This is a genomic window from Aminobacter sp. MET-1 (genome assembly GCF_026521175.1).
Taxonomy (GTDB): Bacteria; Pseudomonadota; Alphaproteobacteria; order Rhizobiales; family Rhizobiaceae; genus Aminobacter.
The window spans coordinates 1-55,390 of record NZ_JAMSHL010000190.1 but is presented as its reverse complement, the minus strand read 5'-3'; the positions used below and the strand labels follow the sequence as shown (position 1 = coordinate 55,390).

Here is a 55,390-nt window from a genome sequence, read left to right as displayed (position 1 = left end):
AGCGCAAAGACGATGTGTCGAGAGACGATGATGGCCTGTTGCACGAGAGATTGAGCAAGGCGTTGATCCGCATCCGTGACGAAAACGGCCTGCTGAACAAGGAAATGGCAGAACGATTGAGAGTGACCGAAGGCTATATGTCTCAGGTCCTGCATGGCCGACGTGACGTGCGTCTGTCGATGCTGAATCGGATGTCGAAAGAGTTTGGAGTCGACGCCTCGGAACTGATTACGGATGCCGAGAAGGCCAAGGCTGCCAGGGGAGGCGGCGCGGAGCCGACGCCACGTCGTCGTTATAAGGCAGCCGAAGCCGAAGGGGCTGCTCTGACGGCCTGAGTCGCTGTTTCCTTCGCGTTGATGGGCAGTCTAATCCGCACGATCGTGCCTTTCTGTAAGACCGAGTCCAGGCGCAACGACCCTCTTAGTGTTTCCACGATCTCAGCGCAGCTTGTCAGTCCGAGCCCCATGTGGCGGCCGGATTTCGTCGAGAAAAATGGTGTATCGGCTTTCGAAAGAACCTCTGGCGACATGCCTTCGCCATTGTCCATAACTTCGAGATTCAGCTCCTTTGATCGCCATAATGTCGATGGCTTGACCTGTGCCCGGATTGCCACCTGGCCGTTTGGACGGCCGTTAATGGCTGTGCGGGCATTCTCGACAAGTTCGCCGAGAAGCAACATGAACAGCGTCGAGGGAATGGGGAGATCTCGCGCGGCCTCGTCGACGTCGATCGATACCTTGTCGCCACCATTTTGGGTGAGTAGTTCCAGAACATCGCCAAGGGGTTGAGGCTGGTAGTCGCGCTTGGCGCACGCAATGGCAGTGAGCGAGCCGTTGATCGTTTCGAGTTCGGTTGCTGCGCGGCGTGCGGCATCTATCAGAACGGTGGAAGGCCGCCGTCGGCCGGTGAGGGATTCGATGAACAGGCGCAAGGCGCTGATGCGCGTATGGGTCATATGCTGATAGAGCACCGCCATGGATCGCAACTGCTTGTTATCGCGCTCCTTGAGCGCATAGCGCTGATGCAGGGCGAGCGAGCAGATGGCGACAAGGCCGAGCGCAACGCCGAAATAGTACCAGTTTCGAGAAGCGCCGATATCGATCTGGGTTTTCTGGTGGAGCGTCGCGCTATGATTGACCGTCGCGCTCGAGATCTCGAACATTTCCTGCTCGAGGGATTTCATCGTCGCCAGTGCAGCCGCGTAGTTCTGCCGGTTTTCAATCGTCGAGGTGACTTCGGTGTCGATCCGGGTGTTCAAAGCCTCCAGCAGCCGGACTTCGCGCGGCGGCAAAAACCTGACGACATAGGGCAGCTTCAAAAGCTGCTTCACATTGACATCTATCAATCCAAGCTGGCGTCGAATGTCGGGCTCGAGGTCACCGGTTTTGTCGGCGATCTGCAGATAGCCGGCGACGCGAATTATGCGCTCGCGGACCTGGGCGACGCGCCATTGGATCTCGTAGGTTTGGGTTAGAATCTCTTCCGTATCGAGCCGGTATTGCTCGGATTGAAAATAAGACCATGCGCCAAGGCCGGCGGCGAGCACCAGGCCGACATAGGGGATGACCAGCCACGAGGCGAGCTTGGGCAGCTTCATTGTGGTGTTGGTCTGGCGGCGATCGGGAAGAAGACCCAGATGGAATTCCGTGCCGGGACATAGGAAGAGGGCAGTTCATCGAGGGGCCAGACGATGAAATGAGGACCTCTTTCACTGAGGTCGATCGGGCGGAAGTCCTGCCCTTCCTTGCAAAGCCCATTGGTGATGTCGGTCGCCGTGCAGGTACGTTCGATGGCGATGATCGGGTTGTATGAACGAATTTCGTCGAGCTTTATCTCCGACAGGAAGTCGTCATAGGCCATGATCTGGACCGATGAGTTCTTGTCCAGGCCACCGCTCTGCAGCACATCGAGGAGGAGGGGACCGCGCCACTGGATCTTCTCGTCGTCTGTCGTGCTCCACGGGGTTTTGGTGTCGATGGTCACGTTTTCGAAGACTGTCCGGAGCTGATCGGTCGTGAACACCTTGATCGGCTTACCGGCGGCCTCTTCAACCGCGAAGGTGCCTGGATCGTCGTAGGCGCTGTGTGCTGGCGCAGTTGCGGTGAGCAATAGGCCGAAAAGAGCAATAGCGAGTATCTTCATCAGATCTCGTCTCCTACCTGATATGTGCGCGGGCTGAAGTCTTTCGAGAACAGCACGCAAGGCCCGCTCGACGCGCGCGGATCATAGGCAAAGCCCTTATCGGACAGGCTTCGTGTGATGTCGCGAATGCCCTCAAGGCCATAAAGGTGATCGTGGAATTCCATCAGGATTCGGTCGACGCCGTGCAAATCGGCATCGCGCGCCAGCTCTCGTTCGGCGCCCTCGATGTCCATGACCAAGACATTGATATTGTGGGCAGCGATCACCTGATCGATGTCGTGGGATTCTATTGCAATGACTGCTTCATAGGGGCCTTGCTCTTCGTTCAACGACGACATCCAGAGATCTCGGCGCACATAGAACTCGTATGACCGTGACGGGCCGGCGGTGAGGAGACCGGACTTCAATTCGATGTTGTCGATCGTATTGGCCGCGATGATCCGCTCGGCGAGGCTGACGGTGTCTGGATTTGCTTCATAGGCGTGTACTGTCGTTCCGGTGATGCCGGCGATGACACTGGTGATGATGCCGAGACCAGCGCCGAGCTCGAGGACGCGATCATGCCGGCGAACTGCCCGTTGGACGGCCTTCACTTCCTTGGCTTCGTAACGGCCGGTTGCAAGCTCATCCCAAATGACCGGCGACACATCGCTTGGGGTGAGGGGCAGGTGAACATTGTGAACGATCAAATCAGATATCTCCGACCGAATGGCCTTGCTTGCGCATCTTGCGAATTGCGTTTTTGAAATAGCGCTCGGCTGAAGAGACTTCGATCTCATAGACTTCAGCCATTTTCAGGTAGACCTCTTTGCGCTTCTGACCTGTCGGCCGGCTGATCATCATCTCCACGACCTGTTTTTCGCGCCGGGATAATTCGCCGAGACCGCCAACATGGCGGCGCTGGCTGGAGAGGTCCGCCAGTTGCAGCGCGAACGTGTCGGGAACGATCTCCTCAAGCAACTCTTAGAGGCGCAAGCGCGACAGGCCGATTTTGGCGACATAGCCGTTGATGCCGATCTCGCGCATGACATCGGCTTCAGTTTCGCTGTCCGTGCCGGTCAGTACCAAGTGCTTAGCATGTGGAGAGGCCTTGACGATCTGTGTCACGACAGAAACCCGATCTTCGTCCAGGCCGGGATTGAAACCGGGCAAGCCCGGATCGATTACGACGAGATCGAAGGCGTTGGGCTTCAACAGCGCCAGGGCGGCTTCTAGCGTTTGCGCCCCTTCGACATTGCAACCTGAAAAATGCTCTTCAATGATCTCCATGACGGTCAAACGCATAAGATCCTGGTCTTCAATAATTAGAGCGCGCTTCATCGTCTCCCGGAATAGCATCTCGTAACGGTTGTGATCGGCGCCGACGGGTTACCTTAGGCGCCTGATATAGCACGCTAATCCCTTCAGGCTACGCCTGCAAGGCAGGGATGTGTGAAGGAGTTACTCCGCGATCGAAAAATAGGGATGAATTCATCACTATCATTGGTTGTAACATCCCGTAGTAGTGAGGCCATGCGGCTTGAATTGATATGGTCAAATGAGGCGGAAGTGGCTGACGTGAATGTTCACGCGGCCATAGCGGCGCATAGGCGCATTGTGCGCGATCTGGTCAATTTCGCGCGAAAATGCGATGAAAACGTCAGCAAAGCCAAGGACGATCTGGCGGTGTGGCGAAATGAACACCTTTCGGCCGAAGAGCAGTCCGCTTTGATGGTTGTCGCCACAGCGCCAATTAGCAACCATGGCGATCTGCAGGCTAAAGCGCTGTATTTGGCTGAGCTCATAGAAGCTGATCCGGAATGTGTCAGTCCTGATGACCTCGTGGCGGCGTTCCGGACGATGGCGACGCCGGTATAGTTCTTTCGATCTATTTTAGCTGTCCGCCAGAGCGTTGGTGTGGTCCTTGGCGTGCGAGAGCACCCATTGCTGCAGGCGCCGGCCGAGCGAGGCAGCAGTCTCCGGCAGCATATCTTTCGGGGTGATCTCGAAAAGCGGGCCAATCTCTTCCATGCGCGGTAATGTCTTCGCCTTCGCGGCGAGATAGATATCGGTGTCCATGCCCATCGCCTCGACCACGAGGCGGACAGGTGGATGGTTGCCGTAGGCCGTTTCTATGATGAAGTCAGGCCGGCAGAGGCCCTTTGATGTCGAGATCGCGAAGAGTGGCTTGATGATGGTCACGCGCAACCGCGGCGCAGCGTCGAATAAGGTTAGCTGCAGCCAGATCAGCAGGTGAGCGACATCGCGCTCAAAGCCGGATTCGACGGGAAACAGGGTGTCGCCGTTGAGCACTGGCTGCGCGTAAGCCTGCACGGCGCGCAGATCTCCGTCATCCTCGTCGCCGAAGTCGGCATTGGCGATTGTCAGAAATGGGCCTCGATGGCGCGGATCGCCGCGCAGCGGCTGGCGCAGACGCGAGTGGAGCGCGATCGGTTCTGATATAGCGGCCGGACGGATGAGTTTTTCGGTCACGCTGGGCGTAAACAGGATCATGAAGCCGGTGCGACGCTGATTGGGAGCCCAATCGGAGCGCGATTTCCGCAACATGCGCTGGAAGCGCGACGTCTTGTCCTTGAAGTCTCCTGCCCAGGTGGTCGACAGCGCACTGAAGCGCCAGGTGCGTGTGATGCGCCATTTGACGCCGGCATTGTGGATCGCCGCCAGTTGGTCTTTGAGCCGATAGGTCTCGGGGTGTTCTTGCAGCGGCTTCAGAACATTGATGGCGGCCGCGTCGAGCAGCCGCCAGAGGACGACGGCAAGTTTCGAGGGTCGGTCATTACGCTCACGGTCGCGGTCCGGAGCGCTGCGGTTTGCATCGGCAAGCCGCGATGGAATCGGGGGCAGGGCGTCGATATAGGCCGTATCTCGATGGCGGACAGGGCGAAGATTGAAGGCCCGATCGTGCGAAGACGGCTCGAAATCGCGATCGACATGAAACGGGCAATTCTCGTCATGGTTTGGTCGATCTACACGGGCATGTGGATCGCCATCGGCAGGGGTGAGGCGGCGCAGGGTGAAGGTCCGCTCTTGCTGCAGCGGCGCCAGCAGCGGCTTGAATTCACCATTGACGCAATCGCACTCGATCCAGCCATCCTTGGTTTTGGCGCGGCGGATGACGGCCAGCGCTGTTGCTTCCTGGTCGGCCGATGACGAATGACCGTACCACGAGCGCAGCGCGGTCGCTTCGTCGGCCGATATCTGGTCGACGTGGTATGCTGGTGTGCCGCGCAAGACGATCCGCATCAATTGAGCTGCCGGGCGTAGTTCTTGCGGGCCTGTGTCTGGAGCTGCCGGCGCAGGTTAAGCCCGCCGGCGGCGTAACGATCGCAGAGATTTCGGTAGAGCCCGCCGGCGGAACGTGTAATCTCCCCGTCGGCCTGGCGCTGGAGGACGTGGGCGAGCAGGATCGCGGCCGGCGCGCGGCCGATATTCGCACAGGTGTCGGCCCAGAATTCCTGTTTGATGCCGGCATTCGGGCGCAATTTCGCGGCGGCGTCTATCAAGTCGTACATGGTTCGCACCTGTCCAAAATGATACTCGCGTAAAATCGGGCAAGCGTCCAGCACTAGCTCGACCTCAACGGCCGGCGCACTTTTCCCTCCTAGCTTGCGGCCGGAGGCCGCTCCACTTCTCTGACAAGTTTGTGGATGGAATTCTCGGTTGTTTATGTAGCTGCCGTCGAAATTGTCAGGCGCGGCCGTCACATTTTCAGAGCATGAAGCATCGTCATAAGCGTCTCTGGCGGCGTCAACGCGGTCATCGAGCAGCTGCAGTTCGGCGAGCAGCTGGCCAAGAACCTTTAGGTCGGCCCTGATGTGCCGGCGCGGGCGTTTGGCGAGATCTCCGTAGCGATCGACGATTTGATCGAGATGGCCGGCTAGATCGGGCCAGTCGTCAACGTCCGGATGATCGTCAGCGGCGGCCATGAGCTTCTGCTTGATCGCTGTGCGCGTGGCGACGATCAGGGAGACTAGTTCATGGCGCTGTTGGCGCTCGGCCGACATGCTTGCGGCTATCGCCTGCAGCTCGGAGTAGCGTACGGCGATCGGGGCCAGATTAAAACCGTAGGCGGTCCCGTCGCTGGCGCAGTAGCGCTTTCTCGTTGCGCTGTCGTTCATGGTGATCAGGCCGGCCTCGATGAGGGTGTTCGCGGCCCGGGCCAGTGTTCGTTCGCTGATGCAGAGCCTGGTGCAGATCATCCGGTTGGATGGATAGGCGACAGGCGGGCGCTTCGGGTCGCTCCAGTCCTTGTCCTGGGTGACGCGCATCAGGAAGTCGAGCAGCTGGCGCGCAGAGGCGTTAAGCTCGAAAGCCGGGATCGCATCATCCCAGATGGCCCAGATTTCGGCCTTGGTTCGGATATGCTCGCTGCTGTACTGTCGCGCGCAATCGGTCGCCCTGGTGTGGGCGGCTGTGGCAGGTCTTAGGCCATGAAACATCGTTGTCCCCTTCCATGCGGAGCGGGAACGCAGGCAAAAAAAAGCCGTGGCGCCTAAAGCGCAGCTATTGATTCTTCGGGGGATTTGGGTAGACTGACCCTAAGTTGTTTCAGAGCTCGCAATTCTGAACATTAGGTGGTCAGGGTCAGTCCACTCGATCCCCCAAAAAGAAGGTCCGGCACTTGCCGGGCTTTTTTTTTGCGTTCTCGTTTTCTCCAGTTTCGATCGTTGGCAAATCAGTTGCGACGCAACGGTATGTGATTCACCCTGATTGTGGCAAGGCAGGATTATACGATCGTGAAATATTTCCATGCCATAGAGTCAGGGTTCCCATCCCATCGCAGGGCGGAATTCGGGCAAATAAAAGCCGTGGCGCATGAAGCGCGGGCTCTTGCATTTTGTCGGGGAATTGGTAGGCTTGGACCCAAGTGATTTCAGAGCGGCAATTCTGAAAGTTTGCAGGTGGGAGTGCCTAGTCATTCCTCCGAAGAAGGTCCGGCTCCGGCCGGGCTTTTTTTTTGCGTTATCGAGATCTCCAAGATGGTGAAATTCGGCACGGGGCGCACTTGCGCTTGAGTCGCGACCGTATGTGATTCCGCCCGGCAGTGCTAGATCGGGTTATACTATAGTGATATTTCCTGGCATATTTGTTACGATTTGATGGGAATCAGGGTTACGTGGTGTGAAGGGGAGACGGGTTGAGCGTGATTGTTTCATCCAATCGGATACTGAAACAGGCCCGAAAAATAACCGAAACAGGGCGCATGCGGCTCTTACAATCAAGTGGCATCGGAGTCATAGATTCGCGGCGGTGGCGAAGGGGAGGCCATTCTCTGGCTGAAAGTGAAGGTTTGGGATGCCGCGACATCAAGGTGCCGGTGGCGGTCGGAAGGACGGTGTGAGTAAAGCAGTGGACGACGAAAAATTGCATCAGCGGCTTAGCAAGGCGCTTATCCGCATCCGTGACGAGCACGGTTTGCTCAACAAGGAGATGGCAGAGAGGTTGCAGGTCACGGAAGGCTACATGTCTCAAGTTTTGCGTGGTCGTCGTGACGTTCGTCTGTCGATGCTGAATCGCATATCCAAGGAATTCGGGGTGGACGCGTCGGAACTGATCGGGGATGACGATCTGGACGACGATGGAGACGGTGGAAAAAGCGGGGGCGATGAGCCAGGGCGCAAGCGTCGCTCTAAAATAGCCGAGCCGCCGCATGAAGGGGCGATACCGGCGTTATGATGACGGCTGCCTGGAGTGATGTTGAGCACGAGCAAGCTTGAAGATCAGCTGGGCGGTGTCGCCCTTGCGATGATTTTTTCGTTCATGGCGTACCGGGAGGCTGTCGAGATTGCAGACAGCTGGGCCGGAGTTTCACTGATTGGAACATTGGCGATCGCCGGGAAGGTGGCGTGCCTGGCTTTCCTCGGCCTGGTGCTGGCGCTGACGATCGTTCGTCATGATGTGAAAAGCGTGGCAGCGGGTCTGGAGCCGCGCCTGACGGCGATCGGCGGCACGTTCTGCCTCTTGCTGCTGATTGGGTTTCCCAAGGGGTCGCCGCCGGCGGCGATCGGCGTCCTGTCGAACATCCTGATCGTGGTTGGCGCCAGCCTGTCATTCTGGTGCGCCATGCGGCTCGGGCGGTCGTTCGCGGTTGCGGCCGCGGCGCGGCAGCTCGTTGTGAGTGGACCTTATGCTCATGTGCGCCATCCGCTTTACGCGGCCGAGGCGCTGACGGCGGTGGGCGTCGTGCTGGCGCATTGGTCGCCGGCGGCGCTGGCTATGCTGATCGTTTGGGGTGTGTTGCAGTACCGACGTGCCGGCAATGAGGAAAAGGTACTCGCAGCGGCCTTTCCCGACTATGCGGTCTATGCGGCAAAGGTGCCGCGCCTGATTCCGTCGTTACGCGCCTACGAGGCTGAAAGAGAAAGCCCGCGAGGATCGCGGGCTTGAGGAGATTGACCGACTAAGCCGCGGTTCAGTGTCTAAGGTTGAAATAGTGGCGGGAGATCTTGCCGGTCTCCTTGTTGCGAATGTCGAAATAGTAGGGATCCTTGCGCTTTGCGCGCGGGAAAGTGGTGGTCGTGGAGCAGAGCTGGTCGGCGACACGACGGGCGCGCGTGTAGTAGCCGGGCTCGTCGCGATCAATGAGCGAAGAGCAAGCGACCTGGACCGGCTTAGCACAGCCCGGAATCGATCTTTCTCGTCCGTTATCACCGCCGCCGGTGCCAGCCGAGATGTTCACCGGCGTGGAGCCGGCCGGGCAGTCTTCATATTCTTCGCGACCGGGCTTGCCGGTGCCAGCTTGTGGGCAGGCCGGCCAGTAGCCGGGATGAACCTTGCGGATCGCAAGCAGCTTCATGACCGGCGGAACGCAGTAGGGCACGCCTTGCCAGGACGGATTTTGAGAGGCGACGCAAAGCAGGATTTTGCATCCGAATTCCGCGTCCTGGGCCGCCGCCTGACCGGCCGAGAGGCCGAGCATCGCGCCGGCGATTGCTGGAAGTAAGTACCGGATAGGTTTCATGATGTTTTCTCCTCGTAAATTTCGTAATCAATGCTCGGATGTCCAAACGCCACCGATCTTCACAAAACGGAGTGTTTTGGGCATTTGAGTTCCATTCTTTGTCACGACCAAGCCCGAGCAGACGACGCCTGGGGTAACAGTGTCTTTTTGACATTCATCAACACTGATCGATCCACCCGAGAAAACGCCGGACTGGAGAGCCGCTGAGGCTTCTTCGCTAGTGGGTGCATCAAGGCGCGATGCTTCTTGATACTCATCGACCTGCTTCTGCAGCGTTGCAAGCTGGGTGGTGAGGTCGGCGATCTTGGTTGCCTGGACATTGTTGGCGACTGCGTAACCACCACCTACGCCGATAAGCAGAGAGACGAGGCCGGTAATGCTCAATGAGACGGTCTGGTTCATGGTTGCTGCCTCACATTATTGGTAATCGGTGATGCCGAGCCGCTTCATCACCTTGGCGGGATCGGTATCGCAGTCATTCTTCCAGTCCGGGTGTTGAGCGCAGGCGTATGCGTACTGGCTGAGAGCCGCGTTGGAGAGATCGGCGAGTTCGTTGCCTTTCTCCATCCATTTGCGGACCTCGTCTGGTGTGCAGCCCATGCCGCCGGCGCCGCACTGAGCGGGATCGAGTTGAGCGGCCGGTGGTTGCGAAGTCTGCGCAACGGCAGTGGCAATCGGCGACGCTGCCGAGGCAGAAAACACAAGTGCGATCAGAAAAGTCTTCATAATTAGCCTCGCGGGGTAGTGTCGTTTGATCCTGGAGAGGGCGGCGGCAAGGGCAGGCCGGGGATTCCCGGTTCCTGGGTAGGAGATGGCGTGGCCGGTTTCGTAGGAGCGGCAGGTTTGTAATTCCACGGAGGCGGAAGCTTTGGATCTGACCAGATGCCGAAGCCGAGACCGCGAGCGCGGCGCTCTATGTCGAAATAGGCCGGTACCTGTGGTTCGCCGGGATAATTGAAAGCGTAGCCGATGCCGTCGGCGATAGCCGTCGCCGCCAGATTTGTTTCTTCAACGAAGCAGTGAGCGAGCAGGGTGCCGTTAGTATCCCGAGTGACGGGGGCGCAGTTCACGTCGCGTTTGAGCGTGCGCAGAATGAGCCAGGCGCGGGCGACCTGGCCGGCAGGCCACTCAACCCCGTCGGTGTTGGCGTTTTGCTCCAGTCTTGGCGCGAGATAACCGGCGATGCGAACGGGCTGTTTCGGTTCCAGAAATTCGATAGTCGAGCCGTCCAGAACCTGCACACGGCCATAAATCTGCTTCGGCAGCATGATGTCGAGTGAACTCTGGGCGAATGCCGGGGTTATGCCAAGGATGGCGCAAGCGACAAGCATAGGACGTGACTTAAGAATGATCATGGTTGTGTGGCCGTAGTCTGCGGCATCTTTTGCTTCTGCTGGTCGAGCAAAACGGCGACGGGATGTGGCATATCAGAATAAGCCCATAGGCCTGTGCGGGCGGTGCGAGCGCCTTCTTCCGCAACGCGGTAGCCGGGTACGATGAGCTGACCCTGCGAGCCGGTGGCGGCAAAGCCCCACCCCTGCGCGATCATGAAGGTTGCCAGATCGTAGCCAGTTTTGCCTGTCGTCGTTTGACAGACGACGAGCATGTTATTGACGTCGAGTTCGTGAACAGTCGTGCACACTGGCTTGGCGTCGCGAATGATAGCTTGCGCCATAATCAGATTGAGCTCGCCGCAATCGCGCTTGACGCCTTGTGAGAGTGTAATCGAGGTGCCGCGGAGGCATGATTGCAAGCCGTAGAGGCGGTAGCGTTTGCCATTCGCAATCCAGCTGTCGCCGCTTTCGAACTGCGCCTCAGTCGGAAATGGCGAGAAGTTTGACGGTGGGGCATTGCCGGCTGGATCTGGTGGCTGTGCTGGAGATCCGGCAGACGGTGCCGGCTGTGCTTGAACTTGAATTGTCGACGGTGAAGTCGGCAAGGTCGGCAGCACGTAAAAATGAACGTATGTGAGCGATCCGGCGATGACAGCAATGAGCATGATTGTCGAGACTCGCATCAATTCATCTGAAGATTGCGATATCGTTCGCCGTAGGGGTGAACGAAGGATGAGTTGGCCCAAATGCCGGCCTTGGCCTTGGCGGCGTCAGATTCAGCGGCAGCATATTCGGGAAAGAGCGGCATGCCGTTGGGTGAACGTGCCGCGAAAGCGAAGCCCTGACGAATGATGTACTCGGAGAGCGGCTGGACGCTATCGTCTTCCTTGATGAAGAAACACTCGGCAAAACGAACGGGTGGATTGCCAGTGTTTGTAGCAAGAAAATGGCATGGAAATGCACCACCTGCAGGTGCCGACGCGGTCTGGAGCGCAGCGTTAAGCCCGGCGAGTGAGATCATCGAGCATGAGGCACTACTGGTACTCATGCGGAGCTGCTGGGTGGAAAGGCATCCCTGTATGCCGGCCAGCTTGATCACGGTGTTGTTTGCATCAATGAATGCGGCACCGGTCAATGCGGCTTCCGGCGTGACGGTTTCGAGCTTGAGTGAATTGATCAATGAAGCTGGATCAAGGGCCGTTTGTGGCCCTGGTATCAGGTCGCGACCTTGCGAATACGCATTCTGATAATAGTCGACAAACTTGGCAGAACTGGGCGACGCCTGCTGCTGGGCAGCGACGTTCGCCGTTGAAGCTGCCAGTGCAGCTAAAATCCTAAGAACTAGTCCGCGCATCTCACCACCGGCTTTTGGAACCGACGACTTTATGCTATAAAAGAAAATTACACGACAGTGCAAGCGGCTAAGCTTGGAAAACGATGGGCAAAGTGCGGTGATTGATAGGTTGACCAAGACAATGGCGGCCGTGGGACGCCTAGCGTTGTGGTCAGCCGTTGCAGCATGGACTGCTGTGAAAGTCCTCCTGTTTCTGGCTGCACTAGCGGTGGTATTGCCATGCATAGCGATCGTTGCATGGTTCGCGCTGTGGATTGGAACGGCATTCATTGATGCAGAGTTGAGCTTCGCAATCGGCGGCTGGGGCAGGGATGTTTACCAATCCTTCTTTTGGATCCAAGTCTGCTCATTGCTGCTTGTCGTGGTTATTGGCGGTTGGCTTTTTAGAGGAGCGCTGTCGGCTACGTTGAGGCCCGAAACTGAAGAAGAAAAGCGGAACCGTTTTGTTAACGACAACCTAATTGCCCAACGGAATCGCCAGGAAGACCAGGCGAAGTGGGAACAATCGATGGGTTATCGCTAAACGCGCCATCTTACGACGAAGAAACCCATCAGTGCCGCGCCAGCCGAGATTGCCAAGCTGGCGAGTGACAGCCAGTATGACCAGCGCAGCAATATGAGACTGATCGGATCTTCGATCTGGCCGATTACCCAATGCAAACCCAGCACGACGGCGAGGAAGAAAGCCGAAGTGAATGCTGCCAGGGCGGCGTTTTCTTCGGCTTTTCTGAGTGTGGCCTCTTTCCAGGACCGGGTGCGCGCGATCGGCGTTGGTACGAAATGCATAAGCGTTTCCACGGCCAGGATCAGCAGGGGATAGAGTGCCAACAGAAGAAACGGGCCGAAAACAAAGAGCCTGACTACGTGCTCGATCTCCCGGAACCTGTTGTCGAGCGGACCGATGAGCCAGTAACCGGCTCTGACCAGAAGTCCCGAAAAAATGATGAAGGCGAACAGCCGCAGGAAAAAGCCGATTGCGCTGGGCGGGTCGGCGGCGCGGCCGCTCAGCACCATGAGGCTCGTGAAGCGCCGCGGCCGTATGGCTGTGCAAGTTTGGCGTCGATGAGCGCCTTGGAAATATCGCCCTGATTTGTCAGAACCGCTACGAGTTTACGTTTATAGCGGTCCTGGCCGAACGGCGTCATTGAGACAATGCCGGATTCAAGCATTGCCTGCAGCTTGTAGGCCGCTGCAACGCCGGTCTGGTACTCATGCTGGCACTTGGCGCCGCCGGCTATCTCGGGCGCATCGATGTCCTTCAGCCGGTATTTTTCTCCGCCATGCCAGAACGTATCGCCGTCCACTACGCATTGTGATCGCTTGCCGTATGAGCAGAGCGGAAATGATCCTGATTGGGCCAGTGCCGGAGCCGGCGCAAGGAGGGCAAGGGAGATGATGGACAGGGTGATCTTTGACATGTCTGCGATTCTTATAATGTGACGATAGTGTAATCGTCAGGGTGTTTGAGCGTCAATCGTCAGTGTCAAATCGCCGAAAGGCTCACTGCGGATCTCCGGACCGAACAGGAGAGGGCCTGAATAGGGCGTTACGGCCGTGAGGTCGCGATGTGTGTCGATGGAGAACGAGATATGCGGCCGGAAAGACGGCAGCCCCCAGCTGGCGCCAGCGAGGCGGTAAGCTGCGTATCGCCGTTGTAACGTTTTGGAGCCGAACGTCAGCACGACCATCTCTCCGAAGCGGCGCACGGATCGCTTACTCGAGCGGCGAGCCATCAAGGGGGCGCAAGACAGGGCTGGCATTGATGACCAGTCAACTGCGATGTGGCTCAGCATGATGGTGACGTGCAGGTCGGAAGCTGGAAGGCAGTCCTGGAAGCCCTCAGCTTTCGCCCATGTCAGGAGGTCCGGACCGTCAAGAAGGGGCCGGCGGACGAACAGTGGCCTTGCAACGGTCCGACCAGGCGCTGCGGTTGCTGGCGCGGGCAATAGCGCCGGATTCTGCTGCCGGCCCCTCCGTTGGCGGGTGGAATTGGGGCCGTTCGTAGCGGTCACAATGGCGCGGCTCAGTTGAAGGTCTGCCGATCGGGCAGATAACAGCGGGCTCGATTCTCCGCGCTCCAGTAAGGCGGACGCCAGGTGTCTTCAGCCTGTGGGGTCGCAGGATCAATGTCGGCCGCGCATGGATGATCTACCGGGATAGGGCGCAAGGGGCGGCCTTTAAAGCTTAGGGGATCAATCGCCGGGTCTGTTTCGACGGTAACAGCGGCGATGACGCCATAGCCGTCCTTGCGCAGCGCACCGATCTGACGGGCATTGTCGATTAGGGAAGCCGTTCGATCCGGATCTCCGGACGCCGTCCACGAGACAGTTTCGGCGGAAATCTGGCGATAGCGGGAGAGGTGGCCCTTGAACTGACCGCGCGTGATCTGGACTTTGGCGATGCGGCTGTTGCGGCCAGGCTCGATGAATTGTGGGGCGTCGGCGAGATCGCGCATTGTTCGGATCCCGCCTGTTTTGATGTGGCGGTCTTCCAGGGCGGATGAGAAGGTGGCCGAGCTGGCGAGAAAGAGACCGTCGATCGCTGAGATCGGGATTGCGTCGAGCGGGTTGCCGGCGAAGGTGCCGAGGGCGCGCATTTCGTCGAGAATGATTTTCCGGGAGGCGTGCGAACTGACGACCGGGAGGAAACAAGGGATAGACAGTCGGGATCATCGCCGCTCATGGTCCAATTGGTTCAAGCGCCGCGTCGATGCGCCGCCGCTCGACCCGTCGCGGTTCCATTTCTATCAGCATGATCCGGTTCGAGGACACTTTCCGGAAACTTTCGAGGTGGTGAGAATGGAATTTGAAGGCACTTCGTTCCGTTCGCCAAGCTGGCAGCGCCTGCCCTGCGTGCCTGCGGCAATACGGGATGGCCAGGCAAATGCGGCACATGCTGTAGTCGCAGGCTTCGCCGCAGTTGAGCGGCGACCGCAGGCTCTCGCCGGATAGAATCCAGAAAAGGCAGGCGAGACATGGAAACGATCATCATGGGAGCGGCGGATGGATGATCTACGAGGCCGATTGGTAGAGATGCGGCGCGTTCTAAAAGCAGGGATCAGCGACGACTGGAGAACGCTTGTCGCACTCCTTGTCGCTGTTGCGTCCGGCATCGCGATTTTCAATGGTTATGACAGGACTTCGTGGCTGCTTGCAATCATCGCCGTGCTGATCTTTCTGTACGAGCACTGGATCAGAAGACGATCATCCAAATAGGGAGAGGGAAGCCGTTCGCGGTTCCAGCAAAGGCACGATTGGGAGATTGGGAAAGACCATGAAACCGTGGGCAATCAGCTTAAATGGCGACATATTGGGTCAAACGCTTCTGGCCTTTGACGGCCAAAGCATCGCCCGCGACAGTCGCGAAGCAATGCGCTTCGATAAGGAGGAAGAGGCGCTCGCCTATATCCGGACAAACGGCCTGAACATTACGCTAGTTGGTAGCGACCCTGTACCCCAATGGGTGATGCCAACTGGCTACACTCACCAGTAGCTCTAGAGTGGCCTGACAGGCACGAACGACGATGGTGAATGGTAGCGGTAGGTGGTTGCGGCTGGGCGCGAAGGAGAGCACATGACTGAAGAAGAGGCGCAGACGCTGTTCTACGAAAAAAGACAGCAGTTGATTGAACACTCTGACGGCAGGATCGGCCATATCATTGGGATCATCTATCCTATTCCGAAAGGCAGTCGTCCTGCAAAGGTAAGCTTCAGGCCGCGCGGCGCCCTCCATGCCGAAGACTGTTCGGCGGATCAGCTTGCCGTCTTCGATGGATCAAGCTCTGTAAACTGATGGCGGCGAGCCGACAGACTGCAATCCGCTTTGGGACGAGGACGCCAAGGACATCGTGCCTGAAAGAAAACCCGGGTGGCAGGGCCACTCATGATCGCGATAATTGAGATTCATGCCCCGGACTAACTGACAAGTTACAAAAAAGGCAGGAGCGAATGAGAAAGACGCCCTTGGACCCGAACGTCGCCGATGTAGCGCCGGAGTCGCATGTGCTCACCGGTTACGATGAGGAGCATTTCGTCACCTATTTGCGACTACTCGATGCGGACGCGGACGACGCAGACTGGCGCGAGGTGGCAAGAATTGTGCTCCATATCGATCCGGACAAGGAACATGACCGGGCAAGGAAGGCATGGGAAACGCATCTTGCTCGTGCGAAATGGATGACCACACACGGTTATCGCTACCTGCTGCAAGGCGGCGCGCCGCATTGAAGACGCCGGCTTATCGTGGTGGAACTCGACGCCGAATCCGAACAGGCGGTTATGGTTGGCACGCGCTCAATCAGTGAGCCGAAAATGGGATAGAGGATGACAGAAGGCGAGAACACAAGCGCGCTGGTGAAAGGTCCGGTATTGCTTGGCGCGCTGCTGATGGTGCTCGGTGGCCTGATGATGGCGTGGCTGCCGGCCGGTGTGGGCTGGATCTTCGGGATCGGCGGCCTGGTCGGATTTGGACTGTGGTGTCTGGCAGCGTATCGCGTCTATAGCGGGAACGTTGACAGATAATATTGCTGCTACGGCAGCGCCTTGAAGATATTCATCCAGAAGCCGTATTCGTCTTCCTGGGCGTCGCACCATGCATGGAAAGCGCAGGTGGCGGCGACGGCCTTGACGTCTGTCATGTCGATTGAACCGCGGCGCAACTGGTGAGCTCTTGAGCGCAACGAGGCGACGACGGTGGGCTCGTCGATGACGGTTTCCAGGAAGCCCGTTAGCGCATTCTGGGCTTGCGCCCGCAGATCGGTCGAGGGGATAGTCGCGATGAAGTCGTCGACTGTCACACTCTCCTCGGGTGGCGGCTCGGAATCCGGTCTTGCGAAGCCGATATAGAGGTGCAGTTCGGCGGCATCGTAGACCAGCTGCCAACGGCCGGTGATATCTTCAGCCAGGGTTCGGGAGATAATGGGCATGGGCTTGTCCTTTTCGCGAAAGGACAGCAGCTTTTGCGAGGGCTGGGTATCACCAGATTCCGGTATGGACACACGACATTGAACAGTGTCGCACCGTGATGTATATACAACGGCATATGCATACGGAGGCCGCAATGGCGCTATCCAGTGATGATCACCGTGAGGCTAGGCTTTTCCGCAACAACAAGAGCCAGGCTGTGCGCATCCCGGCCGATTTCGAGCTCCCCGGCGAAAAGGTGATGATTCACCGCGAGGGAGATCGGCTGATCATAGAGCCGATACGCCGCAAGGATCTGCTGGAAGTGCTGGCTGGTCTGACGCCGCTAGGGCCGGAGGATGAATTTCCCGACATTGATGATGGCCTGCTGCCGTTGAAGGAAATCCATCTTTGAGCACGCTCTACATGCTGGACACGAATATCGTGTCTGAGCTTGCCCGCAGGCCGCAGGGTGTAGTTGCGGGTCGGATTGCCGAGGTTGGGTCGAATGCGGTGTGCGTCAGCATCATCACCGCGGCCGAGTTGCGCTATGGATGCGCCAAGAAGGGATCAGTGAGGTTGCTGGAGCAGATTGAGGCCATCCTCGGGAGTATGCAAGTGCTTGCGCTCGATGTGCCGGCAGACGCCGAATATGGCGGCATACGGGCTGAACTGGAGGCAGCTGGCAGGCCCATAGGACCGAACGATTTATTCATCGCAGCACATGCGTACGCCCTGGGGGCGGTGCTGGTGACAGGCAATACGAGCGAGTTCACACGGATTCGGGAGTTGAAGGTCGAAAACTGGTTGGGATGAAGCTCGACTAGCTGGGAAGCGAATGACCGACCCGTTGGCGGAAGGGAGCGCAAATCGGGTGCTAGATATCTTCCTCCGGTTGGAGGCCTGGGTGTTGTTCTAGCAGGATTCTGATGGCCTCTGGGGCATCGGGATCGCCTGCATCTTCTGCTTCGCGAAAATAGCCGAGCGCCTTGGCGGGCGACTTTTCGCAACCAAGGCCGTCCCAGTAGAGCAGGCCGAGGCAATAGGTTGCAGAGGCGCTGCCTCTCAAGCGAGCATGCTCGTACAGTTCGTTTGCTTTGGCATAGTCGCGCGGGACGATATCTCCCAGCCTGTAACTCTGCCCGAGATTGAAGTATCCGCTCCGATGGCCGTCCTTCGCTGCCATTCTGTACCAGAAGAGTGCCTTGCGCGGATTGCGTCGGCCGCTCACTCCGTTTCGCCAGTCGTAGCCGATGGAAAGCATTGAATTTGCGTCCCCCAGTTCGGCGCCCTTGGTCATGAGTTCGCGGGCTTTGACACCGTCTTTGGGCAATCCGGCGTCGCCTTTTTGGTAGAATTTCCCGAGATTGCCCATCGCGACGGGATTTCCGGCTGCCACGGCGCGTTCATAATAGTTGCGGGCTGCAATCATGTCTTTTGGCAAGCCGTCGCCGTGCTGGGACATGCTGCCCAGATTGTTCAATGCATCGCCGTCGCCGAGTTCGGCGGCACGCATATACCACCCGAGCGCGGCCTTGAAGTTGCGAGGCCTATCTCGATCACCCTGATCGAAAATATCGCCGAGCACATAGGCAGCCTTTCCGTCGCCGGCCTTGGCCAGGGCGGCAAGATCGTTCGGCATCATGTCGTAGAGGTTGTCGGGAGCATTCTGGTGTGCGGGCAATGGCGGCATACGTTCATATTTGCGGTCGGCGCGTCCGTTCAGCCACTTTCGAATTGTATTCAACATGCCTTGAGGAGATCCCCGATCGTGATAAGGCCGGCTGCGTCGCCGGCCTGCTTTGTTATATGGTGAGGTGGCCCCTGATTATTCTGAGAATTTGGCTGATCAGGAGACGACGGTCAATCTGGAGCGCTCGAGGGCGAGATCGAATCCGGTTGGCGCGCCGTTTGTGAGGCGCGGGATGATGACCGGTCGGTAGCAGGTGACGCGTTTCGCGAGATCAGTGATTGCGATTTGGGGTGTGAGGCCGAAGGGTGTTGCGTCGGCGTCTTCCGGGGTTTTGCCGTCGTCGGCGAAGATCATGCAGCGGCCGGCGATGAACGGTGATTTGTCGATGGTGATGAGGCCTGTCGCATAACCTTCGAAGCACAGGGCGTCGTGCCAGGCGAGGTATCTGACGCCGTCGATTTCGAAGGGCAGGACGTCGAATGTTTTGGCGGAGAGGATGAACTGCATCTGGTGACCGGTGTCGTGGCCGAGGCGATCGGCTGGATCGTGGATGGCTGCGATGGAGAGGGTTCCGGTTGTCGGGTCGATGAGGTAGCCGGCGGTTTGGCTTGGCATTTTGGTCTCCGGGTATGGACAATTGTGCTGAAGGCGGGGCGCACGCCCGGCCTTCTCCTTGCCGGCGAAAGGGGGGATGGCGGAAAGCGTCAGCGCAGCGGTGAGGGTGCGCATGGAGGTTGCGCCGCAGGCGCGACCTAGCTGCTGCACCTGAGGCGCAAGGTGGCGCTTTGCGACGGTAAGGGGGGCTTGTCCCCCTTGGGTCGCGTCTTAAGATGATCGTTGAAGATTAGGTTCGCTGGCTGGTCCAGCGAGGCGAATACGGTGGCGGGCAAGCGCGGCGGTGATGACGGCTGCAAGAGCGATCGTCACCCGGATGGGCCGAGACCCGTGTGCGGGGCTCGGTGCCGCAGGCATAGAGCGCGTCCGCGTAGCGGCTTGCACTGGAGTGTAATTTACGGGAAAAGTTGGCGTCGCCGGAACTGGCGTAAGCGAGGCTGCGCCGGCGTGCTTGGCGGGTTCTGGCGATGAAATTGCGGATGGCTCCGCAGCGGGATCAGCAAACGGCGGGGAAATTGGTGCGAATGCTGAAAGCGACGGGAATTCAAGCACTTCTGGCGGAAGATAATCTCATTACATTGGAGCGTACGGCGCACGCGGTACGGACCTGCATGCGCGAATTGCAGATGGAATTGCCGGCCTTGGAGGAAGGGCGATTGGTCCGTCACACCTACGAATGGATGATCAAATCGGGATTTCTGGGTGCTTCTTACGAGCAGATTCTGGAGAAGACCCGGCAAGGGCTGGAAACGGAAATAGATCAAGAAATACAAGGCGTAACGGCGACGGCCTTAATCATAAACGATACCTCCCTTCGGATGCGAAGTAAGCGTTTTTGGTGGCGAATTGAGCAGCATCGCAAGGTCGTGATCGCAGTGCTCTTTGTGCTCTTTGTGATCTTGGCAGGCGTGGTGACGTGGCAGGTCCTGAATTTGTCGGAATCTGCGTCGATTGCGCCGGCGGCAACGGCCATAGAGAAATAGCGGCCGGGAGGCATGTGGACGGACGAAGTGTTCGGCCGGCGGTTCCGAAGGAGCTGCCGGCCGTATTTTCGAGAGTGATTGCGATCATAAAAATTCTACTGTAGTGAAATTCTGACGATATCGGAACGAGGTTTTCGATTTGGCGGAAGACGAGGTTGGCGGCTCAAGGGAAGAGGGGCCGCAGCGCTTTGTGATCCAGGCGGAAGGCGAGGAGAACGTGTTGGCGTTGAGGTTGGCCGAGGCATGCCTCGACGAGAGCAAGGGCGATGTGCTGCGGGCTTTGGTCACTCTGGCTGGACGGGCGCTGATTGCGCAATCGCTGATGTCGACCGGGATGGCGCGGGGAACGGTGAGCATCTGGCCGGAGGAAAAGCAGGATGGTTGAGGCGCGGCAGGCGAGCGTTAACGCGGTGTTTTCGCAGGATTGGTTCCTGGTGCCGGCACAGTTCGATTGTGGGCAGTGCGGGGCGCAAAGCCGAAGCTATGGCGTGGTGCTGGGTCCGATGAGCCAGATCGTTGACGGCGTCATCGACACAGAATGCAGTGTGGGATCCGCGAAGAGTGTGAACCGTCTCGGCATTTACGGCGTGGTGCGCAGCTGGAGGTCGGCCGACTTGCATGGCTGTGATTTTGTGGCGCAGCGGGCGGAGGATCTGTTGCAGCTGCGCGAGGGCGTGATGTCGCTTGTGTGCGAGCATTGCGGCGAATCTGGCGGTCTTGACCAGGTTGCCGATGCGGTGATGGAGAATTTTGTGCAGTGGGGTGCGCAGCGGGCGATGTTCAACGAACGGCAATTGATCGTCGCAGAGGCTGCTGAGACCACCAATTTCCATGATGGTACGATCATTGAGGTGTCGGAGACGATCGGGCCGTCATTCGCGGTTGTAGCGCGTGGTGCGTGCACGGATCCGGGCGGCAAAGATGGGACGGTCGAGTTCATGCTGGATCTGGGTAGTGGTAGCTATGCCTGGTCGGCTCGCTTTGGCGGCAAGGGGGCCAAGACGGATTGGACGGCGGTTGCTGCGATCGGCGGGCGAGAAGTCGGCGTCATGGTCGAGCAGCTCGGGCAGGCCGGCATTGTCGTGAGTTCGCTGAGCTGCACTGATGATGCCGGAAAGGTTTGTGTTTTTGCGTATGAGCAGATCGTCGAAGGTCTTGTGAATGATGGATATGGCTGGTCGGAGAAGGCGGCATAGGATGCGGATTGGTGGACTTATAGCGCTGGCGGCGGCGGGGATTGCATTGACGGCTTGTGCATCAGGGGTGAGGCCACAGACATATGCCGTGTCGCATCCGTGGGCCGGGCTGAAGCTGACGAAATGTCGAGGTTATGGCAATTTCTCGGAGTGCCAGTTGGTGCAGACGACGGTTTCGGCCTATGTCGGGACCTGGTTGGGGCCAGTGCAGCAGAGAAACCGGCGGTTCCAGGCGCTGGGCGATCAGTACCAGTATCAGGTCACGTCCTGCTATGAGATCGTTCGGGTGAACCCGCCCTTGCCGAACTATGTCTGCACGATCGTCGGCTATCGAACTGGAGCCGATGCCGGCTCGGTTTTCGTGAAGGGCGGGACGGCGGTGAAGCTTGCTAAGTATCTCGGGAATCGGGAGCAGTTGCGTTATCGCCGCGAGCGCGATCCTTGGGATCGCAAGGGCGGGTAGATCAGCCTTGATGGCTGTGTGGCGACATGCTGTTTGCGATCTGACAAACAAAAAATGTGACGGTGGTGACATTTTTTAGGCTTGCGCCGCGCGAAAAAGATTCTACTAGAGTGTAAGATAGAGCGCCAAAAACGTTCAGGTCTTACAGATGCGGGCAATGCCAACGAGATGGACGCGCGGTAGCGTCTTGCAATTAGCGGCTGTGGCGCTGTTGTCCACGGCCGCGTCTGGATTCGCGCAGCCGCAGGATTATCCGGCGGTCGTGGTGAGCGTCGATCCGGATTTGGCGCCGCTGAGCGACAGCGCATTTTCACAAAGGTTCGGGGAGGCGGCATCGGCGCCGAGGGCGGCGGCGGCCGATGTTCCGTCCAGGCGCAAGGAGGCGGCACGCTCGTCGGCGAATGTGTTTGCCTATGCGGATGGGCCGATACGGGTTGAAGCACCGCGTGATCTGTCTGTAGCCAAGACGGCGGCAGAAGCGACGGAGCAGCTGGTGACGGGTTCCATCGGCGGCGGCGAGACAGAAGTGCGTCAGGATCTGATAGTCGGCATACCGGAAGAATATGCGGGGCTGATTGTCCAGGCGGCGCGCGACGAGGGTGTCGATCCGAATTTGATGCTGGCGATCGCGCGCACGGAAAACGGCGCGTTTGATCCGCAGGCTGTGAGCAGCGCCGGCGCAATCGGCTTGATGCAGATGCTGCCGGAGACGGGGCAGTCGTTTGGAGCCGAGGATCTGAATGATCCGGTGCAGAATGTGCGGGCCTCGGCACGTTTCCTGAAAGTGTTGGTCGACAAGTACGCCAATCCGGTTCTGGTTGCGGCCGCCTACAATGCGGGCGAGCCGAAAGTGGATGTTCGCACGTCGATGCCGCTCATTCGCGAGACGGCGGACTATGTGACGCGCGTCGTTGGTCTTTACACCAATGCCTACAAGGCAGGCGACATCGGAAAAGTTGGAAAGCCGCGGGGTGGAGTAAGCGCCTCGGGATCAAGGCAGGTTTCAGGTCGCGGCGGAAGTCGTGCGCGATCGTCGATGTTGGTGTTTTCAGCGAACGAGCCCGTCCTTGAGGGGGGCGCCACTGAGGAGCAGGCGCAGGATCCGAATGGTCCTGTGAAAATTAGAAAGGAAGGCAGTCTATGAGCAGCGTAAAGACATTTTGGGCGGGCCTGAAGGACGCCGCTAAGGAAGGGTGGAATTCTCCGCGCAGCCAGAAGCTGGTGGTGCATTCGGTCATGGCGACGGGTACGGCTGGCGTGCTTCTGTTGACATCGATGGAGCCGGCAGCGGCGCAGAACCTTCAGGCTCTTGAGAGCGCGGCACAGCGTGTCGTGCAGTTCTTCACCGGGCCGTTCGGCCGGTCGGTTGGCGCGATCGCCTTCATCGGCATGTTTATGGCGGCGGCGTTCGGCTACTGGAACTGGGGCGCGTTGCTGCGCGTCGGCGGCTCGTTGGCGGGCATGTTCGCGGCGGCCGAGCTGGTCAGCTTCCTGGCTGGTGGTGGTGGCGGTGGCGGCACGCCGTGATGTGACGCGCCATGGCTGAGCAAGACGACATCGAGGAAGTCGAGACGTATCGCGTCATCTTGGCGATGACGCGGCCGCCGACGGTGCTTGGCATTCCGTACAGTTTCTTTCTGGCAGAATGCTTTGTGTCGTTGATGGCGTTTTTGGCGCTGGGGTCGATCCTGTGGTTTCCGGTCGTCTTCACGGTGTTGCACGCCATTTTGTACGTGGCGTGTACGAAGATCGATCTGTGGCTGTTCGACATCATCGCGCGCAAGTCGGCTTGCGGCGTCAATCCGGTTGGCCGCAGGCTGGGCGGTGGTTTGACCACATACGGGAAATGAGATGACGACAGTCGCGGGTGCATTGAGGGGTAATTTGTCGCGCGGATGGGAGATCTTCGCGGACAAGGGGGTGTCGACGCATGTCCCGTATTTTGCGCCGATAGAGAATGGCATTGTGCGGCTGAAGAATGATTGCCTGGTGACGACGATCCGGCTGAACGGGTTTTCGTTCGAGACGGCGGACATCGACTATGTGAATTTGCTGCAGAGGCAGCGCAATTCGGCATTCAGGGCGATTTCGGGCCTGGGCAGCTTTGCGATCTATACGCATGTCATTCGCCATAAGGTGAAGCCGTCCTTGCCGGGCAATTATGCTGATCCGTTCATGGCGCGGCTGGACGAGGTCTATCAGTCGAGCATTTCGAAAAATGAGATGTTCGTGAACGACACCTATGTGTCGGTGGTGGTTCGGCCGGTGTTCAAGAAGGGGTCGTTGCTCAGCCGGATCATGGGCGCCGGCGGTAATATGGTTGCCCGGGAGCAGTTCCGCGCGATGCGTGACAAGCTGGTCGAGGCGACGCGGGCGATGGAAAAGAGCCTGGATGCCTATGGTCCGAAAGTTCTGCGCGATGTGAAGCGCGTTGAAGTGAAGATGCCTGACGGGCGTCGGATTTTCCGCGATATCAGTGATGATATGGTTCTGGAGCCGGACGCGCGGGTTGTGTGGTTTTCCGAGCAGGCCGAGTTTTTCTATACGCTTTTGAATGGTGGCCGGGTGCGGCCGATGTTGCTTGGAGATATGCCGCTGGACGAGATGGTGCCGGCGGCGCGCACGACATTCGGCAATCGCACGATCCAGCTCGAGGGCGATACGAGGGCCGACGATCGCTTTGCGGCGATGGTGTCGCTGAAAGAGTATCCGCCGGAGACCGGCGCCGGCATGCTCGACTTTATCATCAAGCAACCTTTCGAGATGGTGGTGACGCAATCTCTTTCGTTCGTCGACGATCAGTCGGCCCGATACAAGATCGACCGGCTGGATCGCCAGTTGTCGAAGTCGGATGAGGGCGGTTCCTCGATCCAGACGGACTTGGAGTTTGCGCGCGATGCGCTGGCGCGTAAGAACGTCGCCTATGCCGAGCATCATCTGACTGTGATGCCGATCGCCAAGAATATTGACGCCCTTGATGAGGCGGTTGCGGTGATCGGCTCCGAGTTCGGCGCGCTGGGTGCATCCTATGTGCGCGAGGATTGGAATTGCGAGCCGTGCTATTGGGCGCAGCTGCCGGGCAATCAGCCCTATATTGCGCGACGGGCGACGATATCGACGCTGAATTTCGCGGGATTGAGCAGCTTTCACGCCTATCCCTATGGCAAGCCGGACGGCAACCATTGGGGGCCGGCGATCACGATTTTCGAGACGACCTCGGGAACGCCGTTCTTCTTCAATTTCCATCAGGGCGATGTGGGCCATACGACGGTGTTCGGCCCGACCGGCTCGGGCAAGACGGTGATCATGGGTTTCCTGATCAACCAGGCGTACCGGGTCAATCCGAACCTGAAGACGGTGATTTTCGACAAGGATCGCGGCCTGGACATCATGGTTCGTGCCGCCGGCGGCACGTACATGACGCTGGAACCGGGCGAGCCGTCCGGCTGGAATCCGTTCTCGATGGAGAACAACGAAGAGAACCGGGTCTTTTTGTATCGGCTGATCAGCTTCATGCTGAAGCCGAACAAGGAGGGTGAGAACCTGTCGCCGCAGGAAGAGCAGATCATCCGCACGGCGATCAAGAACATCATGTCGACGAGCGATCCGAAGTTCCGGCGCATGTCGGCGCTGCGTTCGCTGTTGTCGGGGTCGCAGCGGACGGAAGCAAGCCTGCAGGCGCGGTTGGAGAAGTGGATTGATGACGGGCAGTACGCCTGGCTGTTCGACAATGCTGAGGACAGGCTGGACATTGCCAGGCCGATGATCGGCTTCGACATGACGAGCATTCTGGATGACCCACAGGTCCGCACGGCGGCGTTGCTCTACATGTTCCACCGGCTCGACCAGATTTATGACGGCAAGACCCCGGTGATCAATCTGATGGACGAGGCTTGGAAGCTGCTTGACGACGACGAGTTCAAGCGCTCGATGAAGGACTATTTCAAGACGATCAGAAAGCGCAATGGGCTGGTGATCTTTGGCACGCAGTCGGCTGACGACGTGGTGAAGTCGAGTGTCTCGCGCACGATCATCGAGCAGACGTCGACCAACATCTTCTTCGCCAATCCGAAGGCCGACGAGGACAGCTATCGCAAGCATTTTGGCTTGTCGGCGGCCGAATTCCGCTGGGTGAAGGATGGTGATCCATCGCAACGCTACATGCTGATCAAGCATGCGCGTGACAGTGTGATTGCGCGTGTGGACATGAGCCACATGATGGATTTCGTGAAGGTGTTGTCGGGCCGTGAGGACACGGTGCGGCAAGTCGAAATGCTCAGGGATGAGCATGGCGATGATCCGCGCGGGTGGTTGGACAAGTTCTGCGATTGGAGAGGGAAGGGCGATGATGCACGCAAGACTGCTTAAATCGGCGACGGCATGGCTGCTTTCGGGCGCCATGCTCGCGTCCACGGCGTCATATGCACAGGTGCCGGTGATCGACGGTGCGCGGCTGACGATCCAGAAGACGACGCAGCAATGGTACGACCAGTACCAGAAGAACCAGCGCACGACGCGCGGCAATGCTGGCGACACGACGAACAGCTTCGCGCCGGGGCAGGGCACTGGCGGGATGGATTGCTCGTCGTTCGGCGGCGGCAATGGATGGGGCGGCCAGGTTGGCCCGAACAATCCGCGCAATGCCTCGCAGGAACAGGTCCGGCAGATGGTGGCGGAGGAGGCGCGGCGCCAGGGCGTTGACCCGAATTTCGCGATGGCGATTGCCGAGCAGGAATCGCGGTTCCGTCAAAGCGCGGTTTCGCCGGTCGGGGCGCGCGGCGTCATGCAGTTGATGCCGGGGACGGCCAAGCAGCTGGGCGTGAACTCTTATGACATGCGCGACAACATCCGCGGTGGCGTGAAGTACCTGAAGCAGATCATGGCGATGTATCCTGGTCGGCTGGATCTTGTGGCGGCTGGTTACAATGCCGGTCCGCACAGGCAGTCGCTTCGCAATGGCAAGATCCCGCCGTTCAAGGAGACGCAGGATTATGTGCGCAAGGTGAGCGGCTATTACGAGCGTAACAAGCAGCAGAATGGCGACCAGACGCCGACGGGCAACCCGACGCCGGAGACGGTTTCGGCCGAGGCTGGTTGCGGCGAGGCCCTGAAGGAGGCGATGGACCGCAACACCGAGGCGCAGGTTGCTCGGGGACAGGAGTGGAATGCACTTGTCGGCAAGTCGCTCGAGCTCAACAAGCTGAAGCAGCAGTCGATGCTCGATCAGCTGAAGGGCGCGTCGGCGAGTTTGCGATCTTCAGGTGCTGGAAGTGACGATAATAGGTTTGGCGACGGCTCGGGCGAGATCGCTATGCACGAGATCCAGTGCCCGTCGTCTGTGGTCAATACTGGATCGACGCGGTGCTATGCGGTGCCGCCGAATGCATCGAGCGCGGATGTCGGGCGGATGCTGGCATATTTGCAGGAGCAGGCGCGCATCCAGGGACTGGAGTCGTCATTCGCGGCAATTGAAGACAATGTGGTTGGTTTGGTGACGGTTGTTGATAGCCGTCGGACACAGTGAGAGCGGAAGGAAAACAGGTCATGAAGAAGATTATTCTCTCGAGTGCAATCGGGCTGCTGGCATCGACGGCCGTGGCTTATGCGCAGGTGCCGGTGACGGATGCCATGAACATCCAGGTCAATCAGCAGATCCAGCAACTGACGTCGCAGATTCAGTCGGACACGACGGTCATCAAGGACAACACGACGCGGACGCTGCAGGCGATCACGGGTGATCGCACACAGGATGCCGGTCAGTTCTCGTCGCTGGCGACAGGAAGCGGCTTCTCGATGGGCCAGGCGCCTGACTTCGGCTCGATCCTGCAGGGCAATCAGGCGTCGTTTGGCGGCATTGGTGGGCAGTTCCAGAACATGGCAGCGCAGCTGATCAACGGCCTGAACCTGGTCAAGATGGTTAAGGATGCTGCGACTGGTGGCGAGCTTTCTGGCGCAAACAATGCTTACAATCAGGGCGTCCAGACGGTCACGACGTTGACAGCGATGACGGACGCAATGAACGCGGCTTCTAAGGAGCGCACCACCGCCTTTACCGGTGCCGCCGGCCAGATTGGCAAGGCGCAGGATTTGAAGGGTGCGCTGGAGCAGAACACGCAGATGGTGTTGCAGGGCAACCAGACAGCCAATGAGGCGGTGGGAGCTTTGAACAACTCGGTAGTGTTGGAATCACAAAGATATCGCGCGGCGTTGGCAGCTTCGTCACAGTCGTTGAAGACATTCTCTAAACTGCCGAAGAAAGGTGCGGGCGGGCAACAATCGAATGGCAAATCTGTCCGCGAACAGCTTCAGGAGTTCGAGGTGCAGTCGCAGTGAAGTATCTGATCGTACTGGCAATAATGGGTTGTGCGGCTCTGAGCGGCTGCGCAACCAAAGAGCTTTTGGCGAAATGTTCCGCCGATGAGAGCCCGGTAGCCGCGACGGCTTTTGCCGACGAGGGAAAGCCCGAAAATGCGGGCTTGGTGGCTGTGCAGCAGCTGGCGGACGATTGCGGGCCAATGAGGCCAGTCAATCAATTCTAGTCTGAAAGTACGGTAAATGGACCCAAGGCGCGCGTTAGTCGATTTCTACTCGGCAGCATTGCAGTATTTTAACGAGATAAACGCCGCGACGATCGGTCGTGCGTGGGGCCTATTTGCGGAGCATTCGGGCCTTGTCTCGTCGATATTGGCGCTCTTCCTGATACTTTACTTTATGTGGGGAGCGTTGGGGCGCTCTCACATCAGCGTGCAGGACATGGCGGTTACCGGCTTCAAGGTCGCGCTCGCTTACGCGTTTGTGATGTCTTGGGCTTTGTTCCACGAGAATGTTGGAAAGCTGCTTCTGGAAACGCCAGAACAGCTAGGCGCGGCTTTGTCAGCTCGAATGGGGGGCATTAGCGGCGGTACCAACATGGCGGATCAAGTCGGATTGGTGGCACAAAAGGTCTATGATTTCACGATGGAATTGTTTGCCGCTCATGAATCTGCCGCATGGCCAAACATCGTGGGTTCTTTGATCGTATTTATGGTGTTGGGCTTTGGGTTAATTCCGATGCTTTTGGTGCTTACCGGTGTAACATTGTTCGCCAAGATGATTGTAGCAGTTATGCTAGCGATCGGTCCTATAGCAATTTTATGCTACTTCTTTCCGATCTCAAATTTTGTGTTCGGAGCATGGGTAAAGGGGATCGCTTATGGCATGTTTGCCTTGCTGTTCACATACGTAATGGCAGGTTTTGCATTTGGGTTCATTCAGACATTTATCGATAAGATTAATACGGGAATGGCGGTAGAAGAGAGCGCCTTAGGCATCGCGATGGCGATGATTGCCTACATGCTTCTAGTTACTTTCTTCATTTTTAAAGTGCCGGATTTTGCACAAACATTTGCGTATGGCACTGTGATGTCTAACGTACTTCCTGGTGATGGCGGGCGGAGTGCTGCTGTCAGTGGAGCAACAAAAGTGGCGGCTGTGGCAACAGGAGGCAAGGCCGCTGTTGTCGCCGGTGCGGCTGGCGCCGCTTCCGCAGGTCGAGCCGCCATGGCAGCGGGTAGGGGTGGCGCTACCATGGGCCGTATGCTTGCCAATCGCATGAGAGGCCGGGCAGGTTAGAGATAGCGTGGTGCTGTTGCGGCATTGCATCACTTTTCGCTTTTCTTCTACTCTAGTGTAATTTAGGGTGCCTGTGGCATTGCCTCAGGCTCTAAGGTTTGACGGTGATTCTCGAAATCGATGCGGAGATGAATTCGAGTGGCGTGGTTCAAAAAAAAGGCGGCGACGGAGCCTGAGGGAAAAGTAGCGGGGCCTGAAGAAATCTATCAGCAACACCAGACATGGGGGGCGAGGCAAAAGTCACTCATGTCGCTGCTGGCGGTGGCTCTTGCGGCTGCTGGTGCAGCTGGATGGGTCGTAGCAGGAATTTCGGTCTATGCGTCGTCACAGCTGTTTCCGCTGAAGACGGTCGAAGTCGTTCCGCTGATCGTTGATAAGAATACCGGCTACATGGAGACGGTGACAACGCTGGAGAAAGACAAGTCGGTGTCTGAGCTCCAGGCGGTGAGGGCGTCATTCGTCGGCAACTATGTGATCAAGCGCGAAAGTTATGATCCACGCTATGTCGCTGACGCGTTCGATACGATCGCGATCTGGTCCGATCCGAACGGCAAAGCCTATCGCGACTACGAAGACCTGATGAACCCTGGCAATCCGCGCTCGCCGATCAAAGAAATTGGCGCGCAAGGAGACATCAAGACCAATTTGCTGTCTGTCAATCCGCTCAATGACACGACCATGAACGTGCGCTTCGAAACGGAGGAGCGCCGCCAGGGCGGCATGGCGAAGGTCGATAGGTGGTCGGCGACTGTTCGTTTTCGCAGGGCCAATCTTGAGATGAACCAGAAGGTTCGCCTGCTCAATCCTCTTGGTTTCGTGGTGACAGACTACACCAAGGTTCCGGAAATGATGCCGTCGGGGCTGCCTCAATGAGGCGGCTAGGGCTGGCAGTTTTAGCAGTAGCGCTGAGTGCGCCGATAGCGCATGCAGAGCTGCTGGCGCGGCCGGGCCGATATGATCCGCGCATTCGCTCTGTGCCATATTCTTCGGAGCAGGTTTTTGTCGTCACCGGCACCTACGGCATGGTCACGACGATCCTGTTTGGATCGGACGAACTGATCACGCAGGTCGTTGCCGGCGACACGGTGTCGTGGCAGATCCTGACCTCGGCGGATCGGCGATCGCTGACGCTGAAGCCGATGGAAAAGGACGCTCCGACCAATTTGTCGGTAATCACGACGAAGCGCACCTATTCGTTCGAATTGTTGGTGAATGACTCGAAGAACGCGAGGAACCAAACATACAAGCTTCGATTTCATTACCCCGAAGAAGCGGGAATGAAGGGCATGGCCGAGCTTTGGGAGCAGGCCCAGGAAGCTCAGAAGAACCCCAACATCAAAAATATTCGTCGCGACAAGGTCAATTACGACTACGGCTTCAAGGGTGATGCTGGCGCGAAACCGGTCTGGGTGTTCGATGATGGCATCAAGACGTTCATGAAGTTTTCCGGCGATACGCCGGCGATCTTTACAGTCGACGGTGAACGTCGGGAATCGCTGATCAATTATCGCCGCGAGCAGGACTACATCGTGATCGATGCTGTTTCGCGGCAATGGACTTTGCGCTTCGGCACGGAGACGGAAACCTGCCTGTTCAATTTGCGCACTGCGCCGGCGGATGTCCCGGCGCCCATCGAGGGTGTGGTTGGACCGCGCCCGATCGGAAAGGGCCGCACGGTCACGTCACCGGCGAACTCTGACAGAAGCTCGACGAGGTAGGCGATGTCGGATCCTCACTACAGTCACAGTATCGAGAACGAGAGGGCGATCGGCGGCGCTGTGAGGCGCCGCGGCATGGGCATTGGCAAGCCTTTGGCCGTCGCTGTAGCCGCACTCGGTGTCGGCACGGTGCTCTATTTGCTGTTTTCATCACCGGTAGAGCAGGTTGCGACGAACGAACCGGAGACGGAGACGTTCACGCCGCTGCAGACGCCGCAGAACCCGTCTTTCAACACGCCGCCCCCACCGCCGCAAATTCCGGTTGTGCAGGTGCCGGAGGCGCCCCCTCCGCCGCCGCCGCCACCTTCCGCGGAACCGGCGGTTGTAACTCCGCCGGCGGAGTTACAACCGCCGGCGGAGATGCCGGTCGACTGCTCGAACGGAAACAATCCTGATCATCCGAAATGCATCGAGCTCGCTCGGCTCCAGAGGCTCCAGGAGCGGATTCGGGCGAATGCGATGGTGTATGATCAATCGCAACAGATGGCGGCTGCCGGGGTCGATGCAAACGTCGCGGCGGCAGCACCTGGTGGTATCTTCGGTACAACGGATGCTGACGGCAACCCGATCGTCTCGGAAGGTGGCGCTGGCGGTCCTGGCGGCATCGGTGGCGTTGGTGGAGCGGCCGGTGGCGGTGATGCAAATCGCGCCTTCCTGCAGGCTATGGGCTCGCAGGACGTTGACGTATCGACGGCCAAGAAGAACAACAGGACTGACGCCTGGATCCCACAAGGCACGATGATCCGTGGCACGTTGGAGACTGCGATCAATTCCGATCTGGCCGGCATGGTGAAGGCGATCGTGCGCGACGATGTGTATTCGTTCGACGGCCGCCGCATTCTGATCCCGGCTGGATCGAGCCTTATCGGGGACTATAAGGCGGACATCGAGCAGGGCCAGGAGCGTGTTTTCATCGTCTGGACGCGGATGATCAGGGGCGATGGCGTTTCAATCCAGCTCGGCTCGTTCGGCACCGATCGCCTCGGCCGTTCCGGCATGACCGGCAGGGTCGACAAGAAGTACTGGGAGCGCTTCGGCCCGCCGGCACTGTTGACGATGATCGGCGGTGCGGCACAGTATGTTGCGACCTTGGGCAATCCATCGCGCAATGATTATATCACGATCAGAAATCCCGATGGCAGCGTGACGACAATTCCGCAGTCCGGCAATCAGTCGCCGGAAGAGGAAGCGCGCGGCATCGCGGCCGAGACGATCGCAGCCGGTATCCAGCAGATGGCGGCCGAGGCATTCGGCAGTTCGAAGAACATCAGGCCGACGATCCACATCAACCAGGGCTCGGACATCAATGTGTTCGTGACCCGCGATCTCGATTTCTCGGAGCTTTATGTGGACCCGGTGCAGGCCGAGTTCGAGCGCCTAAAGAGATTGAAGCGAGCTCCACGTCCTCGGATCGAGCAGCGTTCTGGGATCCCGCAGCCGGAAGGGCAGGTCTTCAAGTGAACGCGCGCGCTAGCAAGCATGAGACGGCGCTCCATTGGCTGGGCGAGGCTATTGCGCCGATCCGGCGATATCTGGACGATCCGGAGGTCATCGAAATTTCCTGCCAGAAACCCGGTGAGCTCTGGCTGGAAAAGGCTGGCAGCCTGGTGATGCAGAAGATCGAAGAGCCCGGATTGACCGAGTATGCCGTAGAGACGATGGCGACGCGATCGGCAGCATTGACGTCTCAGGTGATCAATCGCGAGAACCCGCTTCTGTCGGCCGTTCTGACGGGGGGAGAGCGTGTCCAGTTCGTGTACCGCCCGACGTCAGCGACTGGCCATGCTTTTTCGATCCGCAAGCAATTTATCCGCCGGCTGTCGCTGGACGATTATGAAAAACGGGGTGCGTTCGAGCGCGTTAAGGTGACGGGCGAGGGTGATATCGATGATGTCGACCGGGAGCTGTCAGTCTTACTGCGCAAGAAGGAAATCCGGAAATTTCTTGAGCTTGCGGCCGTCGAGAGGCGCAGCATGCTGGTTTCGGGCGGCACGTCGTCAGGCAAGACGACCTTCTTGAATACGATGTTGACCGCAATCCCGATGCATGAGCGGTTCGTGACGATGGAAGACACGAGCGAATTGGAACCTCGGCAGGAAAACGTCGTCTCATTGCTTGTCTCGAAAGGCGATCAGGGTGAGGCGAAAGTGTCGATGGGAGATTTGCTCGCCACGGCGCTGCGCTTGCGGCCTGACCGGATTTTCATGGGCGAGTTGCGCGGCGCCGAAGCGTTCGACTTCCTGAATGCGATCAATACCGGGCATCCAGGCTCGATGACGACAATTCATGCGAACTCACCGCAGCAGGCGTTCAATCGGTTATCGACGTTGATCGTGAATGCCGGTGTTCGCATGGATCGGGACGATATTTTGAGATACATCCGCTCGATCATCCCAATCGTTGTCCAGCTTCGCAAGGGCGACGAGAAAGTCAGCCGGGGTGTCAGCGAGATCTATTTCCGCGACGAGGTTGACGAAAATGGCCAAAGGGTCCACGGCAGCGATTAACGGCGATCGCTTGGCGGCGAGTGCGTCGCAGGAGAACGATAAGAGGCGTATCGAGATCCCGCAAAAGGGTGATGGGCGGCCGGTCGAATTCTCGGCCGACAGCGGGTTAAAGCAGGATCCATTCGAGATCGATCCGGCGGTTTTGCGCCAGGCGGCCGAAGAGACGCCGCGTTCGCAGTCCTGGTCGCCGTTGCAGCGCTTGTCGTTCCTGACATTTCCGCTTGTGCTGACGATCGCGGCTCTGATTTGGCTCGGCACATTCTTGCTGATCTACGACATGTACGCCACGTCGTTCGGGCAGCCGTCCTTTATCGACTACCTGACCATAGCGCCTTACGCCGACGGCTTGAGGCAAGTCGCGGCGGTCGTTTTCACCCGCAACACGTTCGGGCTGTCCGTGCTGGCTTTCGTGGTTGCCTTTCCCTTCATCTATGTCTGGGTGGTCTGGTGGATGCTGAAGGGCGGCCGCTCTCTGTCACGCCTGTTTCTCTATCTGCTTCATGTGCGATCGACCTTCAGCCTGGTAACGACTTCAGGTCTTGTTTTCGCCGCGTGCTGGGCCGGCGTGATCGCCTACGGGATCGTCTTTTACCTTGTGGCGACCAAAGGTCTGACGCTTGAGCCTGTGGCGAACTATTACGGCAACGCGTTGACCGCGATGTACCAGGCTCCGTTTGGAGCGACAAACGCCGCAGGCCAGTATGTGCAGCCGGCGAGGTTGACAGTATTTGCGGCGCTCGCCGGGCTGGCGGCCGCAGGGTTTCTGATTGGATTTCCGATCGCGAAAGAGGTGACGCGCCGACAGGGCCAGTTGATGGGCGATTCGCGGTTGGCGACGCTGCAGGATGCATATGATTTCCGGTTGCGCGAGAAACACGGCGTGGTGCTTGGTTACAAGCAGGGCATGCTTTTGCGCTCTGACAGCGATCAGCATGTCATGGTGGTTGGTTCCCCCGGGCAGGGCAAGTCGCGCGCGTTCGTCATGCCGTCGATGATGAACTTTGCCGGGTCGATGTTCATTCTCGATATGAGCGGGGAGCTCTACGAGAAGACGTCCGGCTACATGAAACAGAAGGGCTATGAAGTCTATCTGATGGCGCCTGGCCAGCATGGCACGCATTGTTTCAACCCGCTCGATGTGATCAGCAAGAATCCGCATCAGCGCATTACCGATCTGCAGAAGCTGGCGCAGATGTTGATGCCGGAACGGCTGCGGTCGGATTCGAACGATTTCTGGGAAGAGAGTGCCAGGATCCTGCTGGTGGCGATGCTGGGCTTTGTGATCGAGTGTCCGGACACGCGCAAGTCGCTAAGCGAGCTGTATCGCATTCTCAACTCGATGTCGGACGAACGCACGGCGATCGCGCAGCTGCTCGAGCGCTATGGCGATCATCTGTCGGACCAGACGCGGATGCAGTTGACCAAGTTCATCGGCCGTCATGAAAAGCTGGGCGAGGGCATCGCGGCCGAGATTGGCGCGAAGTTCAACTTCCTGCAGAACGAGCTCATTGAGGCGATGACGTCTGTGACCACAATTCCGATCACCGAGATCCGGAAGAAGAAGATGGTCATCTACCTGCAGGCCGACTGGAACATCATCCAGATGTATGAGCGGCTGATTTCGATCTTTGTGCAGCAAATGGCCGACAACCTGGTGCAGCTGGGACCGCTGCGCAGCGGCGAGCATGAAGTGCTCATGATGCTGGATGAGTTTGGCAATGGCGGCCGCCTCGACACGGTGCTGACGTTGGCGCCGCTGATCCGAAAGAACGGTGTGCGCTTCGTCTTCATCCTGCAGGATGGCGCGCAGCTGGAGCGGCTGTATCAGCGGCCGGGTCAAAAGATTCTTATGGGAGCGTCAACTATCAAGCTCTATATGAACTTTCAGAACGTCGAGGACGCCCAAGCCGTCACGCAGATTGCGGGTTTCAAGACCGGATTTGTCGCCCAGCCCGCCTATTCGTATCGGCACGGCCGGCGTGACCGTAGTGGGTCTTCAGCGCCGGTGCGGGTGGAGTTGCTGCCGGTCCATGTGCTGATGCAGATGAAGCCTGAAGAGGCGATCCTACAGGTTACCGGCATGCCGATCATGCGGATCATGAAGCTCGATTCCGGCGGTGAACGTCAGTTTCGTGCGATGGACAAGTACAGCGCGATCGGCAAGCCGGTCATACAGCCGCGCGCCTGGACGATCGAGGACAACGAGACGTACATGACGCGGCTAGACGCCTTTCAGGGCGTGATGACGCGCCAGATGTACTATCCGGATCCGGAAGCGGTTCATCGGCGGGTTGCAGCCCTGAAGGGCGCCGGCGTGACGAACAGAACGCTTAAGAAAACCAGCATCCGGCCGGTGGACTTCCTGTGGCAGGACATCAAAGGCGAGCGTCATGTGTTCTTCTCGTCGCTTGACGAACTGGCGGTTCGGTTGGGGCTTGATGCGACCCGCAAGCCCGGCCTGACGGTTGAAGAAGCGAGTCAGAAGCGCCAGGAGGCATCTGGCGGCCGATCGTCGATCGAGGGCCGCCGGCATGACGAGCGGCCTGGTGGCGAGGCTGCTGCAAAGGGAGCCGGAGACCGTGAGGCAAGGAAGCCAAAGCCGGCCGTTGAACCAGATCTTCCTGACGTCGACGTAAACGCGATGTATGGCCGCGGCGATGATAATGATGACCTGGAGGTAAATGTCGAGAAGCTGAGCAACACTGCTTTCATTCCGCCGACACACTATGATCGGTCGCCGTCATTGTCGCGCAAAGATGCGGAGCGCGACGATCTAAACGTGGTGCGCTCGCCGATCTTGCAGCGCCAGGAAGTCAGTTCGACTTTTGGTCGGATGAATTCGGAGTTGAACGCGATGTTCGCGGAGTTCGGCAAGGCCGATGAGGATGTGGAACCATTGGCCATGAACGAGGGGATCGAATCGATGGTTTCGATGGCGATCGAGCGTCTGGAAGACGAAGACGCCAAGGAAAAGATGCGGGCGTATGGGGCGGTGGCGAGAGAGCCGATCGCCGAGGAGAGGGCGGGAGATTAGTAAGAATGCCCGAGCGCTCTTCCAAAGCTATGACGAATGGCCGTTGGAGTGGGTTGCAGATTGAATGAGGGACGCTGTTAGGCTATATATTACCTGCAGGAGTGGGACCGACCTTTCGGCCGGCCCCTTTCCTCACAGCATGAATTGAACCCGGAGTGTCAGTGACCAGCTGATCCGGGTTCTTTTCATCTGGAGGGTGATGCTAAGTGGTAGAAACCACATTGCATGCACCTCCTGTTCGAGAGCGAGGCCGTCGCCTCGGTCGGAGTGGCCCATCCTCTCCGAGTGCGCCGCTGGCCCGACGCTGCTGCTTTCGCCTCGAATCCTTGATTCGATCTCTCGTCTTTGTGGACAACAGCGCTTTGAATGGCAATGGAGCCGATGACGATGAACGTGGTCCGGAAAACGATCGTCCTGCGCAAACAAGAGCTGATGGTGAGGATCGGTGTTCACGATCACGAGAAAACAGCTAGCCAACGGCTTATAGTGAGCGTTGAAGTCGATGTCGCGGACCTGGCTGAAGAGAACGACAAGATCGATCGAACGTTCGATTACGACAAGATCTACGGCTTCATAAAGTCCCTGGAGAGCGCCGCTCAAATCGAGTTGCAGGAGACCGTGGCGCGACGCGTTTTGAGCCTTGTGCTGTCCTGCGAGGGTGTCATCCGTGCCGTTGTCGAGACACGCAAGCCGGATGTTTTTGAGGATGTGGAGTATGTTGGGGTGAGACTTGAGGGCGTGGCCGGCACCTAGTCTCGGCATCTGCTAGCTAGTTCGGGTGCCCACCACCCGATCTAAAGACCCGTTCGACCCTATGGGCGAGGTCGTCGCCTGGCTCGGTCAACGTGAACGATTTTCTTGTAGGATGGGTGGCGTAAGAGCCCCTCTCCTGTCCGCCCGCGAAATGCGACGTCGACGCTAACGAGTGGCTGGACCCAGCGAACATTGCGATAGCTTTGTTTAGGCAGCGTCAAGGGCGGCGCCGACTGTTCGATCATCTGCAAAGCGTCGACAAGCTCGACGGCTGTCTTTGTAGTCCATCCGGTCCCAACGCGGCCGGCCAGCTTCAGGTCATCATCGCCGGCCTTTTCGGCGAGAACGAGAGCGCCAACCGCTCGCCCATTAGCGCTGTTCGGGATGAAACCGGCGATGATGAATTGGCCACGTTGCTCGCATTTGCTTTTCACCCATGTAACGGTGTTGCCTGATCGATACTGGCTGTCGAGGCATTTGGAGACGACGCCTTCAAGGCCAAGGGCGCAGGCATGTGTGAATATCGTGGGGCCGTTGCCTTGAAGGTATTCGACGTAGTGGATCCCGGCGGGCTGTGGCCCAATGAGATCGGCGAGCATTTGTTTTCGCTCGATTAGCGGAATCCGTCTCAGATCCCGGCCGTTAAGAAAGAGCAGATCGAAGGCCCATAGGGTTGCGTGCGGGCATCGGCCGGCGCTGGCGCATGCGTGAAGCGTAACCCAATCGGAAACGCCATTGTCGCCCTCGATAACAACCTCGCCATCGATATAGGCAGAAGAAGCGGCAAGCAGCTGGGCGGCCTGATGGACCAAAGGGAAGCGGGATGTCCAATCCAGGCCGCGACGCGTAAGGAGCTGAACGTTCCCGTCGGCGACACGGACGGCCAGGCGGTAGCCGTCATGTTTGATTTCATGGACCCAGCTTTCGCCGTTGGGCGTGCGATCAACGAGTTTTGGAAGACATGGCTTAATGAAACCAGGAGGGGGTATCGACAGTACGCCGGCGTCGCCTCCCCTCTTCTTCATAGTCGGTGCCTCTTCTCGGACTGCTGCCGCAACCCTCGCCGCATCGTCGTGTTTAGGCAAGGCCTCCAACAAATCCTGTTAGCTCGTCGAGGCGCACCATGGAAAGCCGGATGCGGCCGTTACAGCCGCGGGTTCTGCAGGTGGCCTCTTCTTCGACCTCCTCGATGCGCATGAACTGGCGTTCCGGAGATGTGCACATGGTTGCCCGGGTGAAATAGCGAGTGTGACCGCATTTGAGGCAGCGCGCCTCGAGCTTCTGTGTTTCGGCGAGATCGCCGACGCGGAGATCCTGTTTCCAGCCCATGTCGTCACCAAAAGTCTTCGGCCGAGGGAATGCGTGTGTAGGAGATCTTGCCGCCGGCGTTTCCACCCGCTGGCGGTTGCCACTGGCCGACGCTGACAACGGTGGCGGCATATCTGGAATTGAGACCGTCGATCGCGTTGGAAGCCGATTCCCAGCGCCGGCGTTGCCGATCGTCATTCAGGAGCAGATCGAGTTGTCGCTCGGCCGCCGGCGACAGGTCATAGAGTGTGACGCCGATTCGAAAGATTGTGAGGCCGCGCGGATACGCGGTCTGAACGTCGCGCCATAGATCGGTTAATGCGGAAAGGATGGCCTGGTCGTCGTTGACGACAGGTATCCTGCGCTTGCCCATCCATGAATCGTCGCGAAGCGAGAGCCAGAGCCAAAGGCCGCCGGCGTAGAAGTTTTCGCGGCGTAGGCGACGGGCGGCCTTGACCAGGAGCAGACGCGAAATCGCGCGGGCGCCGTCGATCGTGCGCGCTTCGGGGGGCAGGACGCGTCCATGGCCGAACATGCCGCGGGAGGAGATCGGCGCCTGGATGTCGTAGCCGTGCAGGGCGTACCACATGCGTTCGCCGGTGACGTTGTGCCAGAGCTGGCGCATGTGCTTGGGTTGGACAGCATAGAGCTCTTGCGTCGTGAAAATGCCGGCGCGATGAAGGCGTTTTGCCATCTTGTCGCCGACGCCGGGAATATCGGCCAGGGGAACGGCGAACAGAGGCGCTGGAAGATCCTGCGGCCGCCATATGGCCAAGCCGTCACCATAGCGGCTATCGCTGCGTTTGCCTGCCTTGCAGGCCATTTTGGCGAGCTGGCGATTGGCGGCATAGCCGATCGAGCATGTGATCCATGGTCCGATATTTTCGGTCAATGCCTGTTTGATACGAGCGGTGAGTGCTTCTGGATACGCGCGGCCCGCGTCATCCAGGCGACAGGTAAGCTCGTCGATGCTTTTGGCAGTGTCGATCGGGATGACCGTCTCGATCTCGGACAGCAAAGCGTTATGGGCGCGGCGATAGAGGTCTGGCTTCTGTGGAACCAGGATGATGTCAGGGCAAAGCGCCCTCGCCTCCTTCACGCCCATGACGTTCTTGACGCCCTGCAGCTTGGCTTCGCGGCTGCACGCTATGATGCTGGTTCGATCGGTGCCGGCGAATGGCACGACGCCGATCGGCCGGCCGCGCAAGCGGCGGTCGCATTGCTGCTCGACGCTGGCGAAGAATCCATCAAAGTCGAGGTAGAGGCGTTCGATCGTCTCGGGCTTGCGCATATGGCACCTGAAAAGAACGAAAGGAGAACACCCTATCAGACTACGTCGTCAAGAGGAAAAGATTCTCAGCGAAGAAAAGTGATTGGCGCGTCGCTGCGGCCCCTGTGCATTATTCGGACACCGATTCACGGTAGTTGCTGCCTCTGCTCGATAGGCAAGTTTCGACCCCATTGCGGACTTTTGTGAGTGATACCAGACCGTCTCTTTGCCGAGCGCAAAACGCCCCCTGCCTGCCCAACTTCGTGCAGCCCGCCGTTTTACAAAATGTTCGTAGAGTCCGCCGGCTTGCGGTCGACTAGAGGATTGGCGAACGCATCGTCTGACATACGCTCAGTTTTGATTGCCTCCAAGACGGCATTCTCGAGCAAGCCGGTCAAGCAGCCGTCTCAGGCGCGCGAGGCTCGGCAACAAGACGTCTTCGGCGCCTCGACTAACCGATCATCTCACGACTATCCACGTTTGGTGGGCCAGCCGGTCGAGAGGATCCGTTCGATGTCGCTGCGCGCAAACACCGCGCTCGCTTCATCCCAGCGCTGATCGTCCTTGCTGAGACCAGCCGCATACTTGGATTCGAACGGGTCGAAGCGCTTGCGCGGCACGGTGTAGTCGCGAAGTCGTTTTTCCAGCGTCTCGATGTCCTCGATCCAATCGGCGTCGATCGTCTCCGGCAGAGTACCTAGAATGTCGCTGGATACCTTCATTCGCTCCGAAAGCACGCGGTACACCTTCTCGTCGATGGTTCCCGCGTAACTTAGGTTCGCCATGTCGACCCGTGTACGTGTCTGACCAAAGCGCTTGATGCGTCCAATACGCTGCTCGAGGCGGGATGGATTCCACGGCAAGTCGACGTTTATGAGCGTGCCCAATGTCTGGAGATTCAGTCCCTCGCTCGCAGCGTCTGTTGCGACGACGAGTTTGATATCTCGGTTCGCGACAAGCTTCTTGATTTGCGCGCGGCCGATCGAAGTCGCATTGCCGTCGACTAAAAGGCGGGACTTTCCCGAACCTGCATAGAGGGCAATGACCTGCTCAGGATAAGCCCTGCTCAGCGATTCCGCGATCCACGCCGATGTATCGTAGTATTGGCTGAAAATAATCGATCCCATCTCGCGCCATGAACGGGAGGCTGATCGGTACTCGTCTAGGAAATATTGAACAGCTCGCAGCTTGGGGTCGTCGCTGCCTTGGAGCGCCTCAATCATCGTGCGCAGGTGTCGCCGCTCATCCGCTAATGCGTCAAACGCTTCACCCTCCATTTCCTCCTGAACATCGTCATCAAGTTCGCCCTCGCCCATCAGGGCAAGGGCCGTCGCGATTCCCGCGGCTTGGCTCGAACAGAGACGTTGCAATAGTAGAGTCTTCATGAAGCCAGCCGGCTTGTCGCGCTTCGCATAGGCCTTTGTGAAAGCGTTCACGGCCTGGTACGCAGTGTCAAACGCATCGGACGTGAATAGGCTGAGTTCCCTGAACAGATGGCCTGGCGGCGGGACGTCCCGGTTTGGGTGAATTTCGACGGGAAGGCTTGGCAACAGCCCCAACTTTTCAAGGTCGCGCCGCTTCCGGAGAACAACATGTCGCAGAAGCGGATTATCGCGCTGGAAATAACCGAGACCCTCCCGCAACCCCGTGAGTTCCATGTCTGCCTTCGCTGTGACCACGGGATTGGAGATGTCGGACGCGAATTTCGTTGTCGCCCACTCACCCGGCTTCATTTCGAGCGCATCGCGGATGTCCGCGATGAGATCATCATCCGCAATCGGCGGCATCGGATTTGTGAGGAGCTGCCATCCCTCTCGAAGGTCGGCGACCTGCCTGTCGCCTTTGAGGTAGGGAAGAACCACGTCGGGACGCCGCCAATGGGAGAACGATGTCCCTAGAACGAACTCCGCGCCTTGGTTAAGTGCTTCGAGCAGGTCCCAAAGATCCTTCTCGCTCGTCTGGATCGGTGTGGCAGTAGAGAGCAATAAATGCCGTGTCCGCGTCGCTATGCGCTCAATGAACGTTAGCAGATTATTCGGCGTCCTAGCGGTAGATCCAATGGGCTCGGACCCACGTGCCTTGTGGGCCTCATCCAGAATGACCATGCCGAACTTCCGCCGAAGGAGGTGCTCCGCCTCCGATCCTGCTTTCGGGCTGCCATGGCGGTCCATCCCGTGGACGATGAGGCCTGTTGAGACAATCCCAATGGCATACGGGCAGCGGGCTACATCCGACGCTCCTGCGCCCTTGATCGTACGGCCGGCTGGGTCGATCCAACACTTTTTGGTGCTGTGCCATCGGGCGACCGGCATTCCGAGGCGATCGAGCAGCTCGATTTGCCACTGCTCCGTGAGCGTGGAAGGAACAAGGATCAAGACAGGACCGTCGCCAAGCAGCACCGAGATCAGGGCGGAAACCGCGAGCGACAACGTTTTTCCCACACCGACCTCGTCGGCCAACAGCGCCCGCACCTTTTCATATGTGTCTCTATGCGCGAGGAACTGAGAGACGAAAGCGCGTTGCCAAGGCTGAAGGGATTCGCCGTCGCGATAGATCGGGGATTCGACCAGAGCTGCGGGCGCCACTAATGCTGGGTTCGTGGCAAATTCTACGATTTCGACCTCGCGTCGTTCCGCAAGTCGGCCAACCTCACGAATGATCGCCTCGGGCAACGGCTTTCCCTGCGCCCACAACTCATCGAACTCGGCCTGCACCCATTCGACGCCTTCCGGCGAGGAGTCTTCCCAAACGAGCTCGTAATTGTGTTCCCACGCGGCCCGCGTCTCATTGATTGATCCTATGAAAGCGACGGCCCCGCTATCACCTCTGACGACGCCAGCCTTGCCATGGAGGAAAGGGGCGACCGTCCTGGGCACAACTCGTATCTCAACTTTGCCGGCGCTCAGAAGTTCGTATAGCTTGGCATAGCGCCCGCGATGCACTGTCGCATCCACGACGATGTCGTCGTCGGTGAAGCGTTGGAACAGTTTGGCGTCGCGAACCTTCTGAGCCGCCTCAACATCCTCGGCATCGAGATCCGCATTTGCGACAATACGAACCTTTTCGATAGCCTCAATTTCCTCGCCAACTATCTCGAAGATAGATGACCGGAAATAACCCGCGATGCGGTCGTATGTCCGCGCACCTCTAAGCCGGTCGGCGAGGTACGTGCGAGAAAGGCGGCCGTGCCGAGAAGAGAAGCGCGATAGACCGCCGCCATCAGCAAACTGGGTGCAGCTGGAACGGAAAGGGTTTTCCTCCATGGGTGTCAGAGCCGCTCATTCCTGAGGAGGTTAGCAAGAACACCTGCATGACGCCCCTCATCGTCGTCCCGTCCTCGCTTCGTGACAAAATACTCGGCGACCTCGATCATGTCCTGTCGACGCCTAAAGTAGTCGGGCATGATGTCCTGAAGCTGTGCAAGAACAATCTCCGGTTCCACCTCCCTAACCAACGCGTCTACACCGAACAGCACGGCCCTAATCGCGCCGTCACCAAAGTCGGGAATGTCAAAACCCGCGCGGGGCCCGAACTCGGTGGCACGCTTTAGGCGAGCCGAATTTGGTCTTACATTGCCCATGAAGGGATTGTAGTCGGACACACGGAAGGCGCGTTGGAAATTCTGATAGTTATCCAACTTCGAGTGTCCTCCGGCTTCGAGTCCCACCATCTTGAGATAGAAGCGCTCAGGGCCTTTGAGCTGCTGCCACAAGCGCGCACTGATCCCATCGGGAACCATATGCTCATTTGCGACGCTGACGGCGTATTCGATCATCCGATCGACGACACCTACCTCGCCCTTTCGCCGCTGGCGCACCGCCTCGACCGTCATGTCGCGGCCGTCGATCTTGGTATAGCCGGTTAGGACACGTAGCGCGGCCGCATAGCCCGCCATCTGAAGGTCGGCATCCTCGAACAGGTTCTCCACGCGCCCGTTGCCCTTTAGCGACTGGTTGAGGCCAACGAGTGTGTCTATCTGGTGTGCAACCTCGGCTCGGACGTCTTGGACAATTTCGTCCTCGTATCCGGAAACTGACCCACGCCGCTTGCGCAGTACCAAAATCACCGTCCCCTGGACGTAGCCGCCTTTCCTGAGCTCGCTTGTCGTTTCAGTGGCGATGTACCACGCAGCCTGGACTTGCAGCCCCGCCCCCCAGAATATCTGTGCGAGATCTGCCCAGACTGAACCCGACTGATGAGTGAACATAACGACCTGAAGGCCATTGTCCGGCATGTGATTTGCCATGGCCCCGTAGGCGGCCACCATCTCCCGGCGGAAATCTTCTCCTTCGCCCTTAATCGCGAGTGGACGTCTGGAGTCCCACGTCCACTGGTCGAATGGCGATGGCGGATTGCGCCTAAGCCAAGAGATGAAGAACTCTGTGATCTCGTGGTAGTGCACCGCATCCGCGTAGGGCGGGTCAGTGATAAAGATATCCGCGACCTCCCTAACATCGTCGGCCGGGTGCGTTTCAATCGTGGCGTGGCCGGTAAGGGCATGACGATTTGGGAGGTCTTCGGCCAAGTCCCGAAGATAGGGAAAGGCACGGCAAGAGTAGTTAAAGAACGTCTTGAGGCCCTGCGTATCGAAAACAGTTTGGCTCTTCTCGCCGGAAGCGTCCCAACGTGTGTTACGCGCCATGCGGTCAGCGAGCTTGGCTAGCAGCAGGGCCTCGTGCGGTGCATCGGGATCCGCAAAACGTCGAAAGCAGGACAGCATGTGAAGCTGTCGTGGATTGAAAAAGTGATGCCAGTAGGTCCAGCCCATGGTCCTGATCGGACCTTCAGTCTCGCGGCCGTCGAGGATCGGCATATCGGGAGCCCATCCTGCCTCTTGCCATTTCGCCAGGTTCTCGCGGACGATCGACTGCACCTTCTTCTCGCGACGTAGATCGGAGTCATTGACTGAGGAAAAGAAGGTCTCATAGCGCTGTTTTCCGACCGTCTTGGCGATAATCCACTGGATGCAGTAGAGACGTTCTTGGAAAATATCGTCGCCGCGAGGAATGAAGTCGGCCTTTTCCCACTGGCGTAGCTGGTTCTTGCTGGATCCATCAGGTGCCCGATGGTCACCTCGAATCGATTTAATGGATGTGCGATGCAGTTCCCCATCTACGCTATGGACCAGATATCCATCCACGAGCGTGCCTGTTTCCGCTGCCTTCAGCTGAGCAGTGCTTACACCGTCCACGACTTCAATCTCGTAGCGACGGTTCTCGCGATCGGGGACAAGTTGAACTACAACGCTCCTCGTCTTGCTGATGATCCGGGACGGCAGTAGTGGTACCATCCAGCCGGATGAAGGGCACCGCGTCTCCAGACAATACAGAAAGGCCTTAGCGCGATTGCCGACTTCGTCGTGCTCGATAGCGAGCATCGTGATCTCGCGATCGACACGCGATGATAGCGCGGCTTGCGTCGCCTTCATCTCGGCATGACCGGCCGCGGAAGCGCCGATGATGTTGAGCGCTCCCCAAGTCAGCATGCAAGCGATAGGGTTAAGGTCTGAGGCATGTACATCGCAACCCATCCTTGCGGCCTCGAACGGGATTGAACCACCACCCGAGAAAGTGTCGGCAATCTTCGGCTTCCGTCCAAAGCGCATGATGCCAAGCTGCTCAACGAGCTCGGCATGGCTATTGGCGCTAGTGCCAAGATGCTCGTTTACTTCTCGCCAGATATCGGCGTAGTCCTCTCTGCCGAGCTCCTCGGGTCGAAGCGATCGCGACACTCGCTCCTCGTATGGCACCGCGGAAAGCAGCATCGCCTTGATATGGATCCGCTCTTTTGCAGTGATCTTGGGGTTCCATATCGCTGTCCGGAGCCGTTCGCTGAACTGGTGATCCTGTAACAATTCCGATGCCGCAGCCGACTGTTCAGCGAGAATCGCCGAGCCGTCTTTGCAGACAAACTGATCCTTAAGAACACCTTGCTTCAAAGCGAGCGTCGCAAGTTGCGGGACGCTCGTGCGGTTGTCGCGAATTCCGAACGCGAGGTCATCCATCGCCATGAGACGCTCGAAAATCCTGAGGTCTGCTTCCGGATTGTCTGTAGCAGGAAGCAGGCTACCCAAAATGCAGGCGCGGACAAGCACAAGCGGCTTGCGACCCTTCCAGTACGAGCCCAGCGCCGTAAGGGTCTGACCTGATCCTGCTTTGCGTTCCTTTTTCGCTTCGGCGGAGAGCTTCTGAGCCGGCCAAAGCCGTTCGATCAAAGCCGGGGCATCGGCCAGCGTGCGCACCTTGATCTCGCGCCTATCGAGTGTCGTCACTGTCATCAGAGCCCTTCCAGCAGCGTCGGCCGGTACGCGTCCGGCAGCGCCGCACCTTCTGTAAGTCCGTAGCGGATCGCCTTGCGCCAACCCCGGTTATATTCGTCGGCCTTGCCCGAATTGTGGGCAGCCATCGCATAGAGCCACCAGCGTTCCTCTGGACGCAGACCTGTCCAGGCATTCACCGCCGCCGGAACCAAGCTCTCGTCACACTCATCGATCGCCCAAAGCAGCACGCACATCTCGCGTCCGAGCAAGCGGTGAACCCGGTTATCGCCGGCCTCCCACCGACCCGACCGCAATTTTCGGCTCTTCAGACGTTCGTTGAATGCGTTTCTGAGCGGTGTAGCGACCATCCTCCAACGTCGCGGGTCCACCCGGCAGCGTAGTACTTGGTCGACTGGGCCGTTCTCCTCGGAGTCAAACTTGGGGCCGGAGATGCCGTAGTCTTCAATGACGGTAACCAGCTCGCGCCCAGATGGGCTGATCCGCACGATGAAGTGTTGCGGATCGATTTCATTCTCCGGCACGCCGAATCCGGCAGTGGGTCTGCTTGACATCTCTATTCCTTGTGCGGGCCATCCTGTCCGGATTCTCTCAGCTCTGTTCGATTTCGCCTATGGTGAGCGTTTCACTGATCGCTGCCATGAGATCGTCGAGGTCGGCCGCACGGTCGACGTCGGCACTCTTCCAACTGATTGTCACGTCCGCGTTGTCATCTCCGAGTTCTGTCCGCGCGTATTTGGTGATGCGCTCAATTGCCTCGGCGGTGACGTCAACCTCAGAGCCAAAGTGCGTGCTGACATTCCTGCTTCCAGAGCCGACCGTGACCAGCACGTTGCGGAAGCGGACGCGGGCCTCCTTGCCCTTGGTTATGACAGCGAAAACCTTGTCCGTTGTCGTGACTTGCACTGCTTTTTTGGCTCGCGCCGGTCGTTCGCGGTCGATCTTCGCCCCATCGCCCTCGCGACGCGGGATCTTGAACTCCTTCGTCGTGCTGACACCGGCGGCCTCCGCATAGGCGTAGATGACAACGTCCTTTTCCCCATCAAGACGTATCGGCCCACCATAGAGTTTGCCCTCTCTCGCGACGGTGGCGTCCGTGTTCCATCGGATCTCTCCGGATGGGACGACCGATAGCGTCACCTCGTAGCCCGTACCCGCCGGCTTGGGATTATGGGTGAGATTAAGCTTGTTCGTCCAGGCGAAGGCTCCGCCGGTCTCGTGATCGCCCTCGGGGTCCACTGCCAGGAAGTAGATGCGCATCTCTGCGGTCTCAAACCTCGGCTCATCCAGACGTTGCGAGGACGTGGAGACGTCTGGAGAGGTCGACCAGTAGATGCGACCGCGTCGCCCAGCATTCTTCGCCAGCACGTTGATCGTGGCGATTCCGGTCTGCTCGTCGTAGGCCGCCTCAATGACGCCGACGCTGGTCTTCTCCTTGGGAAACGGCCCTTTCTCGATGCTGCCGGTGTCGGTGCCCCGCCAGCGCTGCCGCGAGATAGCGAGGCGGCGTAGCTCCTCGAGGCCAGTTCGGGGCAACCAGAGCCACCGGACGTTACTCATCGCCCTGTCTTGAATGTCGCCCCAAAGCGTCGTGCGGGTGTGCGGCGGCCAAAGTATATCTTCGGCACGCTCGACGAGCATCTCGTAATTCATTTCGATGTCGGTCACGAGCTTCTTACTGCCAGTGGCAGTAAGGGCATTTTCTACCGCGGTCTCGCCATCGTAGCCGGCGGCTCCATTGAGGCGGAAATTGTCTAGCTTCAAGGTGGCGCCGAGCAGGCATTCGCCGCTGGAGTCGCGTCCTGGATACCAGATCTTGTTCAGTGTAGAAGCGATGGTCTGATAGACGTCAAGCTCGGCATCCGATGCACGATTCTCGAGGTCAGGCCTATTCGGACTTCCGGGGCCTTCCTGGTCAAGGACGCGAGCAATTGCATAGGCGATCCTGAGCTTCTCCTCAACGGAGGCGAGGTCCAACCCCTCACCGCTGACGATGCCAAAATTGTTCCTGTCCTTGGTGAGCTCGAAGAGTTTGCGCGCCTTATCCGGCGGCACCTTCGCGTCAGGCGAGAGGACGATCAGAGCGCGGTCGCCGCGGGTATTAATCTCGTCCATTTTTGGCATGGCGAGCACACGTGTGTAGGCAGTCCGACGGCGGGCGGTGAATATCTCCTCAAGCCGGCGGGCGAGGTCTTGCTCGATTTTGTGAGGCGGCGCGTTGCGCGCCATGTTCTCGATCTTCTTGGTTAGGTTTTCGTTCTTCGAAAAGTACCATGAACCATTGTCTCGCTTATGCAGATACCAACACTTGGAGGTTAGATTCTCGAGTGCGGCGACGAAGTCGTTCTCTTCGCGCAGCGGAGCTACCAAAAAAGAGAGTATGTCCGCGGGCTGAAGTCCCTTTACCGCGTCCGAGGACTCGGCGAGCGATGCCATCAGGATCAACCGGGCGGCTTGGCTGGCGGCATCATTCCCAGCATCAGCGTCGATCAGCTCGGCGTGTGCGTCACTCGACCCGGTATCTACCACATCAACGGTAATAGCCGCGTCCAGGTCGTAGATATTGTTTACCATGTCCCGGATGCCACGGTCGGCAAGGTCTAGGTGCTGCGGACCGATCAGATACACGTCGTTTGTCTTCCGCTTCTGGACAGAGCGGATCATGAGCGCAGCGATCGTCATGAGGCCGCGCGTCTGCCGGAAGCCCTCGTTGTCCTTAAAGGTCGCGACCACGGTTTTGAGGCTCGGATGGAAGGGATAGGTGGCTGCGACCTCGTCCGCGATCTTCTCCGCCGCGCGCTCCAGCGTTTTTGATCGCACCGCATCCGCGAGCACACGCCCGTAGGCGTCGGCGACACTCTCTATGACGGCGGGCGCGGGCTCGCGCGCCAAAAGGCGCTTGCGAAGAATATGATAGATTTCGTCGGAGCCAAGCTCGACGGGGGTGATCGGCTTCGCCTGCCGGCGCGCCTCGTTGGTAATCTGGGACATAATGCGCGAAAGCTCGGCGCTTGACTTGTACTGGCCGACGAGCGTCGACAGCACAATGCAGACGCGGGGAAGCTTTATTGCTGCTGACAAGAGGTTGGAGATCGCCGCCGACGTGACGTCCCCAAGCGTGCCGGACCCGACTGTGATGGTGACCGCCTTATCAAGATAAGGAGGGAGTTCGTCGATCAAGATCAGGACGGGCGCGTCGCCGATCAGGTTGATCCAATCGCCTTCGTTGGGCGCACGAGCCCCGTTGCTCCAAAAGCGTGCGAACTCATCGCCCTTGGCTAGCTGTTCGGCAATAGACCCCCACAGGAATTTATCGTGGTCAATATTGCGGCCGCTTATCACGACGACCTTGGCCGGTCGCGGCGTGAAGCCTTCCGTGATGCGTGCGCTGACTGCGCCGGCAACGCTCGGGTGCGCCGCAAGGTAGCCCAGCGCCAGCATGGAGTGCGTCTTACCGCCACCCATCGCCTGGCGCAGCTCGAAGGTGGCTTGGTCATTGCCTCCAGACAGGCGCCGCAGACCATGCCTGAGCAATTGCGCCATGCCGTCGGTAACGTAGGTTCTCTCAAAAAAGTTGCGAGCGTCGGCCTCACTGTGTTCGGCGAGGTCGCCGAGATCCTCAACCTGCTTGGATAGAGCGTATTCCAGCGCGTCCTGCTTGAACTCGCATGCGTCTACTATCGTCTGAAGCATCATTCGGCCCTGTGGAGGTGGCGCTCGACGAGCGCAATCGTGGATTGTACTGCGCTGCCGCGCTCGAGCAGCAGACGATGAAGCTGACGGGGAACGTGGTCCGGAACCTCGTGCTTTTGCGCGACCCAGTTCCGCATAGTCCGGTCTGTGACGCCAAGATCGCGCGCAAGCGGGCTCTGCCACCGCGCGCCGTAAAGCGCCGGTCCGACAGCATCTAGCAGATTGCGCCCCCCATCCATATTCCTAGTTGTAGGAAGAACTCATCAGATCGCCAAGTGGATTCTTTGGGAAGTCAGCGGGTTTGTGCGTGAGCGCGAATAACAGATGCGCGTTTTCGCAAATAGCGGTTCCGCACGAGCATCTTACCCGGCAATTTTACTAGAATTATTAGTGCGGCCAGGCGCGCCGCGTCCAGGTTAGCTGACGCGAGGCACCATCCCGATCCGCTTCGGGAATCATCTGGTAGCGATAGAGGCGTGTGACCTGCCGGCAGCTCCCCTTTGCGAAGGCTTTGGCCAGCGCACATTTAGAAAACTCGTTACGGCTTCCGGCGCACGGGAAGATCGCAACCGACGAAGTCCAACTCGCAAATAGGGGGCTTTGTGACTTATCCTGAAGAATCTACCTTCTGCTGCCGAATCTGTCGTTGGCCGTGCCTGTAGGGCAGCGCTGACCCTTCTTGGAGCTGCAGTCTGATCTAATCATCCCCTAGCGTCAGAAAATCCACAACGCCGGCCCAGATGGGTGGTCTTTTGGCGCATGGCCAAATTGTCATTTTCAGAAGACGACTGCACCAGTTGATTGGGCGTAATGGCTGTTGTGCAGCCAGCTCCTGACAGTTCAATATCAGAAGTGATCTGCACCAATCTCGACTATGCTCAATACTCGTGTGCACCAAAGCGAGGTGAGCATGGCGACGGACACCCCACGGATTCCAGAACAAGGCGTGGCCACTCTGCCTGATGAGGCTTGGGAGCGTGCGCGCCGTCGTGCGGAGATCATCAGTCCGTTGGCGCAGTCGGAGACGGTCGGGCACGAAGCGGCCGATATGGCGGCTCAGGCGCTGGGCTTGTCTCGGCGCCAGGTATACGTTCTGATCCGGCGTGCCCGGCAAGGCAGCGGCCTCGTGACGGATCTGGTGCCCGGCCAGTCCGGTGGAGGTAAAGGTAAGGGGCGCTTGCCGGAACCGGTCGAGCGCGTCATCCACGAGCTACTGCAAAAGCGGTTCCTGACCAAGCAGAAGCGCAGCCTAGCGGCCTTTCACCGCGAAGTCACTCAGGTGTGCAAGGCTCAAAAACTGCGAGTGCCGGCGCGCAATACCGTGGCCTTACGGATCGCTAGCCTTGACCCGCGCAAGGTCATCCGCCGGCGGGAAGGCCAGGATGCCGCTCGTGACCTACAAGGTGTGGGCGGCGAGCCTCCTGCCGTGACCGCGCCGCTGGAGCAGGTGCAGATAGACCATACGGTCATCGACCTGATCGTGGTCGATGACCGCGACCGGCAACCTATTGGCCGCCCGTACCTGACCCTCGCCATCGACGTGTTCACCCGCTGCGTGCTCGGCATGGTCGTCACGCTGGAAGCGCCGTCTGCCGTTTCGGTTGGCCTGTGCCTCGTGCATGTCGCCTGCGACAAGCGCCCTTGGCTGGAAGGACTGAACGTGGAAATGGATTGGCAGATGAGCGGCAAGCCCTTGCTGCTCTACCTAGACAACGCGGCCGAGTTCAAGAGCGAGGCCCTGCGCCGGGGTTGCGAGCAGCATGGCATCCGGCTGGACTATCGCCCGCTGGGACAGCCGCACTATGGCGGCATCGTGGAACGGATCATCGGCACGGCGATGCAGATGATTCACGACGAACTGCCGGGAACGACCTTCTCCAACCCTGACCAGCGCGGCGACTACGATTCCGAAAACAAGGCCGCCCTGACGCTGCGCGAGCTAGAGCGCTGGCTCACATTGGCGGTCGGCACCTACCACGGTTCGGTGCACAACGGCCTGCTCCAACCGCCGGCCGCGCGCTGGGCCGAGGCCGTGGCGCGTGTCGGCGTACCGGCCGTCGTCACACGCGCTACTTCGTTCCTGGTCGATTTTCTGCCGATCCTCCGGCGCACGCTGACCCGCACCGGCTTTGTCATCGACCACATCCACTACTACGCCGATGCGCTCAAGCCGTGGATTGCGCGGCGTGAACGCTGGCCGTCCTTTCTGATCCGGCGCGATCCGCGCGACATCAGCCGTATCTGGGTCCTGGAACCGGAGGGACAGCATTACCTGGAAATTCCCTACCGTACCTTGTCGCATCCGGCTGTCACCCTCTGGGAACAACGGCAGGCGCTGGCGAAACTGCGGCAGCAAGGGCGCGAACAGGTGGATGAGTCGGCGCTGTTCCGCATGATCGGCCAGATGCGTGAGATTGTGACCAGCGCGCAGAAGGCCACACGCAAGGCGCGGCGTGACGCGGATCGCCGCCAGCACCTCAAGACATCAGCTCGGCCGGACAAGCCCGTTCCGCCGGATACGGATATTGCCGACCCGCAGGCAGACAACTTGCCACCCGCCAAACCGTTCGACCAGATTGAGGAGTGGTAGCCGTGGACGAATATCCCATCATCGACCTGTCCCACCTGCTGCCGGCGGCCCAGGGCTTGGCCCGTCTTCCGGCGGACGAGCGCATCCAGCGCCTTCGCGCCGACCGCTGGATCGGCTATCCGCGCGCAGTCGAGGCGCTGAACCGGCTGGAAGCCCTTTATGCGTGGCCAAACAAGCAACGCATGCCCAACCTGCTGCTGGTTGGCCCGACCAACAATGGCAAGTCGATGATCGTCGAGAAGTTCCGCCGCACCCACCCGGCCAGCTCCGACGCCGACCAGGAGCACATCCCGGTGTTGGTCGTGCAGATGCCGTCCGAGCCGTCCGTGATCCGCTTCTACGTCGCGCTGCTCGCCGCGATGGGCGCGCCGCTGCGCCCACGCCCACGGTTGCCGGAAATGGAGCAACTGGCTCTGGCACTGCTGCGCAAGGTCGGCGTGCGCATGCTGGTGATCGACGAGCTGCACAACGTGCTGGCCGGCAACAGCGTCAACCGCCGGGAATTCCTCAACCTGCTGCGCTTCCTCGGCAACGAACTGCGCATCCCGTTGGTTGGGGTAGGCACGCGCGACGCCTACCTAGCCATCCGCTCCGATGACCAGTTGGAAAATCGCTTCGAGCCGATGATGCTGCCGGTATGGGAGGCCAACGACGATTGCTGCTCACTGCTGGCCAGCTTCGCCGCTTCGCTCCCGCTGCGCCGGCCTTCCCCAATTGCCACGCTGGACATGGCTCGCTACCTGCTCACACGCAGCGAGGGCACCATAGGGGAACTGGCGCACTTGCTGATGGCGGCGGCCATCGTCGCCGTGGAGAGCGGCGAGGAAGCGATCAACCATCGCACACTCAGCATGGCCGTTTACACCGGACCCAGCGAGCGGCGGCGGCAATTCGAGCGGGAACTGATGTGAAGCCTGCGCCGCGCTGGCCGCTGCATCCCGCCCCGAAAGAAGGCGAGGCGCTGTCCTCATGGCTCAACCGCGTGGCCCTTTGCTATCACATGGAGGAGCCCGACCTGCTGGAGCACGATCTTGGTCACGGCCAGGTCGATGACCTGGACACCGCGCCACCACTCTCGCTGCTGGCGTTGCTTTCCCAGCGGAGCGGCATCGAGCTGGACCGGCTGCGCTGTATGAGTTTCGCCGGATGGGTGCCTTGGCTACTGGACAGCCTTGATGACCAGATTCCAGACGCCTTGGAAACCTATGCGTTTCAGCTCTCGGTGTTGCTGCCAAGACTCCGCCGTAAGACGCGATCCATCACGAGCTGGCGTGCCTGGCTGCCCAGCCAGCCGATAAACCGCGCCTGTCCGCTCTGCCTGAGCGATCCGGAGAACCAAGCCGTACTGCTCGCGTGGAAGCTGCCCCTGATGCTGAGCTGCCCGCTGCATGGCTGCTGGCTGGAATCCTATTGGGGCGTGCCAGGGCGGTTTCTCGGCTGGGAGAACGCCGACGCCGAACCGCGCACCGCCAGCGACGCGATTGCGGCGATGGACCAGCGTACCTGGCAGGCACTGACAACCGGTCACGTGGAGCTGCCGCGCCGACGCATCCACGCCGGATTGTGGTTTCGACTTCTTCGCACGCTGCTCGATGAGCTGAACACCCCGCTTTCCGCGTGCGGAACCTGCGCGGGGTATCCCCGCCAAGTCTGGGAAGGCTGCGGGCATCCGCTGCGTGCTGGGCAAAGTCTGTGGCGACCGTATGAAACCCTGAATCCGATAGTACGGTTACAGATGCTGGAGGCGGCGGCAACGGCAATCAGCTTGATTGAGGTGAGGGACATCAGCCCGCCAGGCGAGCAGGCAAAGCTATTCTGGTCCGAGCCCCAAACCGGGTTCACCAGTGGCCTGCCGACGAAAGCGCCGAAGCCCGAGCCCATCAATCACTGGCAGCGTGCAGTCCAGGCCATCGACGAGGCCATCATTGAAGCGCGACACAACCCCGAGACGGCACGCTCGCTGTTCGCGTTGGCTTCCTATGGTCGGCGCGATCCCGCTTCCTTGGAACGGTTGCGCGCCACCTTCGTGAAGGAAGGCATCCCGCCGGAATTTCTGTCACATTACCTGCCTGATGCACCCTTTGCATGTCTTAAACAAAATGACGGGTTAAGTGACAAATTTTGACGGATAGAGCTTTCCGGCTCACACTGTCACATAATCGAACGTATACGTGACGGGTGAAAAGGTGCTGATCGGCTACATGCGGGTATCGAAGGCGGACGGATCCCAGTCCACCAATTTGCAACGCGATGCGCTCATCGCCGCTGGTGTGAGCCTTGCGCACCTTTACGAGGATCTGGCCTCGGGCAGGCGCGATGATCGCCCAGGGTTGGCTGCTTGCCTGAAGGCGCTTCGTGAAGGGGACACGCTGATCGTGTGGAAGCTCGATCGGCTTGGCCGTGATCTGCGCCACCTGATCAACACCGTGCACGACCTAACTGCGCGTAGCGTGGGCCTGAAGGTCCTGACCGGTCACGGTGCGGCGGTCGACACGACGACTGCCGCCGGCAAGCTTGTGTTCGGTATTTTTGCCGCGCTGGCCGAGTTCGAGCGTGAGTTGATTTCCGAGCGAACAGTCGCTGGACTTATCTCGGCGCGCGCTCGCGGCAGGAAAGGGGGGCGCCCCTTCAAGATGACCGCCGCCAAGCTACGCCTGGCGATGGCCAGCATGGGGCAACCGGAAACCAAGGTGGGCGATCTCTGCGAAGAACTCGGGATTACCCGGCAGACGCTCTACCGGCACGTGTCGCCCAAGGGCGAACTGCGGCCAGACGGCGTAAAGCTGCTCTCCCTCGGTTCAGCCGCATAAATGGAGGCGACCTGGAACGGGGCGCTGTTCAGTGCGGCAACGATCCGATTACCGGTGTCGACCCAGAGCAGCCGTAGAGCTTTTGGGAAAGCTGTCGTTCAACGCCTGAATTAAGCCGACTCGCGAAGCGGGTTCGGCTTGAATGAATTGTTAGCGCTCAGTGCGCCAACTTTAACG

Annotated in this window: 58 protein-coding genes and 2 pseudogenes (1 of these 60 cut by a window edge); 34 read left to right on the top strand and 26 right to left on the bottom strand. The window is 59.0% G+C overall.

Going from position 1 to position 55,390, the window contains the following annotated elements:
• Positions 1-335, top strand: the 3' portion of a protein-coding gene (locus NDO48_RS29875) for a helix-turn-helix domain-containing protein (protein WP_267322069.1). 61 nt of this gene lie to the left of the window's left edge; the window shows 335 of its 396 coding nt (coding positions 62-396); its start codon lies off the left edge, out of view; the stop codon is at positions 333-335.
• On the opposite strand, the gene NDO48_RS29870 is transcribed toward NDO48_RS29875, so the two are convergent.
• Genes NDO48_RS29870 through NDO48_RS29850 form a run of 5 tightly spaced genes read right to left on the bottom strand, consistent with a single transcriptional unit; the run spans position 293 to position 3,462 of the window.
• Positions 293-1,597 (bottom strand): sensor histidine kinase, encoded by a 1,305-nt coding sequence (locus tag NDO48_RS29870; protein ID WP_267322070.1) that lies wholly within the window; start codon positions 1,595-1,597, stop codon positions 293-295. The two genes, NDO48_RS29875 and NDO48_RS29870, sit on opposite strands and share 43 nt — an antisense overlap.
• Positions 1,594-2,142 carry a hypothetical protein gene (locus NDO48_RS29865; protein WP_267322071.1) on the bottom strand — a complete coding sequence of 183 codons (549 nt, stop codon included), beginning with the start codon at positions 2,140-2,142 and terminating at the stop codon, positions 1,594-1,596. Before NDO48_RS29865 ends, NDO48_RS29870 begins: the two co-directional genes overlap by 4 nt.
• Positions 2,142-2,840, bottom strand: coding sequence for an FkbM family methyltransferase (locus tag NDO48_RS29860; protein ID WP_267322176.1), 699 nt, complete (start codon positions 2,838-2,840; stop codon positions 2,142-2,144). The genes NDO48_RS29865 and NDO48_RS29860 overlap by 1 nt, the downstream gene beginning before the upstream one ends.
• Positions 2,833-3,102, bottom strand: a complete 270-nt coding sequence (locus tag NDO48_RS29855) for a hypothetical protein (RefSeq protein WP_267322072.1) — start codon at positions 3,100-3,102, stop codon at positions 2,833-2,835. The genes NDO48_RS29860 and NDO48_RS29855 overlap by 8 nt, the downstream gene beginning before the upstream one ends.
• Before the next feature lie 3 nt (positions 3,103-3,105).
• The gene (locus NDO48_RS29850; RefSeq protein WP_267322073.1) at positions 3,106-3,462 is read right to left on the bottom strand and encodes a response regulator; all 357 of its coding nucleotides are present in this window, start codon (positions 3,460-3,462) and stop codon (positions 3,106-3,108) included.
• Between the two features lie 192 nt (positions 3,463-3,654).
• Here NDO48_RS29850 and NDO48_RS29845 point away from each other — a divergent pair, with 192 nt between their 5' ends.
• Positions 3,655-3,999 carry a hypothetical protein gene (locus tag NDO48_RS29845; protein WP_267322074.1) on the top strand — a complete coding sequence of 115 codons (345 nt, stop codon included), beginning with the start codon at positions 3,655-3,657 and terminating at the stop codon, positions 3,997-3,999.
• A 15-nt stretch (positions 4,000-4,014) separates the two neighbouring features.
• Here the strand turns inward: NDO48_RS29845 and NDO48_RS29840 are convergent, their stop codons facing one another.
• Entirely contained in the window at positions 4,015-5,385 is a 1,371-nt protein-coding gene (locus NDO48_RS29840) for a hypothetical protein (protein WP_267322075.1), read from the bottom strand.
• Positions 5,385-6,581 carry a plasmid replication protein RepC gene (gene repC, locus NDO48_RS29835; RefSeq protein WP_267322076.1) on the bottom strand — a complete coding sequence of 399 codons (1,197 nt, stop codon included), beginning with the start codon at positions 6,579-6,581 and terminating at the stop codon, positions 5,385-5,387. The genes NDO48_RS29840 and repC overlap by 1 nt, the downstream gene beginning before the upstream one ends.
• An 898-nt stretch (positions 6,582-7,479) precedes the next feature.
• Between repC and NDO48_RS29830 the strand changes: the two genes are divergently transcribed.
• Both NDO48_RS29830 and NDO48_RS29825 read left to right on the top strand, forming a co-directional pair.
• A complete protein-coding gene (locus NDO48_RS29830) occupies positions 7,480-7,818 on the top strand; it encodes a helix-turn-helix domain-containing protein (protein ID WP_267322077.1) in 339 nt (112 codons plus the stop codon).
• Positions 7,819-7,839: 21 nt separating this feature from the next.
• The gene (locus tag NDO48_RS29825) at positions 7,840-8,529 is read left to right on the top strand and encodes a methyltransferase family protein (protein WP_267322078.1); all 690 of its coding nucleotides are present in this window, start codon (positions 7,840-7,842) and stop codon (positions 8,527-8,529) included.
• Between the two features lie 25 nt (positions 8,530-8,554).
• Here NDO48_RS29825 and NDO48_RS29820 read toward each other — a convergent pair whose 3' ends face one another.
• The 6 genes from NDO48_RS29820 to NDO48_RS29795 are packed head-to-tail and all read right to left on the bottom strand — an operon-like array spanning position 8,555 to position 11,791.
• Complete coding sequence (locus tag NDO48_RS29820) at positions 8,555-9,103, bottom strand: hypothetical protein (protein WP_267322079.1); 549 nt, start codon at positions 9,101-9,103, stop codon at positions 8,555-8,557.
• A gap of 27 nt (positions 9,104-9,130) precedes the next feature.
• The gene (locus NDO48_RS29815; RefSeq protein ID WP_267322080.1) at positions 9,131-9,505 is read right to left on the bottom strand and encodes a hypothetical protein; all 375 of its coding nucleotides are present in this window, start codon (positions 9,503-9,505) and stop codon (positions 9,131-9,133) included.
• Between the two features lie 15 nt (positions 9,506-9,520).
• On the bottom strand, positions 9,521-9,829 hold the full coding sequence (locus NDO48_RS29810) for a hypothetical protein (RefSeq protein ID WP_267322081.1): 309 nt from the start codon (positions 9,827-9,829) through the stop codon (positions 9,521-9,523).
• 2 nt (positions 9,830-9,831) lie between these two features.
• The gene (locus NDO48_RS29805; RefSeq protein ID WP_267322082.1) at positions 9,832-10,458 is read right to left on the bottom strand and encodes a thermonuclease family protein; all 627 of its coding nucleotides are present in this window, start codon (positions 10,456-10,458) and stop codon (positions 9,832-9,834) included.
• Positions 10,455-11,102 carry a thermonuclease family protein gene (locus NDO48_RS29800; protein WP_267322083.1) on the bottom strand — a complete coding sequence of 216 codons (648 nt, stop codon included), beginning with the start codon at positions 11,100-11,102 and terminating at the stop codon, positions 10,455-10,457. The genes NDO48_RS29805 and NDO48_RS29800 overlap by 4 nt, the downstream gene beginning before the upstream one ends.
• 17 nt (positions 11,103-11,119) lie before the next feature.
• Positions 11,120-11,791: a nuclease gene (locus NDO48_RS29795; protein ID WP_267322084.1), complete on the bottom strand. Its 672-nt coding sequence runs from the start codon at positions 11,789-11,791 to the stop codon at positions 11,120-11,122.
• Between the two features lie 73 nt (positions 11,792-11,864).
• Between NDO48_RS29795 and NDO48_RS29790 the strand changes: the two genes are divergently transcribed.
• Positions 11,865-12,314, top strand: a complete 450-nt coding sequence (locus tag NDO48_RS29790; RefSeq protein WP_267322085.1) for a hypothetical protein — start codon at positions 11,865-11,867, stop codon at positions 12,312-12,314.
• Here NDO48_RS29790 and NDO48_RS29785 read toward each other — a convergent pair.
• The 3 genes from NDO48_RS29785 to NDO48_RS29775 form a co-directional block, all read right to left on the bottom strand.
• Positions 12,311-12,805, bottom strand: a complete 495-nt coding sequence (locus tag NDO48_RS29785; RefSeq protein WP_267322086.1) for a hypothetical protein — start codon at positions 12,803-12,805, stop codon at positions 12,311-12,313. The two genes, NDO48_RS29790 and NDO48_RS29785, sit on opposite strands and share 4 nt — an antisense overlap.
• Positions 12,796-13,209: a thermonuclease family protein gene (locus NDO48_RS29780; protein ID WP_267322087.1), complete on the bottom strand. Its 414-nt coding sequence runs from the start codon at positions 13,207-13,209 to the stop codon at positions 12,796-12,798. Before NDO48_RS29780 ends, NDO48_RS29785 begins: the two co-directional genes overlap by 10 nt.
• A gap of 605 nt (positions 13,210-13,814) precedes the next feature.
• Positions 13,815-14,387, bottom strand: a complete 573-nt coding sequence (locus NDO48_RS29775; protein WP_267322088.1) for a hypothetical protein — start codon at positions 14,385-14,387, stop codon at positions 13,815-13,817.
• Between the two features lie 406 nt (positions 14,388-14,793).
• On the opposite strand from NDO48_RS29775, the gene NDO48_RS29770 reads away from it, so the two are divergent.
• The 5 genes and pseudogenes from NDO48_RS29770 (at position 14,794) to NDO48_RS29750 (ending at position 16,311) form a co-directional block, all read left to right on the top strand.
• Positions 14,794-15,006, top strand: coding sequence for a hypothetical protein (locus NDO48_RS29770; protein ID WP_267322089.1), 213 nt, complete (start codon positions 14,794-14,796; stop codon positions 15,004-15,006).
• Between the two features lie 58 nt (positions 15,007-15,064).
• Entirely contained in the window at positions 15,065-15,283 is a 219-nt protein-coding gene (locus NDO48_RS29765) for a hypothetical protein (RefSeq protein WP_267322090.1), read from the top strand.
• Between the two features lie 81 nt (positions 15,284-15,364).
• Positions 15,365-15,583 carry a hypothetical protein gene (locus tag NDO48_RS29760; RefSeq protein ID WP_267322091.1) on the top strand — a complete coding sequence of 73 codons (219 nt, stop codon included), beginning with the start codon at positions 15,365-15,367 and terminating at the stop codon, positions 15,581-15,583.
• A 140-nt stretch (positions 15,584-15,723) separates the two neighbouring features.
• Positions 15,724-16,017 (top strand): annotated as a pseudogene (locus NDO48_RS29755) (DNA -binding domain-containing protein); the annotation flags it as partial.
• A gap of 96 nt (positions 16,018-16,113) precedes the next feature.
• Positions 16,114-16,311 (top strand): hypothetical protein, encoded by a 198-nt coding sequence (locus NDO48_RS29750; RefSeq protein ID WP_267322092.1) that lies wholly within the window; start codon positions 16,114-16,116, stop codon positions 16,309-16,311.
• An 8-nt stretch (positions 16,312-16,319) separates the two neighbouring features.
• Here the strand turns inward: NDO48_RS29750 and NDO48_RS29745 are convergent, their stop codons facing one another.
• Positions 16,320-16,715, bottom strand: coding sequence for a hypothetical protein (locus NDO48_RS29745; protein ID WP_267322093.1), 396 nt, complete (start codon positions 16,713-16,715; stop codon positions 16,320-16,322).
• A 134-nt stretch (positions 16,716-16,849) separates the two neighbouring features.
• Here NDO48_RS29745 and NDO48_RS29740 point away from each other — a divergent pair, with 134 nt between their 5' ends.
• Entirely contained in the window at positions 16,850-17,107 is a 258-nt protein-coding gene (locus NDO48_RS29740) for an antitoxin (protein WP_267322094.1), read from the top strand.
• A complete protein-coding gene (locus tag NDO48_RS29735) occupies positions 17,104-17,508 on the top strand; it encodes a type II toxin-antitoxin system VapC family toxin (RefSeq protein WP_267322095.1) in 405 nt (134 codons plus the stop codon). Before NDO48_RS29740 ends, NDO48_RS29735 begins: the two co-directional genes overlap by 4 nt.
• A 61-nt stretch (positions 17,509-17,569) precedes the next feature.
• Here the strand turns inward: NDO48_RS29735 and NDO48_RS29730 are convergent, their stop codons facing one another.
• Both NDO48_RS29730 and NDO48_RS29725 read right to left on the bottom strand, forming a co-directional pair.
• Complete coding sequence (locus tag NDO48_RS29730; RefSeq protein ID WP_267322096.1) at positions 17,570-18,442, bottom strand: tetratricopeptide repeat protein; 873 nt, start codon at positions 18,440-18,442, stop codon at positions 17,570-17,572.
• Positions 18,443-18,541: 99 nt separating this feature from the next.
• A complete protein-coding gene (locus tag NDO48_RS29725; RefSeq protein ID WP_267322097.1) occupies positions 18,542-19,000 on the bottom strand; it encodes a hypothetical protein in 459 nt (152 codons plus the stop codon).
• A gap of 524 nt (positions 19,001-19,524) precedes the next feature.
• On the opposite strand from NDO48_RS29725, the gene NDO48_RS29720 reads away from it, so the two are divergent.
• The 17 genes from NDO48_RS29720 to NDO48_RS29640 all read left to right on the top strand — a co-directional run bounded on the left by NDO48_RS29720 (position 19,525) and on the right by NDO48_RS29640 (position 37,265).
• The gene (locus NDO48_RS29720) at positions 19,525-19,983 is read left to right on the top strand and encodes a hypothetical protein (protein WP_267322098.1); all 459 of its coding nucleotides are present in this window, start codon (positions 19,525-19,527) and stop codon (positions 19,981-19,983) included.
• Between the two features lie 139 nt (positions 19,984-20,122).
• Positions 20,123-20,368 carry a hypothetical protein gene (locus NDO48_RS29715; RefSeq protein WP_267322099.1) on the top strand — a complete coding sequence of 82 codons (246 nt, stop codon included), beginning with the start codon at positions 20,123-20,125 and terminating at the stop codon, positions 20,366-20,368.
• Entirely contained in the window at positions 20,361-21,179 is an 819-nt protein-coding gene (locus NDO48_RS29710; RefSeq protein ID WP_267322100.1) for a hypothetical protein, read from the top strand. Before NDO48_RS29715 ends, NDO48_RS29710 begins: the two co-directional genes overlap by 8 nt.
• 157 nt (positions 21,180-21,336) lie before the next feature.
• Complete coding sequence (locus tag NDO48_RS29705; protein WP_267322101.1) at positions 21,337-21,642, top strand: hypothetical protein; 306 nt, start codon at positions 21,337-21,339, stop codon at positions 21,640-21,642.
• Between the two features lie 202 nt (positions 21,643-21,844).
• Positions 21,845-22,786: a lytic transglycosylase domain-containing protein gene (locus NDO48_RS29700; RefSeq protein ID WP_267322102.1), complete on the top strand. Its 942-nt coding sequence runs from the start codon at positions 21,845-21,847 to the stop codon at positions 22,784-22,786.
• On the top strand, positions 22,783-23,169 hold the full coding sequence (locus NDO48_RS29695) for a TrbC/VirB2 family protein (protein WP_267322103.1): 387 nt from the start codon (positions 22,783-22,785) through the stop codon (positions 23,167-23,169). Before NDO48_RS29700 ends, NDO48_RS29695 begins: the two co-directional genes overlap by 4 nt.
• A gap of 11 nt (positions 23,170-23,180) precedes the next feature.
• Positions 23,181-23,492, top strand: coding sequence for a VirB3 family type IV secretion system protein (locus NDO48_RS29690; protein ID WP_267322104.1), 312 nt, complete (start codon positions 23,181-23,183; stop codon positions 23,490-23,492).
• Between the two features lies 1 nt (position 23,493).
• Entirely contained in the window at positions 23,494-26,010 is a 2,517-nt protein-coding gene (locus tag NDO48_RS29685) for a VirB4 family type IV secretion/conjugal transfer ATPase (protein ID WP_267322105.1), read from the top strand.
• Positions 25,988-27,166 carry a lytic transglycosylase domain-containing protein gene (locus NDO48_RS29680; protein ID WP_267322106.1) on the top strand — a complete coding sequence of 393 codons (1,179 nt, stop codon included), beginning with the start codon at positions 25,988-25,990 and terminating at the stop codon, positions 27,164-27,166. Before NDO48_RS29685 ends, NDO48_RS29680 begins: the two co-directional genes overlap by 23 nt.
• Positions 27,167-27,186: 20 nt before the next feature.
• Complete coding sequence (locus NDO48_RS29675; RefSeq protein WP_267322107.1) at positions 27,187-27,975, top strand: conjugal transfer protein; 789 nt, start codon at positions 27,187-27,189, stop codon at positions 27,973-27,975.
• Positions 27,976-28,197: 222 nt separating this feature from the next.
• Positions 28,198-29,253: a type IV secretion system protein gene (locus tag NDO48_RS29670; protein ID WP_267322108.1), complete on the top strand. Its 1,056-nt coding sequence runs from the start codon at positions 28,198-28,200 to the stop codon at positions 29,251-29,253.
• Positions 29,254-29,391: 138 nt separating this feature from the next.
• The gene (locus NDO48_RS29665; protein WP_267322109.1) at positions 29,392-30,126 is read left to right on the top strand and encodes a virB8 family protein; all 735 of its coding nucleotides are present in this window, start codon (positions 29,392-29,394) and stop codon (positions 30,124-30,126) included.
• Positions 30,123-30,971, top strand: coding sequence for a TrbG/VirB9 family P-type conjugative transfer protein (locus tag NDO48_RS29660; RefSeq protein WP_267322110.1), 849 nt, complete (start codon positions 30,123-30,125; stop codon positions 30,969-30,971). The genes NDO48_RS29665 and NDO48_RS29660 overlap by 4 nt, the downstream gene beginning before the upstream one ends.
• Before the next feature lie 459 nt (positions 30,972-31,430).
• Entirely contained in the window at positions 31,431-32,432 is a 1,002-nt protein-coding gene (virB10, locus tag NDO48_RS29655) for a type IV secretion system protein VirB10 (RefSeq protein WP_267322111.1), read from the top strand.
• The gene (gene virB11, locus NDO48_RS29650) at positions 32,429-33,478 is read left to right on the top strand and encodes a P-type DNA transfer ATPase VirB11 (protein ID WP_267322112.1); all 1,050 of its coding nucleotides are present in this window, start codon (positions 32,429-32,431) and stop codon (positions 33,476-33,478) included. The genes virB10 and virB11 overlap by 4 nt, the downstream gene beginning before the upstream one ends.
• A complete protein-coding gene (locus NDO48_RS29645; RefSeq protein WP_267322113.1) occupies positions 33,450-36,512 on the top strand; it encodes a type IV secretory system conjugative DNA transfer family protein in 3,063 nt (1,020 codons plus the stop codon). Before virB11 ends, NDO48_RS29645 begins: the two co-directional genes overlap by 29 nt.
• Before the next feature lie 381 nt (positions 36,513-36,893).
• On the top strand, positions 36,894-37,265 hold the full coding sequence (locus tag NDO48_RS29640; RefSeq protein WP_267322114.1) for a dihydroneopterin aldolase: 372 nt from the start codon (positions 36,894-36,896) through the stop codon (positions 37,263-37,265).
• Positions 37,266-37,324: 59 nt separating this feature from the next.
• Here the strand turns inward: NDO48_RS29640 and ligD are convergent, their stop codons facing one another.
• The 7 genes from ligD to NDO48_RS29605 form a co-directional block, all read right to left on the bottom strand.
• Complete coding sequence (ligD, locus tag NDO48_RS29635) at positions 37,325-38,290, bottom strand: non-homologous end-joining DNA ligase (protein WP_267322115.1); 966 nt, start codon at positions 38,288-38,290, stop codon at positions 37,325-37,327.
• Between the two features lie 52 nt (positions 38,291-38,342).
• Positions 38,343-38,594 carry a hypothetical protein gene (locus NDO48_RS29630; protein ID WP_267322116.1) on the bottom strand — a complete coding sequence of 84 codons (252 nt, stop codon included), beginning with the start codon at positions 38,592-38,594 and terminating at the stop codon, positions 38,343-38,345.
• 4 nt (positions 38,595-38,598) lie between these two features.
• Entirely contained in the window at positions 38,599-39,864 is a 1,266-nt protein-coding gene (locus NDO48_RS29625) for a Y-family DNA polymerase (protein WP_267322117.1), read from the bottom strand.
• 449 nt (positions 39,865-40,313) lie between these two features.
• A complete protein-coding gene (locus NDO48_RS29620; protein WP_267322118.1) occupies positions 40,314-43,106 on the bottom strand; it encodes a phospholipase D-like domain-containing anti-phage protein in 2,793 nt (930 codons plus the stop codon).
• Between the two features lie 5 nt (positions 43,107-43,111).
• On the bottom strand, positions 43,112-46,120 hold the full coding sequence (locus NDO48_RS29615; RefSeq protein WP_267322119.1) for an anti-phage-associated DUF1156 domain-containing protein: 3,009 nt from the start codon (positions 46,118-46,120) through the stop codon (positions 43,112-43,114).
• On the bottom strand, positions 46,120-46,674 hold the full coding sequence (locus NDO48_RS29610) for a DUF3780 domain-containing protein (protein ID WP_095483058.1): 555 nt from the start codon (positions 46,672-46,674) through the stop codon (positions 46,120-46,122). Before NDO48_RS29610 ends, NDO48_RS29615 begins: the two co-directional genes overlap by 1 nt.
• A gap of 37 nt (positions 46,675-46,711) precedes the next feature.
• Complete coding sequence (locus NDO48_RS29605; protein WP_267322120.1) at positions 46,712-49,816, bottom strand: anti-phage-associated DUF499 domain-containing protein; 3,105 nt, start codon at positions 49,814-49,816, stop codon at positions 46,712-46,714.
• A 749-nt stretch (positions 49,817-50,565) separates the two neighbouring features.
• Between NDO48_RS29605 and NDO48_RS29600 the strand changes: the two are divergent.
• The 5 genes and pseudogenes from NDO48_RS29600 to NDO48_RS29580 form a co-directional block, all read left to right on the top strand.
• Positions 50,566-50,649, top strand: a pseudogene (locus tag NDO48_RS29600) (EAL domain-containing protein); the annotation flags it as partial.
• Between the two features lie 74 nt (positions 50,650-50,723).
• The gene (locus NDO48_RS29595; RefSeq protein ID WP_000179844.1) at positions 50,724-52,403 is read left to right on the top strand and encodes a Mu transposase C-terminal domain-containing protein; all 1,680 of its coding nucleotides are present in this window, start codon (positions 50,724-50,726) and stop codon (positions 52,401-52,403) included.
• A gap of 2 nt (positions 52,404-52,405) precedes the next feature.
• Entirely contained in the window at positions 52,406-53,314 is a 909-nt protein-coding gene (locus NDO48_RS29590) for a TniB family NTP-binding protein (protein ID WP_003155746.1), read from the top strand.
• A complete protein-coding gene (locus tag NDO48_RS29585) occupies positions 53,311-54,528 on the top strand; it encodes a TniQ family protein (protein WP_006122485.1) in 1,218 nt (405 codons plus the stop codon). The genes NDO48_RS29590 and NDO48_RS29585 overlap by 4 nt, the downstream gene beginning before the upstream one ends.
• A 61-nt stretch (positions 54,529-54,589) precedes the next feature.
• On the top strand, positions 54,590-55,213 hold the full coding sequence (locus NDO48_RS29580) for a recombinase family protein (protein ID WP_003155741.1): 624 nt from the start codon (positions 54,590-54,592) through the stop codon (positions 55,211-55,213).
• Positions 55,214-55,390: the final 177 nt, after the last annotated feature.

Bases quoted from the DNA above. Each gene is read 5' to 3' on its own strand.
- NDO48_RS29865 (WP_267322071.1), bottom strand. From the start codon at position 2,142: ATGAAGATACTCGCTATTGCTCTTTTCGGCCTATTGCTCACCGCAACT.
- NDO48_RS29695 (WP_267322103.1), top strand. From the start codon at position 22,783: ATGAGCAGCGTAAAGACATTTTGGGCGGGCCTGAAGGACGCCGCTAAG.
- NDO48_RS29850 (WP_267322073.1), bottom strand. From the start codon at position 3,462: ATGAAGCGCGCTCTAATTATTGAAGACCAGGATCTTATGCGTTTGACC.
- NDO48_RS29725 (WP_267322097.1), bottom strand. From the start codon at position 19,000: ATGCCAAGCCAAACCGCCGGCTACCTCATCGACCCGACAACCGGAACC.
- NDO48_RS29615 (WP_267322119.1), bottom strand. From the start codon at position 46,120: ATGACAGTGACGACACTCGATAGGCGCGAGATCAAGGTGCGCACGCTG.
- NDO48_RS29815 (WP_267322080.1), bottom strand. From the start codon at position 9,505: ATGAACCAGACCGTCTCATTGAGCATTACCGGCCTCGTCTCTCTGCTT.
- NDO48_RS29775 (WP_267322088.1), bottom strand. From the start codon at position 14,387: ATGCGCGCCCTCGGCACCTTCGCCGGCAACCCGCTCGACGCAATCCCG.
- NDO48_RS29630 (WP_267322116.1), bottom strand. From the start codon at position 38,594: ATGGGCTGGAAACAGGATCTCCGCGTCGGCGATCTCGCCGAAACACAG.
- NDO48_RS29780 (WP_267322087.1), bottom strand. From the start codon at position 13,209: ATGTCAAAGATCACCCTGTCCATCATCTCCCTTGCCCTCCTTGCGCCG.
- NDO48_RS29795 (WP_267322084.1), bottom strand. From the start codon at position 11,791: ATGCGCGGACTAGTTCTTAGGATTTTAGCTGCACTGGCAGCTTCAACG.
- NDO48_RS29750 (WP_267322092.1), top strand. From the start codon at position 16,114: ATGACAGAAGGCGAGAACACAAGCGCGCTGGTGAAAGGTCCGGTATTG.
- NDO48_RS29870 (WP_267322070.1), bottom strand. From the start codon at position 1,597: ATGAAGCTGCCCAAGCTCGCCTCGTGGCTGGTCATCCCCTATGTCGGC.
- NDO48_RS29595 (WP_000179844.1), top strand. From the start codon at position 50,724: ATGGCGACGGACACCCCACGGATTCCAGAACAAGGCGTGGCCACTCTG.
- NDO48_RS29640 (WP_267322114.1), top strand. From the start codon at position 36,894: ATGACGATGAACGTGGTCCGGAAAACGATCGTCCTGCGCAAACAAGAG.
- NDO48_RS29680 (WP_267322106.1), top strand. From the start codon at position 25,988: ATGATGCACGCAAGACTGCTTAAATCGGCGACGGCATGGCTGCTTTCG.
- NDO48_RS29690 (WP_267322104.1), top strand. From the start codon at position 23,181: ATGGCTGAGCAAGACGACATCGAGGAAGTCGAGACGTATCGCGTCATC.
- NDO48_RS29820 (WP_267322079.1), bottom strand. From the start codon at position 9,103: ATGAAACCTATCCGGTACTTACTTCCAGCAATCGCCGGCGCGATGCTC.
- NDO48_RS29840 (WP_267322075.1), bottom strand. From the start codon at position 5,385: ATGCGGATCGTCTTGCGCGGCACACCAGCATACCACGTCGACCAGATA.
- NDO48_RS29605 (WP_267322120.1), bottom strand. From the start codon at position 49,816: ATGATGCTTCAGACGATAGTAGACGCATGCGAGTTCAAGCAGGACGCG.
- NDO48_RS29720 (WP_267322098.1), top strand. From the start codon at position 19,525: ATGCTGAAAGCGACGGGAATTCAAGCACTTCTGGCGGAAGATAATCTC.
- NDO48_RS29745 (WP_267322093.1), bottom strand. From the start codon at position 16,715: ATGCCCATTATCTCCCGAACCCTGGCTGAAGATATCACCGGCCGTTGG.
- repC (WP_267322076.1), bottom strand. From the start codon at position 6,581: ATGTTTCATGGCCTAAGACCTGCCACAGCCGCCCACACCAGGGCGACC.
- NDO48_RS29730 (WP_267322096.1), bottom strand. From the start codon at position 18,442: ATGTTGAATACAATTCGAAAGTGGCTGAACGGACGCGCCGACCGCAAA.
- NDO48_RS29760 (WP_267322091.1), top strand. From the start codon at position 15,365: ATGACTGAAGAAGAGGCGCAGACGCTGTTCTACGAAAAAAGACAGCAG.
- NDO48_RS29670 (WP_267322108.1), top strand. From the start codon at position 28,198: ATGGACCCAAGGCGCGCGTTAGTCGATTTCTACTCGGCAGCATTGCAG.
- NDO48_RS29770 (WP_267322089.1), top strand. From the start codon at position 14,794: ATGGATGATCTACGAGGCCGATTGGTAGAGATGCGGCGCGTTCTAAAA.
- NDO48_RS29685 (WP_267322105.1), top strand. From the start codon at position 23,494: ATGACGACAGTCGCGGGTGCATTGAGGGGTAATTTGTCGCGCGGATGG.
- NDO48_RS29740 (WP_267322094.1), top strand. From the start codon at position 16,850: ATGGCGCTATCCAGTGATGATCACCGTGAGGCTAGGCTTTTCCGCAAC.
- NDO48_RS29710 (WP_267322100.1), top strand. From the start codon at position 20,361: ATGGTTGAGGCGCGGCAGGCGAGCGTTAACGCGGTGTTTTCGCAGGAT.
- NDO48_RS29845 (WP_267322074.1), top strand. From the start codon at position 3,655: ATGCGGCTTGAATTGATATGGTCAAATGAGGCGGAAGTGGCTGACGTG.
- virB10 (WP_267322111.1), top strand. From the start codon at position 31,431: ATGGTGTATGATCAATCGCAACAGATGGCGGCTGCCGGGGTCGATGCA.
- NDO48_RS29610 (WP_095483058.1), bottom strand. From the start codon at position 46,674: ATGTCAAGCAGACCCACTGCCGGATTCGGCGTGCCGGAGAATGAAATC.
- NDO48_RS29785 (WP_267322086.1), bottom strand. From the start codon at position 12,805: ATGGTGCTGAGCGGCCGCGCCGCCGACCCGCCCAGCGCAATCGGCTTT.
- NDO48_RS29620 (WP_267322118.1), bottom strand. From the start codon at position 43,106: ATGGAGGAAAACCCTTTCCGTTCCAGCTGCACCCAGTTTGCTGATGGC.
- NDO48_RS29800 (WP_267322083.1), bottom strand. From the start codon at position 11,102: ATGCTCATTGCTGTCATCGCCGGATCGCTCACATACGTTCATTTTTAC.
- NDO48_RS29805 (WP_267322082.1), bottom strand. From the start codon at position 10,458: ATGATCATTCTTAAGTCACGTCCTATGCTTGTCGCTTGCGCCATCCTT.
- NDO48_RS29660 (WP_267322110.1), top strand. From the start codon at position 30,123: ATGAGGCGGCTAGGGCTGGCAGTTTTAGCAGTAGCGCTGAGTGCGCCG.
- NDO48_RS29765 (WP_267322090.1), top strand. From the start codon at position 15,065: ATGAAACCGTGGGCAATCAGCTTAAATGGCGACATATTGGGTCAAACG.
- NDO48_RS29645 (WP_267322113.1), top strand. From the start codon at position 33,450: ATGGCCAAAGGGTCCACGGCAGCGATTAACGGCGATCGCTTGGCGGCG.
- NDO48_RS29625 (WP_267322117.1), bottom strand. From the start codon at position 39,864: ATGCGCAAGCCCGAGACGATCGAACGCCTCTACCTCGACTTTGATGGA.
- ligD (WP_267322115.1), bottom strand. From the start codon at position 38,290: ATGAAGAAGAGGGGAGGCGACGCCGGCGTACTGTCGATACCCCCTCCT.
- NDO48_RS29675 (WP_267322107.1), top strand. From the start codon at position 27,187: ATGAAGAAGATTATTCTCTCGAGTGCAATCGGGCTGCTGGCATCGACG.
- NDO48_RS29810 (WP_267322081.1), bottom strand. From the start codon at position 9,829: ATGAAGACTTTTCTGATCGCACTTGTGTTTTCTGCCTCGGCAGCGTCG.